The 57,523-nt window shown below is 61.4% G+C and carries 52 protein-coding genes and 2 pseudogenes (1 of these 54 only partly in view); 24 read left to right on the top strand and 30 right to left on the bottom strand.

Going from position 1 to position 57,523, the window contains the following annotated elements; all coding sequences use genetic code 11:
* From M2267_RS13595 to M2267_RS13550, 10 genes are all read right to left on the bottom strand, one after another.
* A protein-coding gene (locus M2267_RS13595; protein WP_429114989.1) for a fumarylacetoacetate hydrolase family protein crosses the window boundary here: on the bottom strand, positions 1-309 show its beginning. 537 nt of this gene lie to the left of the window's left edge; 309 of the gene's 846 nt are visible here — the first part of the coding sequence; it begins with the start codon at positions 307-309; its stop codon lies beyond the left edge, outside the window.
* A 19-nt stretch (positions 310-328) separates the two neighbouring features.
* Positions 329-1,063 (bottom strand): SDR family oxidoreductase, encoded by a 735-nt coding sequence (locus M2267_RS13590; protein ID WP_429114988.1) that lies wholly within the window; start codon positions 1,061-1,063, stop codon positions 329-331.
* Between the two features lie 10 nt (positions 1,064-1,073).
* Entirely contained in the window at positions 1,074-1,520 is a 447-nt protein-coding gene (locus M2267_RS13585; protein WP_429114987.1) for a MaoC/PaaZ C-terminal domain-containing protein, read from the bottom strand.
* Position 1,521: 1 nt separating this feature from the next.
* Positions 1,522-2,601, bottom strand: a complete 1,080-nt coding sequence (locus M2267_RS13580) for a Gfo/Idh/MocA family protein (RefSeq protein ID WP_429114986.1) — start codon at positions 2,599-2,601, stop codon at positions 1,522-1,524.
* On the bottom strand, positions 2,594-2,944 hold the full coding sequence (locus M2267_RS13575; protein WP_429114985.1) for an L-rhamnose mutarotase: 351 nt from the start codon (positions 2,942-2,944) through the stop codon (positions 2,594-2,596). The genes M2267_RS13580 and M2267_RS13575 overlap by 8 nt, the downstream gene beginning before the upstream one ends.
* 12 nt (positions 2,945-2,956) lie before the next feature.
* Positions 2,957-4,069 carry a mandelate racemase/muconate lactonizing enzyme family protein gene (locus M2267_RS13570; RefSeq protein WP_429114984.1) on the bottom strand — a complete coding sequence of 371 codons (1,113 nt, stop codon included), beginning with the start codon at positions 4,067-4,069 and terminating at the stop codon, positions 2,957-2,959.
* A gap of 1 nt (position 4,070) precedes the next feature.
* Complete coding sequence (locus M2267_RS13565) at positions 4,071-5,168, bottom strand: ABC transporter ATP-binding protein (protein ID WP_429114983.1); 1,098 nt, start codon at positions 5,166-5,168, stop codon at positions 4,071-4,073.
* 6 nt (positions 5,169-5,174) lie between these two features.
* Positions 5,175-6,041 (bottom strand): carbohydrate ABC transporter permease, encoded by an 867-nt coding sequence (locus tag M2267_RS13560; protein WP_429114982.1) that lies wholly within the window; start codon positions 6,039-6,041, stop codon positions 5,175-5,177.
* Entirely contained in the window at positions 6,041-6,937 is an 897-nt protein-coding gene (locus M2267_RS13555) for a carbohydrate ABC transporter permease (protein WP_429114981.1), read from the bottom strand. Before M2267_RS13555 ends, M2267_RS13560 begins: the two co-directional genes overlap by 1 nt.
* 81 nt (positions 6,938-7,018) lie before the next feature.
* Positions 7,019-8,338 carry an ABC transporter substrate-binding protein gene (locus M2267_RS13550; RefSeq protein ID WP_429114980.1) on the bottom strand — a complete coding sequence of 440 codons (1,320 nt, stop codon included), beginning with the start codon at positions 8,336-8,338 and terminating at the stop codon, positions 7,019-7,021.
* Positions 8,339-8,502: 164 nt separating this feature from the next.
* On the opposite strand from M2267_RS13550, the gene M2267_RS13545 reads away from it, so the two are divergent.
* Complete coding sequence (locus tag M2267_RS13545; RefSeq protein WP_429114979.1) at positions 8,503-9,291, top strand: IclR family transcriptional regulator; 789 nt, start codon at positions 8,503-8,505, stop codon at positions 9,289-9,291.
* A gap of 76 nt (positions 9,292-9,367) precedes the next feature.
* Positions 9,368-10,204, top strand: coding sequence for an amidohydrolase family protein (locus tag M2267_RS13540; RefSeq protein ID WP_429114978.1), 837 nt, complete (start codon positions 9,368-9,370; stop codon positions 10,202-10,204).
* A 54-nt stretch (positions 10,205-10,258) separates the two neighbouring features.
* On the opposite strand, the gene M2267_RS13535 is transcribed toward M2267_RS13540, so the two are convergent.
* Genes M2267_RS13535 through M2267_RS13525 form a run of 3 tightly spaced genes read right to left on the bottom strand, consistent with a single transcriptional unit; the run spans position 10,259 to position 13,111 of the window.
* Complete coding sequence (locus tag M2267_RS13535; RefSeq protein WP_429114977.1) at positions 10,259-11,395, bottom strand: ABC transporter substrate-binding protein; 1,137 nt, start codon at positions 11,393-11,395, stop codon at positions 10,259-10,261.
* A complete protein-coding gene (locus tag M2267_RS13530) occupies positions 11,392-12,552 on the bottom strand; it encodes a CaiB/BaiF CoA transferase family protein (protein ID WP_429114976.1) in 1,161 nt (386 codons plus the stop codon). The genes M2267_RS13535 and M2267_RS13530 overlap by 4 nt, the downstream gene beginning before the upstream one ends.
* Positions 12,553-12,559: 7 nt before the next feature.
* Positions 12,560-13,111 carry a MaoC family dehydratase gene (locus M2267_RS13525; RefSeq protein ID WP_043619395.1) on the bottom strand — a complete coding sequence of 184 codons (552 nt, stop codon included), beginning with the start codon at positions 13,109-13,111 and terminating at the stop codon, positions 12,560-12,562.
* Between the two features lie 297 nt (positions 13,112-13,408).
* Between M2267_RS13525 and M2267_RS13520 the strand changes: the two genes are divergently transcribed.
* The 3 genes from M2267_RS13520 to M2267_RS13510 all read left to right on the top strand — a co-directional run bounded on the left by M2267_RS13520 (position 13,409) and on the right by M2267_RS13510 (position 16,790).
* Positions 13,409-14,389, top strand: a complete 981-nt coding sequence (locus M2267_RS13520) for a sugar-binding transcriptional regulator (RefSeq protein WP_429114975.1) — start codon at positions 13,409-13,411, stop codon at positions 14,387-14,389.
* A 57-nt stretch (positions 14,390-14,446) separates the two neighbouring features.
* On the top strand, positions 14,447-16,501 hold the full coding sequence (locus M2267_RS13515; protein ID WP_429114974.1) for a bifunctional aldolase/short-chain dehydrogenase: 2,055 nt from the start codon (positions 14,447-14,449) through the stop codon (positions 16,499-16,501).
* 70 nt (positions 16,502-16,571) lie between these two features.
* A complete protein-coding gene (locus M2267_RS13510) occupies positions 16,572-16,790 on the top strand; it encodes a hypothetical protein (protein ID WP_043619404.1) in 219 nt (72 codons plus the stop codon).
* Between the two features lie 68 nt (positions 16,791-16,858).
* Here the strand turns inward: M2267_RS13510 and M2267_RS13505 are convergent, their stop codons facing one another.
* Genes M2267_RS13505 through M2267_RS13495 form a run of 3 tightly spaced genes read right to left on the bottom strand, consistent with a single transcriptional unit; the run spans position 16,859 to position 20,517 of the window.
* The gene (locus tag M2267_RS13505; RefSeq protein ID WP_043619406.1) at positions 16,859-17,902 is read right to left on the bottom strand and encodes a substrate-binding domain-containing protein; all 1,044 of its coding nucleotides are present in this window, start codon (positions 17,900-17,902) and stop codon (positions 16,859-16,861) included.
* Between the two features lie 51 nt (positions 17,903-17,953).
* Positions 17,954-19,003, bottom strand: coding sequence for an ABC transporter permease (locus M2267_RS13500; RefSeq protein WP_429114973.1), 1,050 nt, complete (start codon positions 19,001-19,003; stop codon positions 17,954-17,956).
* Entirely contained in the window at positions 19,000-20,517 is a 1,518-nt protein-coding gene (locus tag M2267_RS13495) for a sugar ABC transporter ATP-binding protein (RefSeq protein WP_429114972.1), read from the bottom strand. The genes M2267_RS13500 and M2267_RS13495 overlap by 4 nt, the downstream gene beginning before the upstream one ends.
* A gap of 147 nt (positions 20,518-20,664) precedes the next feature.
* Between M2267_RS13495 and mtnK the strand changes: the two genes are divergently transcribed.
* The 10 genes from mtnK to M2267_RS13445 all read left to right on the top strand — a co-directional run bounded on the left by mtnK (position 20,665) and on the right by M2267_RS13445 (position 33,372).
* Complete coding sequence (gene mtnK / locus M2267_RS13490) at positions 20,665-21,936, top strand: S-methyl-5-thioribose kinase (protein WP_429114971.1); 1,272 nt, start codon at positions 20,665-20,667, stop codon at positions 21,934-21,936.
* Complete coding sequence (gene mtnA / locus M2267_RS13485) at positions 21,933-23,027, top strand: S-methyl-5-thioribose-1-phosphate isomerase (RefSeq protein WP_429114970.1); 1,095 nt, start codon at positions 21,933-21,935, stop codon at positions 23,025-23,027. Before mtnK ends, mtnA begins: the two co-directional genes overlap by 4 nt.
* Positions 23,028-23,031: 4 nt before the next feature.
* Positions 23,032-23,967, top strand: coding sequence for a transketolase (locus tag M2267_RS13480; protein WP_429114969.1), 936 nt, complete (start codon positions 23,032-23,034; stop codon positions 23,965-23,967).
* A gap of 2 nt (positions 23,968-23,969) precedes the next feature.
* The gene (locus M2267_RS13475) at positions 23,970-24,971 is read left to right on the top strand and encodes a transketolase family protein (protein WP_429114968.1); all 1,002 of its coding nucleotides are present in this window, start codon (positions 23,970-23,972) and stop codon (positions 24,969-24,971) included.
* A complete protein-coding gene (locus tag M2267_RS13470; RefSeq protein ID WP_429114967.1) occupies positions 24,971-26,089 on the top strand; it encodes a RuBisCO large subunit C-terminal-like domain-containing protein in 1,119 nt (372 codons plus the stop codon). The genes M2267_RS13475 and M2267_RS13470 overlap by 1 nt, the downstream gene beginning before the upstream one ends.
* A 700-nt stretch (positions 26,090-26,789) precedes the next feature.
* Positions 26,790-27,590: a COG4705 family protein gene (locus tag M2267_RS13465; RefSeq protein WP_429114966.1), complete on the top strand. Its 801-nt coding sequence runs from the start codon at positions 26,790-26,792 to the stop codon at positions 27,588-27,590.
* A gap of 469 nt (positions 27,591-28,059) precedes the next feature.
* Entirely contained in the window at positions 28,060-29,283 is a 1,224-nt protein-coding gene (gene repA / locus M2267_RS13460; RefSeq protein ID WP_043619426.1) for a plasmid partitioning protein RepA, read from the top strand.
* On the top strand, positions 29,280-30,314 hold the full coding sequence (gene repB, locus M2267_RS13455) for a plasmid partitioning protein RepB (RefSeq protein WP_429114965.1): 1,035 nt from the start codon (positions 29,280-29,282) through the stop codon (positions 30,312-30,314). The genes repA and repB overlap by 4 nt, the downstream gene beginning before the upstream one ends.
* A 198-nt stretch (positions 30,315-30,512) precedes the next feature.
* On the top strand, positions 30,513-31,724 hold the full coding sequence (gene repC, locus M2267_RS13450) for a plasmid replication protein RepC (protein ID WP_429114964.1): 1,212 nt from the start codon (positions 30,513-30,515) through the stop codon (positions 31,722-31,724).
* Positions 31,725-32,610: 886 nt separating this feature from the next.
* On the top strand, positions 32,611-33,372 hold the full coding sequence (locus tag M2267_RS13445; RefSeq protein ID WP_429114963.1) for a hypothetical protein: 762 nt from the start codon (positions 32,611-32,613) through the stop codon (positions 33,370-33,372).
* A 5,439-nt stretch (positions 33,373-38,811) separates the two neighbouring features.
* Here M2267_RS13445 and M2267_RS13440 read toward each other — a convergent pair.
* From M2267_RS13440 to M2267_RS13430, 3 genes are all read right to left on the bottom strand, one after another.
* Positions 38,812-39,114, bottom strand: coding sequence for an alkylphosphonate utilization protein (locus tag M2267_RS13440; protein WP_429115115.1), 303 nt, complete (start codon positions 39,112-39,114; stop codon positions 38,812-38,814).
* A gap of 343 nt (positions 39,115-39,457) precedes the next feature.
* Complete coding sequence (locus M2267_RS13435; protein WP_429114962.1) at positions 39,458-41,155, bottom strand: sensor domain-containing diguanylate cyclase; 1,698 nt, start codon at positions 41,153-41,155, stop codon at positions 39,458-39,460.
* Positions 41,156-41,409: 254 nt separating this feature from the next.
* Positions 41,410-41,586, bottom strand: a complete 177-nt coding sequence (locus M2267_RS13430) for a hypothetical protein (protein WP_197067158.1) — start codon at positions 41,584-41,586, stop codon at positions 41,410-41,412.
* 420 nt (positions 41,587-42,006) lie between these two features.
* On the opposite strand from M2267_RS13430, the pseudogene M2267_RS13425 reads away from it, so the two are divergent.
* The 7 genes and pseudogenes from M2267_RS13425 to M2267_RS13395 all read left to right on the top strand — a co-directional run.
* Positions 42,007-42,132: pseudogene (locus M2267_RS13425) on the top strand (helix-turn-helix domain-containing protein); the annotation flags it as partial.
* Positions 42,133-42,383: 251 nt separating this feature from the next.
* Positions 42,384-43,403: an ABC transporter substrate-binding protein gene (locus M2267_RS13420; RefSeq protein WP_429114961.1), complete on the top strand. Its 1,020-nt coding sequence runs from the start codon at positions 42,384-42,386 to the stop codon at positions 43,401-43,403.
* 20 nt (positions 43,404-43,423) lie between these two features.
* Positions 43,424-45,106: an ABC transporter permease gene (locus M2267_RS13415; RefSeq protein WP_429114960.1), complete on the top strand. Its 1,683-nt coding sequence runs from the start codon at positions 43,424-43,426 to the stop codon at positions 45,104-45,106.
* Positions 45,107-45,110: 4 nt separating this feature from the next.
* Complete coding sequence (locus tag M2267_RS13410; protein ID WP_429114959.1) at positions 45,111-46,208, top strand: ABC transporter ATP-binding protein; 1,098 nt, start codon at positions 45,111-45,113, stop codon at positions 46,206-46,208.
* Positions 46,205-47,062 carry an inositol monophosphatase family protein gene (locus M2267_RS13405; RefSeq protein WP_429114958.1) on the top strand — a complete coding sequence of 286 codons (858 nt, stop codon included), beginning with the start codon at positions 46,205-46,207 and terminating at the stop codon, positions 47,060-47,062. The genes M2267_RS13410 and M2267_RS13405 overlap by 4 nt, the downstream gene beginning before the upstream one ends.
* A gap of 43 nt (positions 47,063-47,105) precedes the next feature.
* The gene (locus M2267_RS13400) at positions 47,106-47,891 is read left to right on the top strand and encodes a MurR/RpiR family transcriptional regulator (protein WP_043619439.1); all 786 of its coding nucleotides are present in this window, start codon (positions 47,106-47,108) and stop codon (positions 47,889-47,891) included.
* A gap of 24 nt (positions 47,892-47,915) precedes the next feature.
* Entirely contained in the window at positions 47,916-48,500 is a 585-nt protein-coding gene (locus M2267_RS13395) for a tyrosine phosphatase family protein (RefSeq protein WP_429114957.1), read from the top strand.
* Between the two features lie 289 nt (positions 48,501-48,789).
* Here M2267_RS13395 and M2267_RS13390 read toward each other — a convergent pair whose 3' ends face one another.
* Entirely contained in the window at positions 48,790-48,957 is a 168-nt protein-coding gene (locus M2267_RS13390; RefSeq protein ID WP_429114956.1) for a hypothetical protein, read from the bottom strand.
* A gap of 542 nt (positions 48,958-49,499) precedes the next feature.
* Here M2267_RS13390 and M2267_RS13385 point away from each other — a divergent pair.
* Complete coding sequence (locus M2267_RS13385) at positions 49,500-50,351, top strand: DUF932 domain-containing protein (protein WP_429114955.1); 852 nt, start codon at positions 49,500-49,502, stop codon at positions 50,349-50,351.
* 219 nt (positions 50,352-50,570) lie between these two features.
* On the opposite strand, the gene M2267_RS13380 is transcribed toward M2267_RS13385, so the two are convergent.
* Positions 50,571-50,774 (bottom strand): hypothetical protein, encoded by a 204-nt coding sequence (locus M2267_RS13380; protein ID WP_429114954.1) that lies wholly within the window; start codon positions 50,772-50,774, stop codon positions 50,571-50,573.
* A gap of 450 nt (positions 50,775-51,224) precedes the next feature.
* Here M2267_RS13380 and M2267_RS13375 point away from each other — a divergent pair, with 450 nt between their 5' ends.
* A complete protein-coding gene (locus tag M2267_RS13375) occupies positions 51,225-51,536 on the top strand; it encodes a DUF736 domain-containing protein (RefSeq protein ID WP_429114953.1) in 312 nt (103 codons plus the stop codon).
* On the opposite strand, the gene M2267_RS13370 is transcribed toward M2267_RS13375, so the two are convergent.
* From M2267_RS13370 to M2267_RS13330, 9 genes and pseudogenes are all read right to left on the bottom strand, one after another.
* Entirely contained in the window at positions 51,533-51,862 is a 330-nt protein-coding gene (locus M2267_RS13370; protein ID WP_429114952.1) for a WGR domain-containing protein, read from the bottom strand. The genes M2267_RS13375 and M2267_RS13370 overlap by 4 nt on opposite strands.
* Positions 51,863-51,925: 63 nt before the next feature.
* Positions 51,926-53,839 (bottom strand): Ti-type conjugative transfer system protein TraG, encoded by a 1,914-nt coding sequence (gene traG / locus M2267_RS13365; RefSeq protein ID WP_429114951.1) that lies wholly within the window; start codon positions 53,837-53,839, stop codon positions 51,926-51,928.
* Complete coding sequence (gene traD / locus M2267_RS13360) at positions 53,826-54,041, bottom strand: type IV conjugative transfer system coupling protein TraD (RefSeq protein ID WP_429114950.1); 216 nt, start codon at positions 54,039-54,041, stop codon at positions 53,826-53,828. The genes traG and traD overlap by 14 nt, the downstream gene beginning before the upstream one ends.
* Positions 54,042-54,045: 4 nt before the next feature.
* Entirely contained in the window at positions 54,046-54,444 is a 399-nt protein-coding gene (gene traC / locus M2267_RS13355; protein WP_429115114.1) for a conjugal transfer protein TraC, read from the bottom strand.
* Positions 54,445-54,453: 9 nt separating this feature from the next.
* A pseudogene (locus M2267_RS13350) lies at positions 54,454-55,119 on the bottom strand (conjugal transfer protein TrbE); the annotation flags it as partial.
* Between the two features lie 10 nt (positions 55,120-55,129).
* Complete coding sequence (locus M2267_RS13345) at positions 55,130-55,429, bottom strand: conjugal transfer protein TrbD (protein ID WP_429114949.1); 300 nt, start codon at positions 55,427-55,429, stop codon at positions 55,130-55,132.
* Entirely contained in the window at positions 55,422-55,799 is a 378-nt protein-coding gene (locus M2267_RS13340; RefSeq protein WP_429114948.1) for a TrbC/VirB2 family protein, read from the bottom strand. Before M2267_RS13340 ends, M2267_RS13345 begins: the two co-directional genes overlap by 8 nt.
* Positions 55,789-56,754 (bottom strand): P-type conjugative transfer ATPase TrbB, encoded by a 966-nt coding sequence (gene trbB, locus M2267_RS13335; protein ID WP_429114947.1) that lies wholly within the window; start codon positions 56,752-56,754, stop codon positions 55,789-55,791. The genes M2267_RS13340 and trbB overlap by 11 nt, the downstream gene beginning before the upstream one ends.
* Positions 56,751-57,386 (bottom strand): acyl-homoserine-lactone synthase, encoded by a 636-nt coding sequence (locus M2267_RS13330; RefSeq protein ID WP_429114946.1) that lies wholly within the window; start codon positions 57,384-57,386, stop codon positions 56,751-56,753. Before M2267_RS13330 ends, trbB begins: the two co-directional genes overlap by 4 nt.
* Positions 57,387-57,523: the final 137 nt, after the last annotated feature.

Raw genomic sequence — 57,523 nt, 5'->3', positions numbered from 1 at the left:
CGAGGTCGCCTTCATGAAGATGATCGGTTCGGAGGGAACCGTGGCGCCCGTCTCGGCGGCATGGTCGGAATAGTTGAGGCCGATGCAGATGAACTTGCCGGTACCGGCAACGCAAGGGCCGAGCCGCTGGTTGCGGTCGACAGCCGGAAGGCCGGCGAGATCGAGCGCGTTGAGTTCGGCGAGTTTGTCCGGGTCGAGTGCCGCACCGGAGAAATCGGCGACGTGGCCGGAGAGGTCGCGCAAGGTGCCGCTCGCATCGAGGATGCCCGGCTTTTCCTGGCCCGGGAGGCCGTAACGAAGAAGTTTCATATCTCTGCTTCCTGTGTTGTCAGATGGTCCAGCCGCCATCGATGGCATAGGCCTGGCCGGTCGTATAGGTGGCGCCCGCGAGATGGACGGCAAGGTCGGCAATCTCTTCCGGCGTACCGAGGCGCCCCATCGGCTGGCGGGCGATAAAGGCGGCGCGCGCCGTTTCATAGTCGCCCTGGGCGCGCATGCGGTCCTGCAGCGACGGGCTTTCGACAGTGCCCGGGCAGATCGCGTTGCAGCGAATACCCTCAGAGACATAGTCGGCGGCAACGGCCTTGGTGAGACCGATGACGGCCGCTTTGGTGACGCCATAGGCAAACCGGTTTGGCACGCCCTTGATGCTGGAAGCGACCGAAGCCATGTTGATGATGGCGCCGTCCTTGCGCTGGAGCATCGCCGGCAATACGGCGCGGATGGTGCGGATCATCGCCTTGACATTGAGGTCGAGGGCGAATTCAAAATCGGAATCCTTCATCTCCAGGATCGAGCCGGCATGCACGAAACCGGCGCAGTTGAAGAGGACATCGACGGCGCCGATCTTGGCGACCAGCGCTTCGACGGCTTGCGTGTCCAGCACGTCCAGCCGGTGCGTCTCGACATCGGCTTCCTTGGCGAGCGCGGCAAGCGCATCCGCATTGATATCCGTCGCATGTACTTTCGCGCCGGCGTTTGCGAAGGCCAAAGCCGAAGCGCGGCCGATGCCTTGGGCAGCAGCCGTAATCAGGACGACCTTGCCTTTAAGATCCGCTGTCATTTTCGATCCCTCATGCTTTGCGTTCGACGACCAGGATATGGTCGGCGGCGAGAACGACCTCGCCACGCTGGTTGATAACTTCACACCGTTCCACGACGCGCCCCGCCTTCGGCCGCTTCGGATCGTCCTCTTTGGCGGAAATCGTGACGCGGGTGCGGATCGTATCGCCGATATGAACCGGACGCACGAAGCGCAGACGATCATAGCCGTAGGAAAAGGCAACCGGATTGATCAGCGATGCGGTGAGGCCGACGCCAATTGAAAAGATCATGGTGCCGTGGGCGATGCGCTGGCCGCCCGGAAGGGTCTTGGCGAACTCCGCGTCCATATGGTGCGGAAAGAAATCACCGGTATGGCCTGCATGGACGACAACGTCGGTCTCGGTGATCGTCCGGCCCGTCGTCAGCCGCTCGTGGCCGAGTTCATAGTCTTCGAAATGGATGATCTGTTCTGACATCTCAGCGTCCCGGAAGCGGCGCGATCGCCGTTGCCGGCGCGGCACTCGATTGATAGGCGGCCTCGACAAGGGCCATCGTCTGCCAGGCGTCCTCCACCGAGCCGATCAGTTCCTGGTCCTCGCCTGTCGCAAAGCGCTGCAAGTTGGCCATCCGGTTGACGAAGGCGTCGGGGAACCAGGCACCTTCGAGCGGCACGGCAACCCACTCGCTGCCATCGGCCGGTCGGATACAAAGCTCGTCCGGCTCGCCCTTGGGATAGTCGAGATTGACGCCGAGCTTCACATAGGCAGCACCCGACGTGCCCGAGATGCGGAACTCGCAGGCCTGGAACTTGCGGCCGAAATCATGGTCGTGATTGACCGAAAGCACGCAGCGTACGCGATCACCATAATCGAGGATCGCAGCCGTCCGCGTCTGCGCGACCTCGTGGTTCGGATGGCCGATCGTCTTGGCATGAACGCCTTGAGGGTTGCCAAGCAGGCCGCGCACGAGATCCAGGTAGTGGATCGAGTGCATGGCGATCTCGATGCGCGGCAGGCCTTTGAGGAAAGGCCACAGGCCCCAGGGCGTGGCCAGAGCCAGCCAGGCGTCGAAGTCGACGACCTCGCCGAGATGCCCTTTGGCAATCGCATCCTTCAGCGCCAGCATCATTGGCGCGAAGCGAAGCTGGAAATTGACGGCCGCCTTGAGTTTTCGCGCGCGGCAGATCTCCAGAATGGCCGTTGCGGCCGCAAGGTCCGAGCCCATCGGCTTCTGGATCAGGGCGGCAGCACCTGTCGGCAATCTGCCAAGGATTGCAGCGTGGGCGGCGGGCGGTATCGCGAGGTCGAAAATCGCGCTATCGACCGCAAGCGCTTCGTCTTCCGTCCGATAGGCGCGAATACCCCAGTTTTCGGCAAGCTGCAGTGCCTTGGCGTGATCCGGATCATAAATCCCGGCAACCGGGAAGCCGCCCTTGCGATAGGCCGGCAGATGCGCGTCGCCGACGATGCTGCCGGCGCCGAAGATCACGATCGGTCGCGGATTGCTCGGCTTCGGCCACCATTGGCTCAGCGCGCCCGGATCAAAGCCCTCAGCCATGTCGAGATGCCTTCCCCCCGTGATGGAACACCTCTTCCATCATCGCCCACCACTCGCCTTCTCTTCGCGTATCAAGCGGCTTCTGGCAGGGCATGCAGACCGACCACCATTCCTGGTTCTTCGGGTGTGCCGCCATCTTCGCCATGTCCGCCTTAAAATCCGAGCCGACATACTCCCAGTATCCGAAGAGCAGGTTTTCCGGCTCCTTGAGGAAGATCGAGTAGTTGGTGACGTTGCACTCGGAAATCAGCGCGAGGATCTCCGGCCAGACGGCGGCGTGCAGGGCCTTGTATTCTGCGATCTTCGAGGCCTCGAGGCCGATCACCATTCCCATCCGTTGCATCTCGAATGCCTCCTAGCCACAAAACTCGCGAGTAAACTCGTCGATCGAGCGGGCGCGCACGGCATCCCAGTCCCAGGAAATCCCGATGCCTGACTCGGACGGCGCTAGCGCGCGGCCGTCGCGGATCTCCATGCCCTTGGTCGTCAGGTCGTCGAGCTGCGGAATGTACTCGACATATTTGCCGTTGGGCACGGCGCAGACGAGGCTGACATGCAACTCCATCAGGAAGTGCGGGCAAACCGGGATGTCGAAGGCCTCGGCCGCGTGCGCCACCTTCAGCCAGGGCGTGATGCCGCCGATGCGGGCAACGTCGACCTGGACGATCGAGCAGGCGCCCTTCTGCATGTATTCGCGGAAGTGGCGGATCGAATACATGGATTCGCCAACCGCAATCGGCGTCGGCGTCGAGCGCGTCAGCCTTATGTGGCCGTCGAGATCGTCGGCCGGCAGCGGCTCCTCGATCCAGGCAAGGTCGAGCTCCTTCAACCGGGACGCGCGGCGGATCGCTTCGTCGACGGTGAAACCCTGATTGCAATCGGTCATGATCTCGAAGCCGTCGCCGAGCGCCTTGCGCATCGCCGACAGACGCTCGTAATCCTCCGAACCGTGCGGCTTGCCGATCTTCACCTTCGAGCCGGAAAAGCCGTTGGCCTTGGCTTGGAGCGCGTCTTCGACCAGCGCTTCCTTTTCGATATGCAGCCAGCCGCCCTCGGTGGTGTAGAGGGGGCAGCTTTCCTTGGCGCCGCCGGCGAGCTTCCAGAGCGGCAGCTTCTGCTTTTTGGCCCGCAGGTCCCAGAGCGCCGTATCGACGGCAGCCAGGGCCAGAGCGGTGATCGCGCCGATCGTCGTTGCGTGCGTGGCAAACTCCATCTTGTGCCAGATCGCCTCGATGCAATCGGCATCCTCGCCGATCAAGATCGGCACGAGGTGATCGGACAATAGCCGCATCACCGACGAGCCGCCGGTGCCGATCGTGTAGCTGTAGCCCGTGCCCGTCGCGCCGTCGCTGTCGGTGATGGTGACGATCGGCGTTTCCTGGCTGACGAAGCTCTGGATCGCGTCGGTCCGCTTCACCTTCGGCGGCAGGTCGACCATGCGCAATTCGATTTTCTCAATTCTTGCCATGTCAGCCTTCCAGAGCCTTGCCGGTATCGATGTCGAAGAGATGGGCGCGGGAGAGATCGAAGCTCATGCGCACCTTTTCACCTGATGTGAGCGGGCGCGGATTGAGCATGCGCGAGACCCAGTCGCGGCCGTTGAACTGGATGAAGACCAGCGTCTCGTTGCCGAGCGGTTCGGTGATCGACACCGGCAACTCGATCTCGTGCACGGCTGACGGATCGCCGGCATGCAGGCCATGGCCGCTCGGATAGATGTCGTCGGGCCTCAGGCCGAACGTCACCTTCTGGCCCGGGCGCAGTGTCTTGGCAAAGCGCGGCGGGATCGGCAGGCGCGCGCCGCTGGCAAAGACCAGCGTACCGTTGTCGACGATCGCCTCGTCCATGTTCATCGGCGGCGAGCCAATGAAGCCGGCGACGAACTTGGTGGCAGGACGCTGGAACACCTCTTCGGGTGTGCCGACCTGTTCGATATAGCCGTCGCGCATGATGACGATGCGGTCCGACAAGGTCATCGCCTCGACCTGGTCGTGGGTGACGTAGATCATCGTTGCCTGCATCCGGGCATGCAGCTTCTTGATCTCGGTGCGGACTTGCGTCCTGAGCTTGGCGTCGAGGTTCGACAGAGGCTCATCGAACAGGAAGACGTCCGGCTGGCGCACGATGGCGCGGCCCATTGCAACACGCTGGCGCTGGCCGCCGGAAAGCTGCGACGGGCGACGTTCGAGCAGATGGCTGAGATCGAGGATGGCTGCCGCTTCGTCGACCCGCGCCTTGATTTCATCGGCCGAGCGCCCGGCGATCTTCAGGGAAAAGCCCATGTTTTCAGCGACCGTCATATGCGGATAGAGCGCATAGGACTGGAAGACCATTGAGATATTGCGCGCCCGCGGCGGCAGGTCGTTGACCTTCTTTCCGCCGATTTCGATCGCGCCGTCGCTGACGTCTTCGAGGCCGGCGATCATGCGCAGCGTCGTCGACTTGCCGCAGCCGGACGGGCCGACGAGCGCGATGAACTCGCGGTCCTTCACTTCGAGGTCGATGCCGTGGACGACCTCGAGCGCGCCGTAGCGCTTGACCAGTTTCCTGAGTGTGACAGGAGCCATGAACGATTATCCTTTCACCGCGCCGAAGGTGAGGCCCGAAACGAGGTGCTTCTGAATGATGAAGGTAAGGGTCAGCGCCGGGATGATCATCACGACGGCGAGCGCACACATGCCGCGCCAGTCGATGGTGAATTCGGCGGTGTAGTCGAGCAGCCCGACCGGGAGGGTCTTGGAATTGACCGAGCGGGTGATCTGCGAGGCAAGCGCATATTCGTTCCAGGACGTCAGGAACGCGAAGATGCCGGCGGATGCGATGCCGGGACCGGCGAGCGGAAACTCCACCTGCCAGAAGGCCTGCCACGGCGTGCAGCCGTCGATCTGGGCAGCCTCGGCCAGATCCTTCGGCACCTGGCGGAAGAAGCCGTCGATCAGCCAGATGGTGAAGGGCACGTTGAGCGCCACATAGGTAAGGATCAGCGAGAAATGCGTGTCGATGATGCCGGTGCGGGCATAGAGCATGAACAGCGGCAGCGAGAGCGCGATGCCCGGCACGGCGCGCGTCAGCATGAAGCCAAGGAAGATCGCCGACTTCGCCTTGAAGCGATAGCGGGCAAAGGCGTAGCCGCCGGCCATGCCGATCGCAAGCGCGATCACCGTCGAAGTGACCGAGACGATCAGCGAATTGCGGAAGTAGTCCCAGACAGGAACGCCGCCCTGCCCTGCGCCTGAAAACATCGCGCGATAGGCATCGAGCGATATGCTCTCCGGAATCCAGACCGGGGGCTTGGCCATGATCTCGACGGTCGGGCGCAGCGACGACAGCACGATCCAGAGGCCCGGCAGGCAGATCACCGCCATGGCGAGAAACAGGCCGATCAAGTGTGCGGCCTTCAAGAGGCGACGGCGCAGGCGGTGCGAAGCGTTGATATCCATTACCACTCGGCTCCGATCTGCTGGCGCGCCGCGGCGAGCTTGCGGAAAAAATAGACGGTGAAGACGATCGAAAGCAGGATCGCGACATAGGCCATGGCGTTGGCGAGCCCCATGCGGGCGTCCGCATAGGCCGTGCGACCGACGAGCGTCCAGAGCAGTTCGGTGCGCTTGGCCGGGCCCCCATCGGTCATGATCTTGACGATGTCATAGGCCCGCGCCACGTCGAGCGAACGGATTGTCATGGCGATGAAGGCAAACGGCATGAGATAGGGCCAGGTGACATAGCGGAAGGTCTGCCACGGCGTGCAGCCGTCGACATGGGCGGCTTCCACCGGGTCCTTCGGCATGGCGAGCAGGCCGGCAAGTATCAGGATCGCAAAGACCGCGGTCGAGGACCAGACTTCGGCGATGATGATCGACAGAAGCGCCAGATTGCCGTCGATCAGCCATGGGATCGCTTGGTTGGTCAGCCCCAGCGACTGCAGCGCATTGTTGACGAAGCCGATATTGTCGTTGAACAGGAACTTGAACTGGAAGCCGACCAGCACCGGCGAAAACATCATCGGAAACATCATCATGGTGCGCAGCAGGCGCTGGCCGTGGGTCGCCTTGTTGACGAGCAGCGCCAGCCCGAGCCCGAGCAGCATTTCGGCATTGAGCGCCACCGTCAGCAACAGCACGGTGCGGCCGAAGGCGATCCAGAACTCGGGATTGCCGAGCACGGTCGCGTAGTTGCGCAAGCCGACAAAGACCCACAACGTCTCAGGCTTCGTCAGGCGAAACGGCGTGAAGCTCGAATAAAACGAGAAGAGCAGCGGCAGCACGATCACCGTCGCAAGCACGACGAAGGCCGGAAGCAGAAGCAGGGTCGGCGCTGACAGTTTCTTGAGCTTCATCGGGCAGTCCTGAGGATCGCATGAAATGGTCGAGGCGGCGCCGGCGCCCTCAAGGCATCGGCGCCGCCTCTTTTGTCACGTTCAGAGTTTGCCCGCGTCTTCGAGAATGCCGGTCGCCTTTTCGGCGGCGGCATCGAGCGCCTGCTTGGACGTCTTGTCGCCGAGGATGGCGGCCTGCAATTCCGGATAGACGGCGTTGGAGATCTCGATCCACTCGGCCGTCTTCGGAACCGGGAAGGCGTGCTTGGCGGCTTCCTGGAAAGCCTGCAGAACTTCCGTCTTGTAGGCATCGCCCTCGGCTTGCTTGATGTTGTATTCCCAGACGGCAGTCCGGGTCGGCAACGGGCCGGCAGCCGATTCCAGCTTCTGGCTGTCCTCGTTGGTCAGCCACCAGACGAGCGAGGCGGCAGCCTCCTTGTTGGCGCAATCCTCGGTGACCGAGAAGCCGTGATGGCCGGACCAGCCGGTGCGCTTGCCGGAGGAACCGGCCGGCTGCACCTTCACGCCGACATTGCCGGCGACCTTGGAAGACTTCGGGTCGTTGAAGAAGCTCGCCCAGCCAGGCCAGTCGAGATTGACGGCGATCGAGCCCGAGGCAAAGCCCTGGCCGAGGTCGTCCCAGAGATAGTTGGTCGTGCCCGGCGGCACCGCCTTGTCCTTGTAGAGCTTGACGAACCAGTCGAGCGCACGCACGCCCGCTTCCGAATTGAAGGCCGGGCGGCCGTCCTTGTCGAGATATTCGCCGCCTTCGGCCACCAGCATCTCATAGAAGCGGCCGTTGATCGCCTCTTCCTTGCCGGCAAACTGCGTGCCGTAGAAATTCGGCGGTGCAGCAAAGAACTCGGCCTGATCGCTCACCTGCGCCCAGGTGTCCGGCGGCGCCAGGTCATAACCGTACTTCGCCTTGAAGGCGGTCTTCTTGGCTTCGTCCTGGTAGAGGCTCTTCTGGTAATAGAGCGCCGACACGTCGAACTGGGCGCGCGGCAGCATCACGAGCTTGCCGTCGAGCGTCGAAGCGTCGATCAGGGCCGGCACGAACTTGGCGATCTCTTCCGGCGGCAAAAGCTGCAGCAGGTCGGTGTAGATGTCGGGGTATTGCGGCGCAAAAGAGGAATGGTTGGAGCCGACGCACCAGCTGACGCCGCCGGTCGCGATGTCAGACTTGATCTCCTTGTCGAGTTCGAAGTGGTTCTTCTTCGACAGGATGTTGACCTTGGCGCCGGTCGCCTTCTCCCATTCGCCGATCCGCTCATAGAGCTTTTCGTACTGCTGACCGCCGATCAGCTTGGCGTCGATCGTGACGCCCTCGAACTTGCCGGGCAGTTCTGCGGCATTAGCCGCTCCTCCTGCACAGGCAAGCATAACGACGCCGGCGGAGACGCCGGCAAGCAGCCTTTTCATGTCCACTCCTCCCGTGTTCACGCCCTCTTCCTGACGTGACGTTCTCATTTGTGAGAAACTAATTCATATACAAACAACATTTTTATGAGGCGTCAAGGGAGAACTTTCCTTTGTGGGCGCCTTCGTCTGCGTATATGGATATGAGTATTCACCAAGGAGGCTTCATGGATACCGAAGAGTCAGACCGCTACCGCGCACCGGCCCTTGATAAGGGGCTCGACATTCTCGAGCTGCTCGCCAGCGTCGACGGCGGACTGACGCAGGCGGAGATTTCCAAGCGCCTGAACCGGAGCCCGAACGAGTTCTACCGCATGCTCGATCGGTTGGTGCGGCGCGGCTATGTCACGCGCATCGACGGAGATCGCTTTTCGCTGACATTGAAGCTGTTCGGGTTGTCGCAGTTGCATGCGCCGGTCCGCAGGCTTGCCTCCTACGCCACGCCGTTGATGCGGGATCTGGCCCAGCGCTCGAAGCAGGCAAACCACCTCGCCGTCTTCGATCGCGGCTCCGCCGTCGTCATCGCCCAGCAGGAAGCGCCTGATTATTGGGGGATTTCGATCCGGGTCGGCTCGCATATCAGCCTCTTCGATACGGGATCCGGCCACATCCTGCTCGCCTTCCGCTCGACTGAGGAGCGCGAGATGATGATCGCGGAACATGGCAGGAGCAAAGACGAGGTCCCGCGCGGGCCGGAGTTCTATGCGCGCCTCGATCAGATCCGCGAGCGCGGCTATGAAATGATGGCAAGCGCGCAGACAGCCGGCGTCTATAACCTCTCGGCGCCGATCCTGGGGCCTGATGGTCGCGGCATCGCGGCGCTGACCGTGCCCTACATCGCGCTCGTCAACGCGCCCTCGGCGCCGGATATCACCGAAAGCATCGCCCTTTTGCTCAAAACCGCCGAGCAGCTGTCGACATTGGCCGGTTCGGACGTGGCCTCGACAACAGATTGACGCCACTTGAGAACGATCGTACTTCTTATCTGAATAGATCATTCTTATGTGAGAAGCCGTTCGGGGGAGGCGCGCCTTGATCATCGACACCCATCTTCACCTCATCGACAGGTCGAGGCTCGCCTATCCCTGGCTCGCCGGCGTGCCTGCCCTCGACCAGGACTTTCTCTACGCCACCTACGAGCGCGAAGCGCGGCGGCTCGGCATTACCGCCAGCCTGCACATGGAGGTCGATGTCGATCCGTCGGAGATGGAGAAGGAGACATCCGAGGTCGCGCGGCTCGCAGGCCAGGCGGATAGTCTGCTGAAGGGCGCGATTGCCGCCTGCCGGCCCGAAGAGGATGGCTTTGCGGCCTATCTGGAACGCCAGGAAGCAAACGGCCTGGTCAAGGGCTTCCGCCGCGTGCTGCATGTGATGCCGGACGATCTCTCCGACGGGGCGACGTTCCGCGACAATATCCGCCGGCTCGGCGGCCGCCGCTTCACCTTCGACCTCTGCGTCCTGCCGCACCAGATCGAAAAGGCGATTGCGCTTGCCGATCTCGCGCCCAACGTCCAGTTCATTCTCGACCATTGCGGCGTGCCTGACATTCGCGCCGGCGCCGAGCACCCCTGGCGCGAGCACATGAGCGAGATTGCCCGCCGGCCAAATGTCACGGCAAAAATCTCCGGCGTCGTCGCCTATGCGGACGAGGCCTGGCAGGTCGAGACGCTGCGCCCCTATGTCGAGCACACGATCGGCGTCTTCGGGTGGGACCGGGTGGTTTGGGGAAGCGACTGGCCGGTCTGCACGCTCGGTGGCAATCTTTCGACCTGGGTCGGCGCCACCCACGCGCTTCTGGAAGGTTGCAGCGCAGAGGAAAAGCGCAAGCTGCTTTCCGACAATGCGCGCCGGATCTGGAATCTCGCCTGACCGGACCTTTCTATAATCTGGTCCGGGACGCCTGGGCGTCCCGGAACTCAGAAGTCAGGCTGCAACAAAACTCGCCGCAAACAGTCGATTGAGGTCGTCGACGACCTTTCGCGCTGGCTCCTTGCGCAGGAGGCCGTCATTGATGCGATCGGACGCCGCCTGCTGGAAGGCCATGTAGCCATCGTGCCTCGGACGAACCCAGGCGTTCTCCAGTGTCTTGCGCGTCGCACGATAGAAGTCCGAGGTCGCCGCATTGACGGCGTCGTCATCCCAGGCGGCCGCATGGCCTGGCTGCCCGCCACCGGCGGCATAAATGCCGCGCTGGACATCGCCGCTCGCAACAAAATAGGCAAAATCGATCGCCGCTTCGCGTGCGTTCGAGAAGGCCGAGACCGCAATGCCGGTCCCGCCGAGCGCCGAGCCGACAGGGCCATTGGTTCCGGCAACCGGAATATCGCCGAACGTCACGAGCGACCGCCGGAAGCCCGCAATCGCGTAGCTGACATAGCCGTAAATCAGTGGCGCACAGACAACTTGCGACGCTGGGTCGCTCATGGCCTCCAGCACGCCGATCGGGTCCATCGAGAAACAGCCGGGATCGATCAGATCCGTGAGCTCGCGCAGGCGCTCGAAGGCATCGAGGCCGGCATCGGATTCGATCAGTGGCCCGGTACCGTCAATTCGGCAGGGAGAGCCGAGGTTGCCGGCAAGCGTGTAGAAGCTCATCAGGGAATGCGGTGGACGCATCGGCAGCGCCACCTTCCCCTGTCGCGCGAGCGCCAGCATGTCGCTCCAGCTTTCCATGCGTTCCGCCAGGTCCGGGCGCCAGGCCTGGACTTGCGTTGCCGCATCGATCGGGAAGGCCCATTGCCGGCCCTGCCAAGTATAGCTCGGATAGGAGCGCCCGACGCTCGCATCCTCAAGCTCCGCCCTCTCCTCTTGATGGCCTTCCACATCAAGCGGCGCCAGGCACTTTTCCTTGGTGATCTGGCCGACATGGGGATGATCGATGACGATCAGGTCATAGGCCCGCGCCAGCTCTTCGACGGGATAGGTCTCGAAATCCTGCAGCGAGCGCTTGTCCCATTCCACCGTTATGCCGGTGCGTTCCTGCCAAAGCCGGGAACAGGCGACCATCGGGTCGTAGCCGCGCGGGTGGCTCCAGGTCATGCCCTTCAATTTGATGCTCACAGGCCGAACTCCTTGCGGATCGAGGTGCTGTGTTCGCCGATGCGTGGTGCTGCGCGGTCCACCTGGGCGCGCTTGCCGTTGACCCTGAGCGGTGACCGTGTCGTCAGGATCGAAACGTCATCCTCGCGCACCACAGTCTGCAACATGTCGAGCACCTGGAAACCTTCGCTTTCGAGCAGTTCGTTCCAGTTGAGGACCCGGGCGCACCAGATGTCAGCGGGCTCAAGGACGCCAAGCCAATGGTCGATGGTATTTTCGGCGATCCGCTTGGCGATCAGCGCCTTGATCTTGTCCCGCTCGGAGAACCAGGTTGCCGGATCGTCGCGATAGGCGTCGAGTTCGGGCATCTGCAGCAGATCGGCAAGCTTCGGGATCGGCGTCATGGCGATCGCGAGATAGCCGTCCTTGGCCGGATAGACCCCGTAAGGTGCCGACAGATAGGCATGGGCACTGCGAAATCCCGATCGGGTCGGCAGCCGCCGGCCGTCATTCAGATGCGTCGTCAGCACTTCGAATTGGAAGTCGACGAGCGCCTCGAGCAGACTGGTTTCGATCAGGCTGCCCTTGCCGGAAATGCCGCGCCGGACGAGCGCTGCGAGAATGCCTTGCGCTGCCGCTGCACCCGCAAGCATGTCGCCGATCGCAAGGCCAAAGGGCACCGGCCCCTGGCCCTCATCACCGTTCAGCCACATGACGCCAGAGCGCGATTGCGCGAGCAGATCCTGTCCCGGCCGTTTCACCCAGGGGCCCTCCTCCCCATAGCCGCTGATCGAGGCATAAACGATCTTCGGATTGATCGCCTTGACCGCTTCGTAGTCGAGGCCGAGGCGCTGGATGACGCCGGGGCGGAAGTTCTGGATCAGCACGTCAGCCTTGGCGAGCAGCGTCTTCAGGGCCGCAAGGTCGTCCGCGTTCTTGAGGTCGATCGCGAGGCTTTCCTTGGCGCGGTTGATCGCATGGAAGATCGTCGAATCGCCTCCGATCTCCGTGTCACTGAGATAAAGCCGGCGCGACAGGTCGCCACCGTCCGGGCGCTCGATCTTGATGACGCGCGCGCCAAGATCCATGAGGCGCAAGGAGCAGTAGGGGCCTGAGAGAAACTGGCTCATGTCGACGACGACAAGGCCAGAGAGCGGCAATTCGTTGGTTTCGGTCATCGGTATCTTACTTCTCGGTCTTGCCGACGAAGTCGGCGGGGTTCTTGTATTTCACGGTCTGCAGGTGCTCGCAGTAGAGCACCAGCTCCCCTTCGCCCTTGAAGACCTGGTAGCTGGCCCGGATAAGCCCGAGCTCCTTGTAGCGGGGCGTTTTGTCCATGTTGGTGCGGATCGTGTAGATCGTGTCGCCGATGAAGACCGGCTTGATGAAGCGCAGCTTGTCGTAGCCGTAGGAAAAGGCGTTGACGCAGTTGGTGGCGACCAGCCCGAGGCCTGCGGAAAAGACGAAAGCGCCGGCAACGAGACGCCTGCCGAAGATGCCCTCGCGCTCTGCAAACATCTGATCCTGCACGTAAGGATGGATGTCGACGACCAGCGTATTGAAGAGGTGGCTGTCACCTTCGGCAATCGTACGCCGCAAGGACCTTATACGCTGGCCGACCGGCCAATCCTCGTAAAACCAGTTTTCCGCGTTCCACACGGGAAGTGCTGCGTGCTCTTGCGGCATGTCCGCGGGATGGGTCGAGGACACCCCGACGGTGGGCATGAAGTCATCCATTGTTCAGTCCCTGATGCAATCGGTCGGCAATAGCGGGCCCGTTGTCTGGCTTGCGAGCGCAAGGTCGCTCGATCTCCATTCGGACCCTTATATGAATAGTATGTTCACATATGGATTCCGTTTGCAACCGGCTGCTGGCGGCAGCCGCGTTCGCGGCTCCGCGTGGCACATTCAGGATCATCATTCAGAAGAGAGATGCAGTCGCTGTCGCGTCAACGGACGCGACAATCGTCAATGACGTTGACTTTTGTCAGTATAGATGAAATATGTCAGATCCATCTTGCGAAGGTTCCGCCAATGCCCATCCGAGCCACAGACCAGATCATTCACAAGGCCGCCTGGCTCTATTATACGCACGGCCTGCGCCAGGACGAAGTGGCGCAGCGGCTGGAGATATCCCGCGCCTCGATCGCCATGTATCTGCGCAAGGCCCGCGAGATGGGCATCGTCACGATCACCACCTCGACAGAGCTGTTTTCGCAGGACGTGCTTGCCCGCGAGCTCGAAGACGCTACCGGGCTGACGACCGCGTGGCTCGTGCCGGAAGACCGGCAGGCCATGGACCCGGCCGCCGAAATGCCCGTCGTCGCGGCGTCCGTCTTTCTCGAACTGATCAACAAGGGAGACCGGATCGGCGTTGCCTGGGGGCGCACCGTCTATCATATCGCCGACGTCATGCCCTTTGCGGACCTGCGCGGCGTTACGGTCGTGCAGCTCTGCGGCAATCTCGGCGCGCCCTATTCCTACCGCCCGGATCAATGCACGACGGAAATCGCCCGCCGTCTGAATGCCGAAGGCATCAATTTCTATGCGCCGCTCGTGCTTTCCTCCGAACGGCTGGCCGAAGAGCTGCGCGGCGAACCCGTCATCAAGGAGCAACTCGCCACCATCTCCGACTGCGGCCTGGCGCTCTATTCGGTCGGCGGCATCGAGGATGACAGCCACCTTGTCAAGTGCGGGGCGCTCTCGGCTGCGGACATGCATGCCATGGGTGAAAAGGGCGCGGCCGGCGTCATTGCCGGACAGCTCATTGACCGCGATGGCCAATGGATGGATTGCGAGCACAATCGCCGCTGCATTTCGGCCGATCTTGGATCCATCCGCACGATCAAGAAGCGCGTGCTGGTCGTCCAGGAGGACAGCAAGTTCGAGCCGCTGATGGCGGCCTTGAAGGGCGGTTTCGCCTCGCATCTCGTCATCACCGAGTCGATGGCACGCAAGGTCCTGGATCGCTGGAACCGCGAAGGGCTTGGCAAGAGCGGCTCAGGCGCCCCCTGAGCCTCGAATTTGGGTCCGCCGATACCGGCCGGGCCGGTTTATCGGGAGGCTGAACTTATGGAAAATCTCTGGCGCGACGACGAGGCGGAGAAGGTCGTTGCGGGCTATCAGGCGGAGGGCATCGGCCGCGATCTGGCGCTGCGGACCTATACGACGCGGCTGCTTGGCGGCGAGCCGCGGCTCGTGCTGCATGGCGGCGGCAATACTTCAGTGAAAACCGAAATCACCGACCTTGTCGGCGACACGCATGCCGTGCTCTGCGTCAAGGGCAGTGGTTGGGACATGGGCACGATCGAGCCCGCCGGCCTGCCAGCCGTCAAAATCGCCCCCTTGCTCAAGAGCCGCAAGCTCGAAAAGCTGTCGGACGAGGACATGGTGACTTTGCTGCGCGCCAACCTCATCGACCCGGCCTCGCCGAACCCGTCGGTGGAGGCGCTGCTTCACGCCTTCCTGCCGCACAAGTTCGTCGACCATACCCATTCGACCGCCATTCTTGCCATCGCCGACCAGGCCAAGAGCCGGGAGATGTGCGCCGAGCTTTTCGGCAGGAAAATGGGTTTCGTGCCCTACATCATGCCGGGCTTCGCGCTGGCGAAGGCTGCGGCGGACGTGTTCGACCAGGATCCGACGGTCGAAGGGCTGATCCTCGACAAGCACGGAATCTTCACCTTCGCCGACACGGCCAAGGAAGCTTATGCGCGGATGATCCACTATGTCACGCTCGCCGAAGAGCATGTGAAGGCCAACGGGCACAATCCATTGACGCCGGCCGCCCTGCCCACTGCGCTTGCAAGCCCAGCCGATATCGCGCCGATGCTGCGCGGTGCCGTTGCCGTCGACAAGGGCGAGGGCCGTTTTGACCGCATGGTCAGCGTGTTCCGCACCTCGCCCGCTATCCTCGACTTCGTCAACGCGCAACAGGTTGAGGAGATGGCCGCCAGGGGCGTTTCGACGCCCGATCTTTCCATCCGCATCAAGACCGGGCCGATGGTGCTTCCGGCGCCGGCTCAAGATGATCTCTCGGGCTACCGGGCCGTGATCGACGCCCGTGTCGCCACCTTTGCTGCAGACTACACCGGGTACTTCCACACCAACGACGCACGCGACGACGTCAAGCGCATCATGCTCGATCCCATGCCGCGCCTGACGCTGGTGCCGGGGCTTGGCATGTTCGGCCACGGCCGCACGTACAAGGACGCGACGATCGCCGTTGATGTCGGCGAGATGTGGATCGAGGCTGCGCGCGACGCCGAATCCGTCGGCCGTTTCGAGCCGGTCAGCCGGCCGGATCTCTTCGACCTCGAATACTGGTCGCTGGAACAGGCGAAGCTCGCCGGCGCCAAGCCGAAGCCGTTTACCGGTCAGGTCGCGCTCGTCACCGGCGGCGCCGGCGCCATCGGTGCGGCGATCGTCAAGGCCTTCGTCGCCGAGGGCGCCCATGCCGTCGTGCTCGATCTCGACGGCGACAAGGCGGCAGCCGTGGCAAAGGCGGCGGGCAACAACGCGATCGGCATCGCCTGCGACATCACCGACCCGGCATCCGTTCGCGCCGCTTTCGACCAGGTGGTCGCGACATTCGGCGGCGTCGATATCGTCGTTTCCAATGCGGGTGCCGCCTGGGAAAGTCCGATTGCGACCATGGACGATGCCCTGCTGCGCCGCAGCTTCGAACTCAACTTCTTCGCCCATCAGACGGTGGCGCAGAATGCCGTGCGCATCATGAAGGAGCAGAAGACTGGCGGCGTGCTGCTGTTCAACGCCTCCAAGCAGGCTGTCAATCCGGGCGCCAAGTTCGGCGCTTACGGATTGCCGAAGGCAGCGACCTTGTTCCTGTCGCGTCAGTATGCGCTCGAACACGGCGCTGATCATATCCGCGTCAATGCCGTCAACGCCGACCGCATCCGCTCGGGCCTGCTCAACGACGAGATGATCGCCAATCGCGCAGCCGCCCGCGGCCTTTCGGTCAAGGACTATATGGGCGGAAACCTGCTCGGTCTCGAAGTGACGGCCGAGGACGTGGCGCGCGCGTTCGTGCACCACGCGCTTGCTGAACGCACAACCGCTGATGTCACGACCGTCGACGGCGGCAATATCGCGGCCGCGATGCGCTGATCCCTTCCACCCAAGGGTGAAAGCGTGCCACCATGTCGTCTCCCGCTAGAGTTGTTCGGATGGAGACGAAATGGTCGATCCCTGGCCTGCAGATGCCGCTTTTCAAATGGGTGATTATGCCGCCAAGAAAGGCCGCGCCTCCTGGCGCGGCACGATCGTCGGCTGGTACCGGACAGACCTGACCAAACTCGGCTATGCGATCGAGAGCTACTTCGAGCCCGGCTCGGTGCAGATCTATCCGGAGACGGCGATCGAGGCGTGGGCGCCGCCGGCGTCAAACGCCGACTGAAGCAAAGCCGGAAACAAAAAGGGGCGGCCCGATGGACCGCCCCTTTTTAGTGTTTATCGATCAAGAGATCAGGGCTTCGGCATCCATGCCGGCATGGCGACATCCGCATGGGCGAACTGCGGCAGCTTCACGCCGAGCTCTTCCATGTTCTTGATGTCCTGGTCGTTCAGGTCCTTCTGGGTGATCAGCGTCGGCGGCACGACGACCTGGCGGCCCGGGTCTTCGCCGGCGAGCAGCATGGCGAGCGAGCGGACCGAGACCTGGCCGACGACGGCCGGGTTGGTGGCGGCCGTTGCCGTCCAGGCCGAGCCCGCTTCACGCATGGCGGCGATGTCGGACGTCGAGATGTCCGCCGAGTAGATCTTGACGCTGGACGACAGGCCCGCTTCGTCTACGGCGATCTTCACACCCTTGGCAAACTCGTCATAGGGCGCGAACATCACGGTAATATCGGGTTTGGCCGAAATCACCGCGCGGGCCTGGTTGGCGACCGAGTTGGCGATCGGATTGTCCATGGTTCCGAACTGGGCGGCTTCCTCGATGCCGGAATACTTCGCCTTGAATTCCTTCCAGGTCTCGTCGCGGCGGTCGAGCGGCGCGATACCGGCGACATAGACGTAGCCAGCCTTGAAGCTCTCGCCATTGTCCTTGACCGCCTGCTCGAGCGCGAGGCGCGCGAGGTCGCGGTCGGACTGCTCGATCTGCGGGATCTTCTCGTTTTCGACGTTGACGTCGAAGGCCACGACCTTGATGCCGGCGTCGACCGCGCGTTGGGCGGCTTCCTTCATCGATTCCGTCAGGCCGTGCTGGATGATGATGCCCTGCACGCCAAGTGCGATCGCCTGGTCGACCATGTCGGCCTGGAGCGCTGCATCCTGGCGGCTGTCGAAGACCTGAAGCTGTACGCCGAGCGCCTTGGACTGCGCCTCGACGCCGGCGAGATAGGACTGGAAGAAGTCGCCGGTCGAAAGGTAGCGCACGAGCGCGATCTTGACGTCGCCGGCCTTGTCGAACGGCTTCGGCATGTCGGCGGCAAAGGACGGCACGCCGAAGGCGGCGGCCCCCATCAACCCGAGCGTCAAGCGGCCCAGGCTTCTGCGAGTCATGTTCATGTCAGTCTCCTCCACTGGTGAACTTTTTGTTTTCCGCTGAAGGGAGCCCCGTCAGCGTTTGCCTCTTTTCGAGAGCGCAAAGGTGAAGATCAGGGCAGCGACGAGCACGGCGCCCTTGATGAAATCCTGGGTGTAATAGGGTGCGTTCATCATCGTCAGGCCCTGGAGCAGGATGCCGACGAAGAGCGCGCCGATCGCCGTGCCGAACGCGTTCGGCTTGGCGGCGCCGAGCACGGCGAAACCGATCAGCGCGGCGGCAACCGCATCGAGCAGTAGGTTGTTGCCCGACGCGATGTCGCCGCGGCCAAGGCGGGCGGCAAGCAGGATGCCGCCGATCGAAGCGAAGACGCCGGAGATGATGTAGGCGGAAATCTTGTAGGCATTGACCGGTGCACCGGCGAGGCCGGCTGCCCGTTCGTTGGAGCCGACGGCATACATCATGCGGCCGAAGCGGGTGTATTCGAGGAAGAACCAGGTCAGGATCGCAAGCACGATCAGCACCACCACCGAAACCGGCACGAGATTGGGCAGGATGAAATCGAAACGATGGCGGCCCAGCGCCAGGAAGGCCGGGCTGAAGGTGCCTTCGGCGACCGAACCGTCGGGAAGCGTCATGCCTGTTGCAATCGACCGGCCCTCAGTCGGGATGCGCTGGAGGCCGAGCAAGAGGAACATCATGCCGAGCGTCGCCAGCAGATCCGGCACGCGCATATAGACGATGATGACGCCGTTGACGAAACCGACCAGCACGCCGATGGCAAGGCATACGAGCGTTGCCGTCAGTGCGTCGCCGCCCATCACCACCATCACATAGGACGAGGCCATCATCGCCGTCGTCGCGACCGAGCCGATCGAAAGATCGAAGCCGCCGACGACCAGCGTGGCCGTCACGCCCAGCGCAAGGATGCCGGTTATCGACACCGATTGCAGGATGAAGACGGCGCTCTGCGGCGAGGCGAAGCCGCCGGTCACGAGCGAGAAATAAAGGACCATCCCGGCGAGAAGCACGAGGAAGCCGTATTTGATCGCCGCCTCGCGAATTCCCGATGCGCTCGAAGGGACCGCGACCGGTGCTGCGGAATTGCTCTGTTCACTGCTCATGACGCATGGACCTGTTGATAGAATTGACCGGCGATTTCCGACAGGAGCCGCTCGACATCGATGTCGGCATTGCGGTGCTCGCCGACGATGGTCTGTTCCGACATCACAAGGATGCGGTCGGCGACTTCGAAGGCTTCGTCGAGTTCGGTCAGGAAGAGGATCGTGGCGCGGCCCGCGGCCGAGGCCCGCAGCTTCTCGCCGATGTCGCGGCGTGCGGCGATGTCGACGCCCTGGAAGGGTTCGTCGAGGATGAGCAGGCGCGACGGCTCGGAAAGCCAGCGCCCGACCATCACCTTTTGCTGGTTCCCGCCCGAAAGCGTCTGCAACTCGTCGCGCTCGCTGCGGCAGACGACGCCAAGCGCCGCGATCTGCTGGCGTGCCTTGGTCTTTTCCGCCCGCCGGCTCGATATGCCGAAGCGCGAGAGCCGGCTAAGGAACGGCAGGCTGATGTTTTCGTAGATGTTGAAGTCGGGAACGATGCCGCTTTCGGCGCGGTCCTTGGCGACAAGAAAGACGCCGCCGGCGATCGCCCGGCCCGTGCTTCCCGGCGCATAGCGCGCGCCGTCGAGCATCATCTCACCGGCGAACGGCGCGCGTGCGCCAAACAGGGTCTCGGCGAGCGCCGTCTTGCCGACGCCCACAAGCCCGGTGACGGCGACGATTTCTCCGTCGCGGAGGGTGAAATCGAAAGGGCGCGCCTGTTCCGATAGCTTCAGGCCGCGGACGGCAAAGACCGGAGCGCCGCCGTCGCGAAGATCGACGGCCCCTGCCGAGACCTTGCGACCGAGCATGGCGTTGACGGCGCCCTCATAGTCCAGTTCCGGCCCTTCGAAGCGGCCACTGATGCGACCATCGCGAAGCGCCACGATGCTGTCGGCCAGCCGCCGGATGTCCGACATGCGGTGGGATATATAGAGAATGGCGACACCGCGCGCCTTCAGCCGGTCGACGAGATCGAAAAGCCGGTCTGCCTCCGCGCTCGACAGCGACGATGTCGGCTCGTCGAGGATCAACACCTTCGGCTCGTGCGCCATGGCACGGGCGATCGCCACCATCTGCCGGTCGGCAAGCGTCAAGTCGTTGATATTGGCGGTAAGATCGATCGCAAGCCCCATGCGCGACGCGACCGCGGCAGCCTCGCGACGCACCCGGCGCGGGTTGAAGAACAGACGCGCACCGCGCCCGTTCAAGCGATCGAGCGTCAGATTGGTGGCGACGTCGAGATCGGCGACCACGCCGTCATTGATGTTCTGATGCACGGTGACGACGCCGGCGCGGATCGCTTCGGCCGGGGTCGTCGGCTCAAAAGCCATTCCGGCGAGCGTGATCGTGCCGGCGTCGCGCGTGTAAACGCCGCTCAGGATCCGCACGAGCGTGGATTTGCCGGCACCGTTGGCGCCCATCAGAACGGTAACCGCCCCAGCCTTGAGATCGAGATCCACCCCTCGAAGAACCGGTACCGGCCCAAAGGATTTGCGCACGCCCTCAATGCGAAACACTGCCTGTTCGCTCATTCTCTCCTCCCGATGAAGGCAGGTTAGGATAGCCATCCGTCAAATGTCAAGGCCATTGACATTTGCTAGAATGCCGCCTTAGTTGTGACCACACACGGCATGGCTGCGAGCGGTGGAGGCCCGCGCCATGCGTTGGAGGAGAACGATATGGACAAGCAGGTCTTCGAGGCGCTGAGCGCTGCGACGTTGCCGGAAAAACTCGGTGGCAACGCCGTCCTGAGAGAAAAGATCGGGCCGGACTTTTCGCGCTGGAGCGTCAAGGAAGTCGGCGATGGCAACCTGAACCTGGTCTTCATCGTCACCGGAGACAAGGGTGCTGCCATCGTCAAGCAGGCGCTGCCCTATGTGCGCCTTGTCGGCGAAAGCTGGCCGCTGCCGCTGAAGCGCTCCTATTTCGAATATCATGCCCTCAAGCGCCAGGCCGCGCGCGATCCCGGGCTCGTGCCCGAAATCTATTTCTTCGACGAATCCCAGGCGCTCATCGTCATGGAATTCCTGACGCCGCACGTGATTTTGAGGCGTGCGCTGATCGACGGGCGGCAGCTCCCGAAGATCGGGCGTGACCTTGGCCTCTTCGTCGCCCGTACGCTCTTTCGCGGCTCCGACCTCTCCATGGCCACGCGCGAGAAGAAGGCGGACCTTGCGCTTTTCGCCGACAATATCGAGCTTTGCGACATCACCGAAAACCTGGTGTTCTCCGATCCCTATTTCGAGGCAGAGCTCAACCGCCACACCACGCCGCAGCTCGATCCTATTGTGGCCGAGCTTCGCGCCGACCGCGACCTCAAGGTCGAAGCGCAACGGCTGAAGCATCTTTTCTCCGCCAAGGCGGAGACGCTGTGCCATGGTGACCTCCATACCGGGTCCGTGATGGTGACGGACGACGAGACCCGTGTCATCGACCCGGAGTTCGCGTTCTACGGACCGATCAGCTTCGACGTCGGCATGCTGCTTGCCAATTTCTGGATGAGCTATTTTTCGCAGAGCGGCCACGAAAACGCGCCCGGCGCCCGCGACGGCATGCGTAGCTATCTGCTCGATACGGTCGAAGTCATCTGGGAAACCTTCCGTACCGAATTCGCCCATCTCTGGCGCACCGAGCGTAACGGTATTCTCTATCAGGCAAGCCTCTTTGAGGCGCGCAACGACCCGTTCGGCGCCGAACAGGCGCTCGACATCGTCATCGACGAGATCTGGCGCGAGATGCTGGGCTTTGCCGGCGTCGAGATGCACCGCCGTATCCTGGGGCTCGCCCACAACGCCGACTTCGAAACCATCGTCGACCCCGATCGCCGCGCTGCCTGCGAAACCAGGGCGCTGAAGCTCGGGCGTCACCTTGCCGTCAACCGGCACCATATCCACAGCCTCAAGGACATCCGCGCACTCGCGGAGCGCCTTCAGAAGGAGACATCAGCGTGAAAGTCGGAGAACGCCACTACCATACGATCTGGCTCAACGAGGACGGCCGTTCCGTCGACATCATCGACCAGCGCTGGCTGCCGCATGAGTTCCGTGTCGTGACACTGAAGACGGTCGCCGATGTGGCCGTCGCCATCCGCGACATGTGGGTGCGCGGCGCACCGCTGATCGGCGTCACCGCCGCCTACGGTATCGCCATTGCGATGGCCAAGGATCCGTCGAACGCCCATCTCGACGCAGTCTGGGAGGAGCTCAACGAAACACGCCCGACCGCGATCAACCTGCGCTGGGCGCTGAACGCCATGCGCGACCATCTGCGCCCCTTGCCGGAAGGCGAGCGTGCCAAGGCGGCCTATGATCGCGCCACCGAGATCGCGGCCGAAGATGTTGACCTCAATCGCGCCATCGGTGCGAACGGCCTGAAGGTTATCCGCGAGATTGCTGCGAAGAAGGCGCCGGGTGAACCCGTGCGCATCCTCACCCATTGCAATGCCGGCTGGCTTGCGACCGTCGACTATGGCACGGCGACTGCACCCATCTACATGGCTGTCGAGGAAGGCATTCCGGTGCATGTCTATGTCGACGAAACGCGCCCGCGCAATCAGGGCGCCTATCTCACCGCCTGGGAAATGAACGGCCACGGCGTGCCGCACACGCTGATCGTCGACAATGCCGGCGGGCACCTGATGCAGCACGGCGATGTCGATATGGTCATTGTCGGCACGGACCGGACGACGGCCAATGGCGATGTCTGCAACAAGATCGGCACCTATCTGAAGGCGCTAGCTGCGCGCGACAATGGCGTCCCCTTCTATGTCGCCCTCCCCTCGCCGACGATCGACTGGACGGTCCGCGACGGGATCAAGGAAATCCCGATCGAGGAGCGAACCGCCGACGAGGTGAGTTTCGTCCAGGGGCGCGCCAGCGACGGCTCGATTGCCAGCGTGCGCATCTCGCCGGAGGGCAGCCCCGCAGCCAATCCGGCCTTCGACGTCACGCCCGCCCGCCTCATCACCGGCCTGATCACCGAGCGCGGCATCGCAACGCCGTCGCCCGAGGGCCTCAAGGCGCTTTTCCCAGAACGGAGCTGAGACGATGACACTCACGAACCGGGTTTCAACGGAAGAGATCGCGCTCGGCATCCGCCGGCGCGTGTTCTTCCACACGATGAAGAACAATGGCGGTTATCTCAGCCAAGCCTGCTCGGCGGCCGAGAGCCTAGCGCTGCTCTATAACGAGCTGCTGACGCTCGGCGAACCCACCTTGCCGAAGGTGCCGCTGCCGTTTCGCGGCGTTCCTTCGGCGCACAATCCGGACGCCTTTACCGGTGCCGGCTATCACGGACCGGTCGGGCCGGCGTTCGACCGCTTCTTCATCTCGCCCGCCCACTATGCGCTCGTCATCTATTCGGCGCTGATCGAGATGGGGCGGATGGACGAGCACGCGCTCGACCATTTCAACAAGGATGGCGGTTCGGTCGAGATGATCGGCGCCGAGCACAGCCCCGGCATGGAAGTGACCACGGGCTCGCTGGCGCAGGGGCTCTCCATGGCCTCCGGCGTCGCCTGGGCGCGGTTGCAGAAGAAGGAGCCGGGCAAGGTCTGGGTCTACATGTCGGACGGCGAGTTCCAGGAAGGCCAGACCTGGGAATGCCTTGGGGCGATGAGCCACCACGGCATCGACAACATCCGCGTCGTCGTCGACGTGAACCGCCAGCAATGCGACGGCGCAATGTCGTCGGTGCTCGACCTTGGCGATCTTGCAGCCCGCGTCAGCGCCTTCGGCGTCACCTGCCGGTCGGTGGACGGTCATGATCTCGACGCGCTCAGGGCTGCGGCCGGAAGCGCGGAACCCGGCAAGCCGCTGGTGATCCTCGCCAACACCTCGCCCTACCAGGGCATGGAGTTCCTCAAAAAGCGTTTCCCGCGACTTCATTACGTTCGCTTCAAGAGCGCGGAAGAACGGCTTGAAATGCAGGCCGCACTTGCGGCCGAACTCGGCGTCGACGTCGAAGCTATGAAAGGGGCCTGAACATGGTCGAGATCGTCAATCGTCCCTACGCCAAGGCATTCGAGACCTTCGCCACGGCGCGACCCGAAGTCCTCTGCCTTTCCGCCGACCTGACCTCGTCCTGTGAGGTCGACGGCTTCCGCGACCGTCATCCGCAGCAGTTCCTCTCGCTCGGAATGGCCGAGCAGAATATGTTGTCCTTTGCCGGCGGGCTGGCGATGGAAGGTTACCGGCCGTTCATTCACACCTTCTCAGTCTTCCTCTATCGCCGCCCCTACGACCAGCTGATCAACTCGATCGCCTATTCCAATCGCAAGGTGCGACTGATGGGCTTCCTGCCCGGTATCACCACGCCCGGCGGCATCACCCACCAGGCGATCGAGGACGTTGCCGTACTGCGCGCTGTACCGAACATGACGATCCTCGAGACCGGTGATGCGACCGAGGTGGAGACCGTGCTCGAAGTGGCCGACAGCATCGATGGCCCCGTCTATGTGCGCGTGCTTCGCGGCGAGGTCCCGCGTCTCTTCTCCACGCCTTTCGCGTTCAACAAGCTGCGGGTTCTGTCCGAGGGCGACGACATTCTCGTCGTTTCCTCAGGCGTCTGCACCGAGGAAGCACTGCGCGCCACCCAACCGCTTCAGGCACGCGGCATCGGCATCACCCATCTGCACGCCTCGACCCTGAAACCCTTCGATCGCGAAGGCCTTTTGAAGGCCGCGCGTGGCAAGAAGGGCGTCGTCACGCTGGAAAACCACACCATCGTCGGTGGCCTCGGCTCGCTCGTTGCGGAAATTCTGGCCGAAGAAGGCCTCGGCGTCCGCCTGAAGCGGCTCGGCCTCAACGACACCTTCGCCCATGGTGCGTCCAAGCCCTACCTCATGAAAAAGTATGGCCTGGACGCCGGCGCGCTCGTTGGCGCCATCAGCGAGTTGGTCGGCAAGCCGCTGGAGATCGGCGAGGACGAATTGACGGAGGTCCGCATCGACCACGTTCATTCGGCCCAGAAGGCGGAGGCGCTCTAGTGGCTCCGCGTTTCACGGTCACCTACTACGTGCGCGCCGCTGACGCCGAGGAGGCTAAGGCGCGGGCGCTCGACATCGCGCTGGAGCAGACCGTCGAAATTCCGCGTAGCGCTGTTCCCAAAGGCTATGTCGAGGATGAGATCCTCGGCAAGCTGGAGGACCTGAAGCCGGATCCGGCCGACCGGCCGGGCTTTGTCGCCACGATCTCCTATTCCGACGACGATGTCGGCGGCGACTTTCTGCAGCTCTTGAACGTCATCTTCGGCAACAGCTCCATCAAGCCCGGCCTGAAGGTCGAGGATATCGGTCTTTCGCCGGGTATCCTTGCGCTTTGCGCAGGACCGAAGCACGGTATTGCCGGGCTTCGTGCCCGCGCAGGCGTGGGCGAAAGCCCTCTCTTGATGTCGGCGATCAAGCCCGTCGGGCTTTCGACATCCGAACTTGCGCGCCGTGCCCATGATTTCGCGCTTGGCGGCATGCACTTCGTCAAGGACGACCACGGTCTCGTCGATCAGGTGACGTCGCCTTTTGCCGAACGCCTGAAGGCGTGCATCGCGGCCGTCGGCGAGGCCAATGCCAAAACCGGTGGCAACACGAGCTTCGTGCCGAATGTGACCGGGCCGGCTTCAGCCGTGCTTGACCGGGCGAAGGAAGCGCAGGCAGCCGGTGCCGGTGCGGTGATGCTGGCCCCGGCTTTGACCGGTTATGATGTCGTCCGCACGCTTGCAACCGACCCGGATTTCACCTTGCCGATCGTTTCGCACCCGGCCTTCTCGGGCGCAAATGTGGTCTCTTCCGATTGCGGCTTCTCGCACCGGTCCTTCTTCGGCACGCTGCATCGGCTGATGGGGGCAGACGCGGTGATCTATCCGAACTTCGGAGGCCGCTTCGGTTTCACGCGAGAGGAATGCCTGTCGATCGCTCGGGCCTGCGCGGCCGACATGGGCGGGCCGAGGGCTATCGTTGCCGCGCCCGGTGGCGGCATGACCTTCGAGCGGGTTCCCGAGATGCGCGAAGCCTACGGCAACGACGTCATGTACCTGATCGGCGGCGCCCTGCTTCAAGAGCCGAACCTCGTGGACGCTTGCCGCCGCCTGGTCGCCGCGGTCCATAGCTAGGCGAACGCGGCATAGATCGAGCCCGAGAGGTCGCGCGGGGACGGCGCGGCCCAAGATCGCTCACAGCCGAAAGGACCGCCCTCTCTGTTGGGCCACAAGTGGTTAGCGCATGGCCGTGGCCAGGAGCCAGACATCCAGCCAGCCTGCATCCGGTGTCTCATAGCTATCGGTATGCGCTTGGTCGCCGAGTGCTGGCGTTTCACGGCCGTATCTCGGTCGAAGTAAGGGATCGCGTGATCTCCTTTGTGATGGATGCGGCGCGGGTGCCACAGGTGGGCGCTGCCGAGCCGCAATTTACCTCGTTGCGCCCGAGTGGCTTTCTTGATCTGGCCAGCCGTCGCTGCTGCGGTACGCCCTTCCCTCTCAATACATGCGCTGCCACCCCAAGACGTGTTCGCACATTCGCCATGGCGCAGACCATCAGGGCGTTGCGACGTGCCGGTCGGACGGCTGAATGTGATCGGGCATCTCAGGCGTCGTTCCATTACGAATCCGTAAGTTCTGCGTAAAGCCACCGTGAGAATCGGTGCTCAGTATCCGGCGCGGCAGGCCATCCGCCCGCTTCGGCCCGAGAACCGCGGGGCCTGAGGGTTCAGTCGCATCCAACCCGGATGCGAAGACCTCGGCGTCCCGGAGATCACCTCTCTCGCCGATCACCCCACTTCGAGACGGTCAACCATTTTTCCCGATAGGAAGCATCATGGTTTCAAAATCCGCATCTGAGCTTTCCGGCAAAACGCCCACGGCCGCGCCACTTACCAAGGTCGCCGCAGTGACGCTGGCCTTTTGGATCATGAAGATCCTCGCCACCACCCTTGGAGAGACCGCAGGCGACTTCATCTCCATGACACTCAATCTCGGCTATTATGTCGGGTTCGGCATCACATTTGCAGCGTTGCTGGTCATCCTCGTCGCGCAGATCTCCGCGCGGAAATTCTATTCGCCGCTGTTCTGGCTGGCGATCGTCGCGACCACCACGGCCGGCACGGAAATATCCGATATGATGGATCGGTCCTTCGGCCTCGGCTACCTCTCGGGGTCGATCATCCTGACGCTCGGGCTCGCAATATCGCTCGGTGTTTGGTATTTGCGGGACGCCAAGCTTGGTGTCGTGCACGTCAACCGCCGGGATACCGAGACCCTCTTCTGGATTGCGGTCGTCTTCTCAAACAGCCTTGGGACGGCCTTCGGTGATTTTCTCACCGACAACATGGACCTAAGCTATGTTCAAGGTGCGATCGTTACGGCCGGGATCATCGGTCTCGTTGTCGCGCTCCACTACATGACCAAGATCAGCGATGTCTTGCTGTTCTGGATCGCCTTCGTCTTCACGCGGCCCTTCGGAGCGACATTCGGCGATTTTCTGACCAAGCCCATCGAAAAGGGCGGATTGAACCTGCCGCGGGACAACGCTTCGCTGGTCACGCTTGGCCTCCTGGTCATTGTCCTGATGCTGTCCATGTGGAAGCAGCGATCAAAGATGGTCGCCCAGCCGGCGTAGTGCCTCGACAATCCAACGGATGTCTGCTGCGCAGGCGCATTTCGCCTGCGCAGTTTCGTCTTGGCTGAAGGCGACCGTTCACGCAGCAGGGGGAAATGCCGGGCCAACCAAGGATGATGAGACACTGACTGGGCGGACTGTCGGCATCTGCGCGTAAACCGTACGTCTGCAGATGATTCGCGGCGGGCGGGTCGGTGCCGGTTCATGAGTCTAGGCCCAATGCTCGCGCAATCGCCTTTCGGTTGTGGGTCTGCGCGAACAAAGGTGTGCGCAAACTCATCGCCTGGCAGCCCATTTCGTCCAGGAAAGCCCAACGATTCCAATTGGGTGACGGGATTCCGGCGGGCAAGCTTCACAATCAGCCTTGAGGCTTTGTTAACCCTATTGTTCTGGACGGTCCGGGAGAATCGTGTTTTATCTTTGGCGGGCAATGGCCGGTAAACCGACTTTCGGCCGCCAAGAGGGAAAAATGGCGATAGCTAGACCTGCAGAAACTGACGTTCAACTCAAGGAAGACGCTGCCGCCAAGATATTGCGGCACGCCGGTCTTTTGTCGAGCCAGTTGCAGCAACTGCGAACGCGCATGTATCCGCCGAAGTCCGAGAAGACCTTGAGGTCGTTTCTGACGAACGAAGTTTCGAAGCTGACATCCATACCAGATTCGACGCTGAAGCTGATGTCGTCCGAAGGGCGCGGGCCCAAGCCGAGCCGCCTAGAGAACAATCACCGGGTCTACACGCTCGCGCAGATCAACGAGCTTCGGGAGCTGTTTGCAAAGCAGAAGCCTTCCGAGGCGCTCCGCTTCCTGCCTCGCCGCCGCCCGGGCGAACATCTTCAGGTCCTTGCGATCGCCAACTTCAAGGGCGGTAGTGCCAAGACGACCACATGTGTCCATCTTGCGCATTATCTGGCGCTGAATGGTTATCGCGTACTCGCGCTCGATCTCGATCCGCAGGCATCGCTCTCGGCACTGTTTGGCGCGCAGCCGGAACTCGATGTCGGCGCCAACGAAACGATTTACGCGGCGCTTCGCTACGACGATGCCGAGCGCCGGCCGATCCGCGACATCATCCGCAAGACCTACTTCGAAGGCGTCGATCTCGTACCGGGCAACCTCGAAGTCATGGAATACGAGCACGAGACGCCGCGTGTGCTCGCAAGCAAATCAAGCTCCGGCGCCATCTTCTTCGAGCGCTTGAAACTCGCACTTTCCGAGGTGGAAGACGACTACGACGTCGTCCTTCTGGATACGCCTCCTTCCCTCGGCTTCCTGACGCTGAGCGCGATCTACGCCGCCACGAGCATGATCATCACCGTTCACCCGGCGATGCTCGACGTTGCATCGATGAGCCAGTTCCTCTTGATGATGGGCGACCTGATCGGCGTGTTGAACGACAACGGCGCTCAGCTCGACCAGGATTTCATTCGTTACCTCGTGACGCGGCACGATCCGAACGACGCACCTCAGTCGCAGGTCGTGGCAATGTTGCGCCATCTCTTCGGTTCGGACGTGCTCCTGCCGACCGCGATCGAAAGCACGGCAGTCGAGGCGGCGGGCCTGGCGAAACGGTCGATCTATGAGCTCGAAATGGGCCAGATCGGCCGCGACACGCACAAGCGGGCCCGTGAGGCTGTCGATGGCGTGAACGAGGCCATCATTCGTTTGATCAACTCGAGCTGGGGACGTGAATGAGCAAGAACGCCCGCAAATCGATCGTCGCCAGCTTCGGCCTGCTTTCGGCCGAACTTGAAAGCAACCTTGCTGCGAAAGAGCAATCGACGACGCCCACTCCTCCTGCCGCTCCCAATCGGGTCGGCGCCGGTGTGGTCGGTGCCGCGCATCGAGCGATCGACGACATACGGGCCGAGCGCGATCGGCTGAAGGCACTGGTCGAGTCGGGTGGCGGCGCGATCCGAGAGCTTGATCCTTCACTGGTCGACCCCTCTCCCTATCCGGACAGGCTGCCGGACGATGACGGGGCGGACTTCGAAGCCTTCAAGCGCTCGATCGATGCAGAAGGACAGAAGGTTCCGGTCCAGGTTCGCAAACACCCCTCGTCGGCGGGACGCTACCAGATCATTTACGGCCACCGGCGGTGGCTTGCCGCAAAACAACTTGGCAAGCCCGTTCGCGCGATCGAAGTCGAAATATCGGATCTGGACCTGGTCGTTGCTCAGGGCGTTGAGAATGCAAGCCGGCAAGATCTCACCTGGATCGAACGCGCCTTGTTCGCATCGCGCATGGACGACGCCGGTATCAAGCCGCGCGACATAAAGGCGGCACTGTCGATCGACGACCCGGAGCTCGCCAAGATGCGCAGCGTTTACCGCGTGGTCCCGACCGACGTGATCGAGGCCATTGGTCGCTCGCCAAAGATTGGCCGGCCGCGCTGGCTCGAATTCGCCAAGACGATCGCTGACCATCCGGAATCCGTTGCGGCCGCTCGACAGATCTTGTCTGAGGCGCGCGACGCTTCGCCGTTGTCCGATCAACGCTTCCAGCGTGCGTTCGAAACCATAAAACCCGCGAACGCGGTACGCCAGGACGGCACGGACTTGTCCGATGCGTCCGGCAACAAGCTGGGTTCCTGGAAGCTTTCGGCCAAGGAGGTGCGGATATCAGCCGACGGGCCTCTCGGCGTGGAATTCGTCAAATTCGTCGGGGAGGAACTGCCAGCGCTCGTTGCGCGGTTCTCTCGCGACCGCAAGGATCAAGGCCTCTGACAACGGTCGGAGATGCAATCGGATACGTGAACACGAAAGGACTGCTGCAAAAGAAAAAGGCCCCCAAACGTTGCCGTCGTGGAAGCCTCTCTCATATCTGGACAATCTGAGAATCGCATTTCCACGAATCCCCGTCAAGAGACTTTGGCACCTAATTTGGTGAGCGGATTTCTTTTGCCTTCTGAAGGGTGAGGGAAAATGCAGAGTGGAAATGTGACGACGCCCTTTGGGCGGCGGCCGATGACGCTTGCGCTGGTGAGGCGACAAGTAGCATCCGTCGAGATCACGCCGAACAAGTCGGCGGATAAGTGGAAGGTCTTTCGCGACGCCTGTGAGGCGCGGCCGCTTCTCGGCCTGCAGGACAGAGCACTGGCCGTCCTTGATGCGCTGTTGAGCTTCTATCCCGAGACCGACCTTCGCCAGGGTAAATCCCTGATCGTCTTTCCGTCGAATACTCAGCTTTCGATTCGGGCGCATGGCATCGCCGGCGCAACTTTGCGTCGCCACCTGGCAGCACTCGTCGATGCCGGGCTTATCGTTCGCAAGGATAGCGCGAATGGCAAGCGTTACGTTCGCAAGGACAGGTCCGGGGAAGTCGAAGACGCGTTCGGTTTTGATCTCGCGCCTCTGCTCGCGCGCTCGGAGGAACTTGCTCAAATGGCCCAACAGGTCGCAGCGGAACGGACGCTCTTTCGCCGCACCAAGGAGGCCCTCACGATCAGGCGCCGAGACGCACGTAAGCTCATTTCTGCCGCTATAGAGGAGGGGGCGAGCGGCGATTGGGGGAAGATCGAGGCCGTTTACCTGGCCCTCGTAGCGCGTATGCCGCGCTCTCCATCCATCCATGACCTCAAGGCGCTGCTCGAAGAAATGGAACTGCTGTGCGCCGAGATCGTCAATCAATTGGAAGATCAGCAAAATTCTCAAAATATGAGCAGCAATGATGCTCGTTTTGAGCGTCATATACAGAATTCAAATCCCGAATCCCCCAATGAATTTGAACCAAGCTCTCGAAAGGAGCTGGGGGCGAAGCCTGAGCCAGAAAAGCGGCCGACAGCAGAGCCGCTTAAGGCGTTCCCATTGGCGATGGTTTTGCGGGCCTGCCCTGAGATCGGGCTTTACGGGCAGAGCGGCGAGATATCGAACTGGCGCGACTTCATGGCGGCCGCCGTGGTCGTTCGCTCGATGCTGGGCATCAGCCCGAGTGCCTATCAGGATGCCTGTGATGTGATGGGGCCCGAAAATGCAGCTGTGGCGCTCGCCTGCATGCTGGAAAGAGCTGGGCACATCAATTCTGCGGGCGGTTATCTCCGCGATCTGACCTCGAAGGCGCGGCGCGGTGAGTTCTCGCTCGGTCCGATGTTGATGGCGCTCTTGCGCGGGGCCGGCGGGATGCGGAATGCAGGGTAGAGTTCCAACGCGTGGTCGCCGCCTTGCGACGAAAGCGATTTTGCAAGCATCGGGCGGGTGACATCAATGGGCGACCAGGCGGGAAAGCTGTCAAAGCGGTAACGCATCTGAAGCGGCGATGATCCGCTGCCGTGTAACTGTTTCGCGACCGGTGCTGGGAGGAGCATCGCCAAACCCGCGGGATGATGCCGGCTCTACTTGAGCAGGAAGCCGGCGGTCGCCGAAATTACCCAGGGGCCCTGTCGTTCACATACAGGTTTCATTTTCGGATGGTGTCTTGCTGGCGAGTTGCCGACGGATCCAAGTCCCCTCCCCTCTTGTCGAGGCGGCACTGAACTACATTCCAACTTAAGCCAGCACCGCAGCCAGCCTTGGTCATGCCGGCGTCCGGTCTACAGTTCTCCAGCCGTACGGAATTTTCCGTCATCTGCGTTTCGTGGCAGATTGAGCAAGATCACTTGGGGATGCAGTTAAGCTTCCATCCGACTTTCGGTAGAATGCCGCAAACCTGACGCCAGAACCTGGCGTCGTCGAACCTAGGTGGCGCGATCACATCTGTAGCCGCCGTAGCGATCAGGCCACATTCGGCCCCGAGAGAATGTGGCCGTCTAACTTAGAGGTCGGGCAAAGATGGTTGGCACAGTGGGTTGATCCTCGAACGCGCAACTCCGGAGATGTCGTTTTGACAGGGAGGTAATTGTCGTCATGTCGCGCGAATGCGGGGAAGCCTTCGCTGATGGGAGTTTTCAAGGGCCGCCGGAACGCGGCTTGTCTGTTCTCGGATTTTGATCGACAGAAACTGCGGTGTATCGTCTGTCGTGTCTACTCGACAGACGAGCGCAAAACGGACAGGTCGGGCGTTCACCATTCAGTTCAACAGGTACCCATGACAGAGAGCCTTTCACAATCCGAAATCCCGATACATTCGGATGAAGAAAAGGCCTGGCTTTGCGCGGCCAACAATGCCGATCTCTATCAGGCGGTGTTTCGAGCACATGGACGGCTTGATCTCCGAACCGGAACGTTTTGGTCCAGCGATGCGATCGCCCCTCCATACTATTCGAACATGACGACGCTCGACCCGAACGGTGTTGCGGACCAGTTCGTCGAGATCGACCGGCTGACGGATAGGTTGGGACGGCGGCCCAGTCTTAAAGACGGATTTTCGACGCTGGATCTGACCGGCAAGGGATTCCGGCTGTTGTTTACGGCGTCATGGGTTTGGGCCGAACCTTGCGGAACGCCCGCTTGCTCGACCCACGGCTGGGAACGCGTGCGTGACGCGACGGCATTGAACTGCTGGGAACGCGCCTGGAAAGAGGCCGGCAGCCCCTCCGATGCCAAGGTCTTTCCACCCTCTCTGCTCTCCGAGCCCGACCTGCATATCTATGGCCGATCGACGGGGCATGGCTTCGATGCCGGCTGCATCGTAAACCGGTCCGCTCAAACGGTAGGGGTCTCGAACATCTTTAGTCTGTTTGATACCCCGCCCGCGTTTCGGGATGCTGTTTTGCTCGCCGGTAACGCCTTTTCCACGGATCTGCCACTTGTTGGATACGATCACGGCATTGCATTGGATGAGCTGTTAAAGCTTGGTTTCAAACCGGTCGGTCAGTTGCGAGTCTGGCTGCCTGAAGCGGATACCTAGGAGCTATCCCAGATCGTTCTCAGACAGCGCTGGCAAACTGCGGGCCCAACGCAACGCTTTTCAAGATGGTTGAGCTCGGGAAGTCCGACCACGTCCTAGCTCGCGGCATCGGTTTTGGATGATTGGCATCGGCGACCGCGATCGGCGCCGATCGCGGGTATCGTTCTCGTCGTGCCTTCCCCCTGGCGGAAAGTGTGATTGGCTTACCGCCTTCGCCTATCCGACAGAGGACCGCGGAAACGTGACACTGTCCGGTCGCTGCAACATGGGCGACCGCTCCTGCCGCGAACTTGTCTTGGAAATTCAACAAGCGAAGTTGGAAACGGATGACGAGCGGACTTCGGTGAAGCCTGCAATTGCACGGGCTGACGAGATATCAAGTGCTCGGTCGCTTGCCGGCTGGCGGAAACCCCACTTGTAACGAAGCCACCATTCAGACATCACCCGGTGCCTTGCACCCAATGCTCAATCGCTCGAACCGGAGCACTGTCCCGTACTCTGCAACCTGGTGACAATTGACGTCAGTGGGGCGCCATATCGAAGCGTATTGGACCTAACAGCGCTCGCCAATTGGGCTGAAATTTGCATGGTCGGAAATCCAGCATTCTCGCTCTTCGAGCGCCGCGAGTGAATTCTCCCGCACGCCTGAGATCGTTACACGAAAGAGACGGTGGCAAGCGATGCAGTTTAGACGTGCGGCGTGGTCGACGGAAACGCCGCTCTCCTGGTTCGGATTGAACGCTCAGAATCTCGGTAAGTGCTCGTCGGCGCAAAAGGGGGGGCGACGCGCCGCGCGTTTGGCGCGTTTCAAGCGATAGTTCCGGGCATTTGCGGCTTTTGTGATGCCGACGGATGAGCGGGGAAACGGCCCGCGCGGCCACCAGAACAGCAACCGGTTTGAAGCGAGCGGAATCAGGAGCGCAATTACCACTCAGGTTCGGATGTCGATGCGCTCGAAAGTTATGCACTTATTAACTATATGATATAATGGCAATTATTACAGAAGCGGAAGCTAACTGCCGGAAGACTTCTGCCATCGAACCCTGCATTCTGTAGCACCATTGACGATCTCTATCGGCTGAGCAATGCGATTTGATCGCCAAAGAGCCGGTCGAACCCGAGCTGGGCGTCTCACGTCTTGTGGTTCTGGAAACTGAAGGCTGGAGAACTGAGAGATCCGACCTCTTTGACGTCGGACAGTTAGCATCTGCTACATTCCTGCGTATATCGCGCGAGCGCCCTCCCCTTCTCCGACCGTCATCTCTTCCGGCGATGACCTGGCTAATCATGAGGCTGGACTGGCTGCGTTCAATAGCAAAGTGGGTCGCCTTCGGCAGAAGCTTCGTGAACTCCGCTTCTCCCTTAGCGTTTCGCAAGCGGTCAACCAGGCGCAGAGAACTACCCCCTGCCCTTTTGTCTGCACCACTGTTCGACAAGTCGGACTGGAGGATCCAATTACTCGGCTCAGGGCTCCGCATCCCTCGCTCGGACGTTGGCGACGACAACGACTTGTCGCCAGCGCGATCAGAAGTCGAACTTCACGAACTAGCCGCACTGATCTTTCAGCGCTGGTATTCGGCAACGTAACCATTGGGTTGGGCGGCGTTGGCGCGGGCTCGATCGTGTCTGCTTGCATCTCGACGTTCCTGCGCAAGAGGTCGCGACGGCGTACAAGTTGATCTGATTGATCTGTTGTTTATCTCGCGCAGGCCAACACCGGGCTTCGCGCCGAAGATCTCGAACGAAACTGCTTACGGACTCCACGCCGCAATGCCTGTCGCTGAATGGTGTCAAAGATCGCGCAACGAAAGCGACGGCCAGCAAGCCAAGCGATCGTTGGCACCCACAAGATTGGTTGAGGTCATCGAAAGAGGTTGAATGCGGTGCGCAAGGTTTGGGTTTCGCGTCGAGGGCATTTTCCAAACAAGGCGCTGGATAGACGAGGGAGTGGGCCTTGCGTGCGTTGGATGCAGCGAAGGGATAGCAGCGGCGGGACTTGAGGATCGTAGCACTCGAAGACCATCCACCCGTAGGTGTCGGGTCACGAGGGCTGGCCGCAAGAACAGACGTCAGGATTGAACCGGGTGACGCGGCAGTGCACGACGGCCTTGGCAACTTAGGTACCGAAAGTCGTAAGTGGCAGCTGCGGGATTGAACCTGGCAATTACCAAGGCGCGCCGATTGCCGGACCAATTTCTTGGGAGTCTCTGACGGGACTTTGGTTTTGCCGGTGCTGTCGGGATCTTGCAAGCGTTAGGCGGCTCCCCGCCCCTGCATCCCGATGGATGCTGTCGCGATCTGTGCGCATGAGCAGCGACGGGGCGGGCTTTTGCCGTGATGTCGGGATTGCGGGGGCTTTGAGATCAAGACGTCTCTTCGGACCTTTCGCGCGCTGGTTCCGGTGCTGCCAACCTCGGAGATGCGGTAAGCAACCAAAGGTAGCATCTATGAGTGCACTACCGTCAAGCAACTGCACTCGTAGACGAGGTGCGTATGTGGCTTCGGTGGCCTTAGTGCGGCGTACGAAGACCTTGTCAGCTGACAAGGCTTCTATGTTGCTTTTGTCGAACCGTGGTTGAGGGTATCCGGCGCAGTCGCGACAGATGATCCAATGCGAACAGACCTTGTCAGCTGACAAGGTCCGAACCCGTGCCGCTAAACATGAGCTTGCAAGCCAATCTCTAGCCACGCAAGCCGCGCCTTCCGATATCAGGGCTTTCAATCGGAAGCTCGAAACCTAACTTGCGGCTTCGGGATATTTCAGAGACGGCTGGCGATGAGCGCGGGCGCGGACCACTTTCCGAGGCTATCGGGTAAGGATAGCAAAGGGCGAAAGCCAGGTCTGAAATTGAAGCAATGGATATCGGCCGGTGGCGACCTCTAACGCTGAGGCCTGTCAGGAAAGGCTGCCCCCGGGGGCCATCATTCCCAAATGAGACGTCTGCTTGGGCTAGACGAAGCAACGGCGGCCGCTAACGCCGTGCTCTTCGCGGGTGTTTGAAGTTTGTCTGAAGGTGCTTGGGCACCGGCGCTCGTCTCAATTTGATTTCGCGTCGGTCGCGGCTCAACCCTGGCTCCGACTATCTCTTGCTGGATTACGGATGACATCACTGTCGAAAGTCGCTTCAGGAAGCAAAGGAGATGTTGGTTGTTTGGCGCGACTGCCTTCAAAGTTCCGAACAAAATTGCCGCAGCGAGGGTTGCTTCTCTAGCGATCCTCGCGGGTCTCTGGCGCGGGTAATACAGGTCTGTGACGAGTCCGGCGTAGCGACCGTGCAGTCGGGACGCAATCCTTGTTGGGGACTTCTTCGGTAATTAGCCAGCTTTGTAAGCGCTCGGAGGCTCGGTGTGTGATGAAAACGGCGTTTGCTGCGCTTCGATATGTGACCCTAAATTGATCTGCCCAAGCGAACGAAATTGCGCGCGCGAGAGTGGTGCGCTCGGCCGGATTGCGGCGTCCCGGTCGAGAGGTAGCGGGGCCCTTCCGTCTTCGCTGGTGCCGCTTCGAACCCCACCCCTGTGGCATTCGATAGGTCCTGGTCAAACGTTCGGCGGGGATTGGAAGTGCGCTTGCAAGCAAACTCGCGGATCCGTGGTAGCGTACGGGAATACCTTTATCGAGGCATCAGCGTCTGTACGCGCCATAGAGGGGCAGGCGCAAAGGTTCAATGATGATAGTAGGGTTCTGAGATTGGCGGCGCTTTGATTAGATTCGGGCCTTCCGAGGTTCGTGTTAAATCACTTTGTTTCGCGGGGCGCGCCGTCAGGCGCATCGTGTTTCGGGATCTCAGGGTGCCGGTTGATGTTCGACTGTCCGGCGTCAGGACCGCGTGCCAGCTGTCTTTTGAGCTGTTCGTCCGCAAGTGCGTCCTCCACCCCGTCGTTCCAGGTAACGATTCCATGGTTGGTTCGACGCCGTGAATGGTGGTGCCGCCTTGGGAAAGATCCGACCAGCCGGCATCGAATCCCTGTAAGCGTCGACGCTCGGTCATTTGACAAACAAGAGCCAAGGGCTCGCTGGACGCGGGCCTTTCAGAGGCGCGAGTATTGAGGTGATATCGCCTCTCCATGTGAAAACCCGGGGCGATGCGGCCATCGCATGGACACGGGATAGATTTCGGCAATATAGGGGTGGTGCCCGGCTGGTTTGCGGCGGCTCATTGCGGTCACGTAGAGCGACTGCGGCGCGGGCGCGCCTATCGCCATCACTCATGGATTGACACGATGGAGCAAGGGCACTTCCTTGATCTGAACTTCATCGGGCCGGCCGTTCTGCGCCGAAATCGGTCGGCGGATCGGGATGACGGGTTCGTCGTGGTCGCTTCTCTTGGTCGGGGCAAATCGAAAGACTGGGAAGAGGGGGCCTGTCGCTCGGCCTGGCGTGAACCGGTTCTCCTCAATTCCCGATCCGCAATGCTGCCACGTCCGATTACCGGGGTCGCTGACAACTCGCCGTTTGGCGGTCGTGCCCCTGCTGCCGACCGTTCTCATGTACGGTGGCCGGCGGCTTGCCAGTTTTGCCGAAACTTGAGCCATGGCGGCCATCTTGCGTTTCGGGATGTCTCGGTCGCGTTCCGGCACGCAGCGCCGGTGGCGATGAGGATCTAAACTGCCTGCCGCCGAAAGTATCTGTTGGCTGGCTGAGCGCGTGAAGGTCGCCTACCCGCGAGAAATAGTGGACGGCGATCTCGAGAAGCAGACCTTCTAACTCGGGATAGGGGAGGAGACCGCGGGGCCGCGGGCTCGCGCCATAATGGGACGTGGTGATAGTAGGCCATTTGCGTCGCGTCTTGGTCGTCCGCCAATGGCAGTTCGAGCCCAGCGGCGACGACGCCACTGTCGAGATGTGATCGACTTCAGTCCAGATGGCGGAAGTAGATGGCGTAATAGCTTCTGGTAAGAGGTTTAGTATAGCGAAATTAGATAGTTAGATCCCGGCGAATTTGGCCGGCATCGCGGGGATTCGGGGTGGATCGAATGTTCGCCTCCGCGGAGGGCGTATGAAGCTGGGCAAAAAGGCGTCGGCGTGGCCGGACAATTGTCTCCGACGTGGCTCTTCTCCAGATCAGCGCTGGATAGCAAATCTCTTTTGGTGAGCAGACAGAGGATCGTTGGCTCTGCCTGACCTTCATGGGGTTCGATCTGATCATTGGGCGGCGCTCTTCTTGCCAGATGCGAAGGAGGTTGCCGATCTGAGATGAGTTGTCTCTTCCGTCGAGCGTGGAAGCGGTGAAATTCCCTCGGCCCTTGAGGCGGAGTCTTCGAAGACGTCGGCGCTGAGCTGCCGCGTGATTATGCCGCCCTTGGCACTGAGCCGAATGGTAGCCCGGCTCTCCTTTGGTCTTCGACTTGAACCGTCGGCGGCGCCCGACGACAGTTCATTATCGCGCGGTTGGATGGAAGCAGGGCTGCCTGCTTCACAGGCGACCCTCCGATCGCCTAGCGCTTGCGAACAAACTCGGTGCGCAGAACGAGACCTTTGATTGTCTCATGGCGGCAATCGATTTCTTCGGGGTTATCAGTCAGCCGGATCGACTTGATCACCGTTCCCTGCTTCAGCGTTTGCCCGGCACCCTTGACCTTGAGATCCTTGATCAGAACGACCGAGTCACCATCTCCGAGGACGGTACCTGACGCATCGCGTACCTCGGCGGCTCTTGCTTTTTCGGCAGCAAGTTCGGAGGCTGGCCGCCACTCACCCGTTACATCGTCGTACACGTAGTCGTCGTTCTGGTCGCTCATGGTCTGCCTTGCATGTTTTTTCGGATTTGCGGCGGTCGCGTTGGCGGCCGCTGCCATTGGGGTGCACCCCTACCTTTTCTGCGGTTCTGACGCAAATGTAACGGCTCCCCCATCGGGGCTGGACGGAGGCGGCTCGGTTGCCGCATCCCTTTAGGGGGCATCAGGTAAGGTCCCGTCTCGGCTCGTCGCTCGGTTTTGCTGCGGCTTCGACCAGCAGTCGTCCGCTCCACGGCCAGTGGATTGGCAAAATACTGTCGTTTCAGTGCCCCGTTCGCGCCAAAAGCAAGTTCACGCTTCAGATCCTGGAAAACTCCGCCCGAGTTCGTGCAGCACAGTGAGTGCTCTAGTCGGCGAAGGCCTGTTCTCTCGCAAAGATTTCCTGATCCGTCGCTGCCTTGAGGGCACTCCGCGTTCGATTTCGGCCCGCACTCTTTGCTTCGTAGAGCAGTTTGTCGGCCCGTTCATAGAGTTTCTCGAAATCTTCATCGCCGAGGGCATCCGCCACTCCCATGCTGGCGGTTACGGGCCGCTTGAGACCGGGAACGACATTGGCGACAATTGCCGGAATCGCCTGCCGCCGGCGTTCGGCCAAGGTGGCGGAGCCATTGCCGCGCGTGAGCAGCACAAACTCTTCACCACCAAGACGGTATGCCCTCACGTCCGGCCCAGGCTGGAAGGCACTGGCGACAGCCTTGAGTACGGCATCACCAACGACATGTCCGCTTACGTCATTGATTGACTTGAAATGATCAAGGTCAATGACCGCCAATGTTGCAAAGCCTTCAGCTCGAAGCTGCCCAAATTGTCCCTCGATAGCCCGCCGATTGAGCAAGCCCGTCAACGGGTCTGTTTCGGAAAGCCGCTCAAGCAGATCAGCTTCGATGCGTGCGCGATCTCGCTCTCGCTTCATGGTCACGAAGCGATCAGCTACGCCGAGAGTGGTGAAGAGGGCTTCGAATAGACAGCCAGTATAAAATGCGAGCGTGGCGTCGATGCTCTCGAACCAGGGGACGACGCCCGTCACAAGACGGATCAAACCGACCGCGACCATTGGCGTGTATCCGACTGCCTGAAATTTTGCCGCGCGGCTCCCGCGGCGCAATGCGTCGATCATCGACAGTATGAAAATGATGAGGATCGGTGCAAACGAAGCCGTGTACGCCGTCGATTGTATTGGCCGCGCAACGAACGGGAATGCCGCGTGAAACGCACTCAGGAACAATGCCGATGCCGCGCAATAGGGTAGCAGACGCCGTAGTGCAGGATGCATCAGTCCAGGTTCGATGAAGCTGTACGTGAACATCGCTCCTGATGCGACGGTCATCCCGAAGAGCAAGGTGGTCATCCAGCTCAACGTCATGGCGGGAGGGTCGAAGAAGACGACTGACAAGCTTGATGAGGTCACAATGGTCATCAGCAACGAGAGCGTCAGAGCCGAGTGCCAGAGAATAAAAGGTTCGCGCAGGATCCGATAGAACGCCCCATTGAAGATCAGAAGCATGGCGAGCATGCCCGCAAGGCCTGCAACGATCATGAGGGGTTGCATATCCTCGATGCTGTTGCCTGCGACATCCTCTGGTGCCAGGTATGCTCGCTCCAGTGTCATCCGGTGGCTAGGCAAGTCGATGGCGACGACGATTTGCCGCGTCGCATCGGTCACGCCAGGCAGGGGAGCCTTGAAATACCCACCGGCGGCCATTGAGCTGGGCAACGCTGCTGCGGAAACGGAGGCTTGCCGCACCGCCCCGTCCTGGTCGATTGCAAGCAGATGCACCGCCTTAAGTGCGCTCCGCCTTGAGAGAAAATATCGAGGCAGGTCATCGCCCGGCCTGAGATCGAAGCGAAGCAGCACTCGCTCGGAATCAATCGAGAATTTCCGGTCATCGCAGAACCACCGCTCCGCGGCCGAAGCTATGGTGATGACGTTCTCCGAGATGCGGCCGGATGCCCAGCAGGAATTGCGAATGTTGCTGGAATCAGCAGCGTGGGTCGATCCAACGCCCAGGTGCGTCAGCATCAACAGAAGCAGAAATACTTCCAATACAAGACTTCGAAACCCACCCCCAAGCATGAGGCTTTGGTATAATCAGACGCTTTCGATACCATTAAGCTTCGCAAAAAAAAGCGCCTGTTATCGGCTCGGCGAGGCTCGTTGAAATGCCCCGATCCAGCAATAGTGCCTGAACGCGAACAGCGACCCTTCCATTCTGGCGCGCGGCCGCGCTTCGTTATGGGCTGCAGCCGGACACGACAGATGTTTGAGATGGCCCTTGAGGTTTTGCGCCGATCGCGGCGCTAAGGTCGGTCGCCGCTTTCGATGGCGGCCGGTGCCTCTACCGGGTTCTCGGATGCGACGTGCTCCTCGGCAACGCTCAAATCCAGTTTCCCCCAGATCGATAGTTTTTCGCCGTTGGGTTTCAGCTTTCGGGAATGCTTGATCTCAACGATAAACGGTTTTGTCTGCTGACGCATTTTTCCTCCAGGCGACGAATCGCAATGCAACTCTTTCGCAACGCATTGGTCTCGCTAGCGAACCTTGCCCGAAGGTCGTGCGAGAAACGTGCGAGTATTCGTTGTGGCTGTGGCAGTGTGCTGCAGCGCGCTGCTTCTATTCGAGTAGGGGCGTGATTGCGCGCGTCGCCACTGTCAGATCCCTTTCCCCTCCGCCGCGGCTCCATGGGCGGGCTCGTGAGGCAGGTCTGATGGTAGAACGGCTGCGCCTCGCTCTTGTTCCCGCAACGGACTTTAGAAACTTTCATCAGCCTGGCTGAGACCCCGCTTTGACACATCAGAGTGGGGATCCCTGATCCACGCCGATGGGAACGCTTCGAAACAACTGGCGACGGAACGATTGTGCTGTGAGCGAGAGACCCATCGTCCGGCGTCGGCCCTACCCGTTGCCAGGTAGCAGAAATCGAAGCTGGTGACGCGAACGCGACGTTGGAGACACTCGAAAAAGTGGGCCGGCTCTTCGGCTTCGCAATGGGCTTCGTTCCGAAGTTAGCGCCGGAGCCTTGATCTGCTGTTTTCAGAATACACCGTTTGCGTCTTCCCTCCGCTTCCCAACTTTCATTGGCCACACCCTCGGGCAATGCCACTTCACCACGCGTATCATCCCCTCAATACCCAAGAATGTAGCTTTCTTACATTTTCTTTGACAGATGTAGATTTCCTCGCTATATCAACACTCATGCACGGCGAGTGAGACCTGAGAGCCCGGGAAGGCTTTCACAAAAGGGGGCCGTCGCTTTCATTTGGAGGAAATCAACATGTCACGCCGTTTCGCGCTGGCTTCAGCGCTCGCAGTCCTGTGCTCACACGTCTTTTCCGCCGGCAGCGCGAGTGCTGCGGCCATGACCGTCTATTGCCCGATGTCGGAAGACGACTGCGGTGCTGTGCTGAAAGCCTTCAAGGACGACACCGGGATCGAAGCGCAGTTCGTGCGCATCGGCGCCGGCGAGATCCTCGCGCGTATCCGGGCGGAGAAGAACAATCCGCAGGCGGGCCTTTGGCTTGCAGGAGCGGCCGACAACTTCATCCAGGCAGCCAGCGAGGGATTGCTCGCCGCCCACAAGGCGACCGGTATCGAGAAAGTCGACCAACGCTACACCGACAAGGAAGGTCGCTGGACACCGATCTCGCTGTCGCCGATCGTCTTTGCCTACAGCCAACAGGTTCTCGACGAGACCGGCGCCAAGCCGCCGACAAGCTGGAAATCGTTTGCAGACGCAACCTTCCAGCAGAGTGTGGCGCTTGCTCACCCGGCATCGTCAGGTACTGCCTATGTCGCTCTTGCTTCGATGGTACAGCTGTTCGGCGAGGAGGAGGCATTCTCGTTGATGAAGGACATCGACAAGAACGTGGTGCAATACACCCGTTCGGGTGTGGCGCCATCGCGCATGGTCGCCAATAACGAGATTGCGCTTGCCATGGCCTACACCCAGGACATCGAGGCGGCGATCGCTCAAGGGTATCCGGTTGGCTATTCTTTCCCCGAAGAGGGGACGGGCTTCGAGGTGAATGCTGCGGCCGCGATCGCCAACGCGTCGGACGAGCAGGCAAAGAGCGCCGCGGCGTTTCTGGACTGGGTTCTGACGGACAAGGGTCAGGCGGCTATCGGTGCAACGTTCCGTGGCCCGATCGTGCCCGGCTACAAGAACCCGGAGGCGAAGATCGATCTCTCCAACGTGAAGATGATCGACTACGACTTTACCTGGGCCGGTGAGAACCGCGCGCGGCTCCTGCAGCGCTACGAAAGCGACGTGCGCCACAAGGCCGACGCCAAGTAAGGCCGGCAAGGAGCCCCGACATGACCCTCGTCTCGCAAGCGACCCCGTCCGGCCGGACGGGGGCATCGCCGGCCTTCCTGCGAAAGATCACCATCGACCCATGGCTGTTCGGCCTCTTCGCCCTCGTCACGCTTTCGGTGCTGGTCTTCGCCGTCCTGCCCATCTTTACCGTCATGAAGCAGGCGGTCGTCACCGACCATGGCTTCGATTTCGCTGCGCTCGCCGATACGCTTTCCCAATCCTTCGTCTGGGAATCGCTGGTCAACACGCTGCTGCTCGGCGCCACCTCGGCGGTCATCGCCACCGCTGCCGGTTTCCTTCTCGCCTTTTCGGCGACGCGAACGACCATGCCCGGCAAGACCTTCATTCATGGCGTGGCGCTGCTTCCGATTATCTCGCCGCCGTTCGTGATGGCGTTGGCGGTCGTCATTCTTTTCGGCCGCTCCGGCCTCATCACCCGCGAGCTGCTCGGGATCCGCAATGCCAACGTCTATGGCTTCCATAGCCTGGTGTTGATCCAGTCGCTTGCCTTCACGCCGATCGCCTACCTCAACATTCGCGGCATGCTGCAGTCGATCGACAGCGCATTGGAGGACGCCTCCGCTTCCCTGGGCGCCTCACGCTGGACGACCTTTTCGCGGGTGACGCTTCCGCTCGTCACGCCGGCGATCCTCAGTTCAACCCTGCTCGTCTTCGTCAAGTCGGTTGAAGACTTCGGCAATCCGATGCTGATCGGCGGCAACTTCAACACGCTTGCCGTCGAGGCCTATTCGCAAATGGTGGGCTACTTCAATCTGCAGGCGGGCGCGCTGCTTGCGAGCCTCATGCTGGTCCCGTCCATGACGGCCTTCCTCATCCATCGCTACTGGGTGAGCAAGCGCAGCTATGTGACTGTCACCGGCAAGCCGACGGCCCAAACGATCCGGATCTCCGGCGCCGTCGTGATCCCGTTGACGATCCTGTGCTACGTGGTCGCCTTCACAATTCTCGCCTTCTATGTGACGGTGATCTACGTCTCGTTCACGAAACTGCCCGGCGTCGACAATACGCTGACGCTCGCCCACTACAAGACCGTCTTCACGGCGGGCTTCGAGACGCTCAGCAACTCGCTGCTGCTTGCGGGTGTTGCGACGCCGGTGACCGCGATTGCCGGCATGCTGATCGCCTATCTGCTCGTCCGCAAGGCTTTCCCGTGCAGCTTCCTGCTGCGTTGGGGGACGCTGTTGTCGTTCGCAGCACCGGGTACCATTCTCGGCATCGGCTATGTCAGCACCTTCAACGCGCCGCCTCTGCTCTTGACCGGAACCGCCTTCATCGTCGTTGCGGCGATGGTGGTGAAGAACCTGCAGGTCGGGATCGAGGCCGGCTCCAACCAGCTCCGCCAGATCGACAAGTCGATCGAGGAGGCGTCCACCGTCCTCGGTGCGTCCAACACACGGACCTTCTTCGAGATCACGCTACCGCTCCTGAAACCGGCGCTGTTCACGTCTCTCTCGTACGCCTTCACCCGCTCGCTGACGACGCTGTCCGCAGTGATCTTCCTCGTCTCCGCCAACTGGACGCTGATCACGGTCACCATTCTGTCGCAGGTTGAGACGCTGAAGCTCGGTGTCGCCGCCGCCTATTGCAGCATCCTTGTCTTCGTCGTGCTCGCCATTCTTGCGGTCATGCAGTTCCTCCTCACGTCGACCTCGAAGAGGTAAGCCCATGTCGAAAGTCATCTTCTCCAACATCAGCAAGCGCTTCCCGGGTGTCACCGGAGCGACCGCCGTCGACCGGCTGAACCTCACGATCGAGGAAGGCACGCTCGTCACGCTGCTCGGCCCGTCCGGCTGCGGCAAGACGACGACGCTCAGAATGCTTGCCGGCTTCGAGACTCCCAGCGACGGCACGATCACCATCGGCGGACGTGACGTCACCAACGTTCCCGTCAATGCGCGTAATGTCGGCATGGTGTTCCAGAGCTACGCGCTCTTCCCGCACATGAGCGTGCGCGAAAACGTTGAATACGGCGTGCGTCTGCTCAATCTGCCGCGCGCGGAGATGAAGGACCGCGTCGATTCCATGCTCGATACCATGGCGCTTGCCCAATACGCCGATCGCTCGCCCTCGCGGCTTTCCGGCGGCCAGCAGCAGCGTGTGGCGCTTGCCCGCGCCGTCGTCACGCAGCCGAAGGTGTTGCTGTTCGACGAACCGCTCTCCAACCTCGATGCACAGTTGCGCGAGCGCATGCGCGATGAACTGCGCGCTATTCAGTTGCGCCTCGGCATTACGAGCCTTTATGTCACCCATGATCAGAGCGAGGCGATGGCCATCTCCGACCGCGTGGTGGTGATGCGCAACGGCGTCATCGAGCAGGGCGACACGCCGCTCAACGTCTACTCCCGCCCCGGAACCGGCTTTGTCGCCGAGTTCATGGGCAAGGCAAATCTTCTGCGCGGCAAGGTCGAGACTGCAGACGCTGCGGTCGTTCGCGTGCGGATCACATCCACCATGGCCTTTGATCTTTCGAACGAAGGTCGCGTCTTCAGACCGGGCCAGGAGGTGCGCTGCGTGGTGCGGCCGGAGCACATCCGGGTCGAACCCGAGGGCACGATGGAGGCAAAGGTGCGCCGCGTCGTCTTCCAGGGCGCCTATGTCGAATATCTGACCGACCTCGAAGGCCAGGAATGCATCTTCCTCGATACCGAATACTATCGGACGGGCGTTGCCGAAGTCGGCCAGACGCTGCGCCTTTCCGTCGATAGCAGGCCTGTCTGGATCCTGCCGGAAAATGAAGCCGACGCCATGGGAAAAGCCGCATGACCCTTAACCAAGCCATCCGCCATGATCTGCACCGGGTAATCGTGGACGTCGCTCACGAAGCCGCGCTTGCTGCCGGCGCCGTTGCCCGCAAGGGCTTCCTCGAGGCTAGTCCGGAGACGCTGCAAACCCAGCAGAAGGCCGGGTTCTTTGACATCGTTACCGCCTCAGACAAGGCGGCGGAAGCTGCGGCCTGCGAGATCATCCGGACGCGGTTACCGGCATCACGGATCCTCGGCGAAGAAGGTGGCCTGCAAGGCGAAGGCGATACGACCTGGATCATCGATCCGATCGACGGCACCAGCAATTTCGCCTCCGGCCTGCCCTTCTTCTGCGTCTCGATCGCGGCGTACCATGTCGGCGAACCGATCTGCGGCATCGTCTATGATCCGATCCGCGAGGAGCTCTTCCTGGCGACCGGCGGGCAGCTGTCATTGAACGGGAGTGAGGTGAAGCCTTTCCTGCGTGGGCGCATCGACCGCGAAGTCGAACTTTTGAGCAATGCTCCCTATGAGGGAGAGCGCCCGTCGCGCGCGGCACAGGAGGCACATGCCGATCTTGTCAATTCCTTCCGTGCCGTGCGCCGTCTCGGCTCGTGCGCGCTGCATCTCGCCTATGTCGCTTGCGGCCGCGCGGCGGTCGCCTACGAATCGAAATTCAGCGCCTGGGATATCGCGGCCGGCATCCAGCTCGTCGAGGCGGCCGGAGGTCTCGTCGTGGTCCAAGATGGTGGGGGTCGGTCGCTTCACCCGCGCGACGAGACACTCGGATCGGTGAAGAGGCTCGTTGTGGCGCAGGCCGGTTTTGACTATCAATCGTCCTGCCTGTCGAAGCTCATGGCTGATGGGACATTGTGATCCTCATGTTCAACAATCCCTCTATGCCGGAACGAAGGGTTCCATGCTCGATCTGATCAGGCAGTCTCTCTCGCAGTTCACCCCCGCCGAGCGCAGGATCGCCGAGGCGATCCTCGACACTCCGAGCACGGCGATCACCTGGTCGATCACCGACGCGGCGCGCATCGCCAATGTCAGCGAGCCCTCCATCATCCGGTTCTGCCGGCGACTCGATTGCGATGGCTTTCCGGATTTCCGCCTGAAGCTCGCCCAACAGCTCGCCGTGCGCCAGGCGCCGCCAAGCCCGGTGGAGGGCGGCGGCGACCCGTTTACGAGCCTCGTCGATGACGTTTTCAACCGCGCCGCAGAATCCTTGCGCGAGGCCCGTCATGATCTCGACCTGGAGACACTTCGTCGTGCCGTCGAACTGCTCGCCAGGGCCCGCCGCATCGACGTCTACGGTTATGGCGGCTCCGGCTTCCTCGCTGGCGAAACGCAACACCGCCTTGCCTCGCTGGGTGTCGCAAGCGTTGCCTATTCCGATCCGACCTTGCAGATGGTTTCGGCACCCCGCTTGACGGGAGAAGATGTGCTCTTCGTCCTCTCCTTCTCCGGCCGCACGAGCTACCTTATTTCGAACATGGAGATTGCGAAGAAGGCTGGCGCACGTATAGTCTCCATCTCTCCCGGCGGCTCCGTCGTCGCCTCCCTTGCCGATGAAAACATCAATCTCAACGCCTACCGCGCCTCAACCCATCCCCTCATCGTGCCGACCGGCCGCGCTCCGATGTATGTGATGCTGGACGTGCTCTTTGCCCTGCTTGCGCGTAGATGCGAGGAAGGCGCTTGATAAACCGGACCGAGGAAAATTGACATGGAAGCGACTTTTTCTCCAGTGCTGACCGTTTGTGGGATCGACGAATTGCCGGGCCAAAGCAGTCGGAACGTGACCCACGTCCTGTCGATTGTCGATCCTGAACTCCCGGAACTGGAGGCCTTCGGCGCTTATGGCGAGCATCATCGCACGACCTTGCGCTTCCACGACATCATTGCTGCAGCACCGGACCGGGTGATGCCTCACCCGGACCATGTCGAGGCGATCCTGCGCTTTGGTGCCGACTTCCTGGCACGCGAGAACAAGCAGGCGTCGAGCCATGTTCTGGTGCATTGCCATATGGGCGTGTCGCGCTCGACCGCCGCGATGCTGACTTTGATGGCGCAGGCAAACCCGGATGCATCAGGCGAGAGCCTCTTTGCCCGTCTTGCGGCCATCCGTCCGCAGGCCTGGCCGAACTCTCAGATGATCGGCTTTGCCGATGAACAACTCGGCCGCGGAAGCGAACTCACCACCGCGCTTCGCCGCCACTACGGTCGCCAGATCAAGAGCCGTCCGGAGTTTGCCGAATGGATGACTTCGCTCGGCCGCGAGGCGGAGTTGAAGATGGCCATGCTTGGCTGACGTCGACGGCGAGCTAGTCGGCCTTTCGCAGGATCTTGCGCGCCCGTTCGGTGATCGGAGTATCGACCATGCGTTCGTCATATTTGAAGGCGAGCCGCGGACCTCCGCGGCCTCAGATGCACCGAGGGGTCCAGGGTCTAGGCGATCTCTTTCTCCGAGGGAGAGAATGCGGCATTCATGATCGGCACGCCGGAAGGGTGAAAGCAGGTTGATTCATGGAAGCCGTGGCGGCTTGCTTCCTGTGACGCCAGTTTGAGGGCTTTGCGATCCTGATACTCGGCAATGGTCGTCAGGGTGGCGCTTCGGCCGCCAGATGGACCAACACGTCTGGAAAAGGATCAGCGCCCATGCGGGTGGTGAGGTCTCTTCCTCCCGTCAAAAGGCCGAGCACGCGTTCGTGACGCGCAATCGCGCGCGCCTCAAGCACCGCGCCCACATCCTCGATCATCGCTGGCATGTGAAGTCGTTCATGCTGAAGTTTGCGCTCCTCCCTCCGAGCCACGCAGCAAGTTCTGAATGATTCGTGTGTACCCGCATTTGGAACAAAGATGCCGAAAGCGCCGGCAGGGCACGCCGCGACAGCGTCGTCCTTGCGCAGTTCCGGCCCGGCGTTGATGCGTCGACCAAATGTGGAACGCAACGGACGGGGGCAGTCGATCCCGCTTCTCCTTCGGACCACTATGTTGAAGCTCCTGCGGCGGCCCTTTTCCCGCCCTTTGCGCGACGCGAATTCCCGCTTTCCCGCTGACGCGGCGCTGTGCTGAAAGCTCCGATACGCTTCGTTGTTGGTCGACCGATCGACCCCGATCGGTCGAGGGGGCCGAGGGTCTTTGCCCCTTCTCTCCCCCAAACAGTCTTTCGCCCACCTTCCTTCGCTTGCGCTTTCGTGCAGGCGGTTCCCCGCAAAGACTGTTTTCCCCCTCCGTCCCCACCGCTCGCGCGGCCCCGGGAAGCAGGACGCGGCCTGCTTCGCGGTCCGACGGAAAAGGAGAAATGACAATGAGCATCTACGCCAAAACTGCCCGCTTCGACACAGGTCGTGCCCTCACCGTTGACGAGATGCGTGCCATCGCACCCTCGATATTTGCAACCTCGGCGCATGAAAGCCGCTCCGAGCGCTTCAAGCCGATCCCAACAATTGAGATCCTGCGCGCTCTCATAAAGGAGGGCTTCATGCCGGTCGGAGCGCGCCAGTCTGTTAGCCGGACGGAAGGAAAGGCGAACTTTACAAAGCACCTCATCCGGCTTCGCCGTCTCGATAATGGCAACGTCTATCACGTCGGAGTTACCGTTTGCGAAATCCTCTTGAAGAACGCCAATGACGGAACAAGTGCATACGAGTTGCTCGCAGGCCTTTTCCGCGTGTGCTGCCTCAACTCGCTAGTTGCGCAAACGGGAACAATCGACGCGATCAAGGTCCGACATTCCGGTGATGTCCAAGGCAAGGTGATCGAGGGCACCTATCGCGTACTGGGGGAGGCGGAACGCACTCTCGCGGCGCCGCAGGACTGGTCAGGCTTGAAAATGGGGCGTGAGGAGAGGGAGATCTTGGCCGAAGCTGCACATCTCGTCCGATTTGGCGATGCCGCAGGCGTTGCGGCGAACCCGATCAAATCGGAGCAATTGCTGGTGCCTCGCCGTATCGAGGACCAGGCCGAAGATCTGTGGACCGTGTGGAATGTCGTGCAGGAGAACAGCATCAAAGGCGGTTTGCGCGGTGTAAGGCGTGACGAATTCGGCAGAGCGCGCCGATCGACATCGCGCCCGATCAACGGCATCGATCAGGACATCAAACTCAACAAGGCTCTTTGGCTCATTGGGGAGAGGATGGCCGCGTTGTTGCACCGCTGACCTTCTATCCGCTGACAATCCTCGCGTTCGGTAACCCAACTGGACGCGAGGCCATCCCGTGTCTTGAGGGGCGCCCCAAAGCCCCGCCCCTCAAACTCCCCTGCCCACCCGGAAACCTATCAGCAGTGAGGCCGCCCGTATTGACCTGGAGAGTTTTGACTGGTCTGTCGAACGCGGTCGGCACAGGAGCTTCGGATTGGTGCCGCGCTTTGGCATCCGTCAGGCAACTGAAGGGCGCTTGCTGTGGAGTTGATCGCCGGCATCGAGGGGCTCCGATGGACCCTGTTCTGCCGAGATGACTGCAGGCGGCTCGTCGGATAGGCGCAGGTCCAGTTTTCCCCAGATCGATGCCTTCTGCGTCTTGTCCCGCGGTTTTCTGGACTGCTTGATTTCGACGATGAACGGTCTTGTCTGCTGACGCATATCTCCTCCGGGCCACGAATCGCTATCGAACGATTTCGTGTAAAGGCATTCGCAGCTCTGCCTTGATCGAGGATGGAGATAGCAATGGCGAACGTCGGTTCCGACGGCATTGCTGGAACTGGAGAGCCGCTGAACGTTCTGGACCACTGTTGGACCTACTTCGTCACTATTGCCGCGTTTCCTTCCCGTTACGGTCCTCCCTCCGCGGCCTCGATGAGGCGTGTCTGACCGGAAAACGGCTGGCGCCTCGATCGTTCTTCCGCAACGGCAAGCGCACTTTTCTTGCCCCTGGCGGCTCGGGCCGCCATTCCGTGCCAGCCAACAAAAGTGCGCCTTGCCGTCCTCCATTTCATTGCGGCCCAATGGGTGCGGTCCGATCGTCCCCGGTCCTTTCGACAGCCATCGAGGCCGCGAAGGGCGCGGCCCGAAACAACAGAAAGGAACTTCGACATGGCAACCATCGGCACTTTCACCTCGACCGAAAATGGCTTCAACGGCTCGATCCGCACCCTGGCCCTCAACGTCAAGGCCCGCATCGCCCGGATCGAATCTCCCTCCGACAAGGGCCCACACTTCCGCATCTACGCCGGTAACGTCGAGTTCGGAGCGGCCTGGCAGAGGAGCTCCGAGCAGACCGGTCGCGACTACCTCTCGGTCAAGCTCGATGATCCAAGCTTTCCCGCTCCGATCTACGCGACGCTTGCGGAAGTCGAAGGTGAGGATGGCTACCAGCTGATTTGGTCGCGGCCCAACAGGGATTAAGCCGAACGGGCCCCGCCTTCGGGCGGGGCCTCATTCCGTGCAGCAATTACGGGATTGATGTTCCGTAGCTGAGTGGCGGGCTGCTGGTCGACACCCACGTGCTTCACCGCGTCGCTCTCGTCGGGGAAGCGATGGGTCATGCGCTGCCCCGCCGAGCCGATACGACCCCACCACCCCGTGAGACATGCTTGACCGAACAGGTTCAACGAAATGTCAATGGCGTAATATCTGGCCATGTTCTTCGCCGGATCCTTGCGTTCGGCATATAGGTGGTAGGGCTGAATGAGCATGGCATGAGAATCGCCGATGCTCAGAATCTCGTCCAACGAGAGTTTTGAATCGATCCCGGCTGATTGATTCATATTCGTGATGGGACGAGCCTGGAAAGTTCAGGTAGGCTCCGACGGCGCATGAAGCCTCTTCTGTGCGACGCAGGCTCGCATGTCCTTGCGCCTGAACCATATGGCGCGACCGCATCGAAGCGGCGCATTTCCCGCGGCAAAGACGATCTGCTCGTCAGCGCGCATGCGCAGCACTTCGTCCGGTTGGATGAGCGGCCGGGCAGCAAGTTGCTTTGAGCGGGTGCGTGACGATCCACGTGCTTGAAAGCTGCGGCTGACATGATCGACTTCGACGGTCGTCGTGCCGCAGCGCCTTGATACATATTCGGCCGTCTCGGGATCGTTGATCGCAGCGAAGGAGACCCAGCTCGCACTCTCGAACCATTTGCTGGTTGCGTCGCGGCCGCCGAAGGTCTCGCGCATCTGGCCGATCGACTGAAAGATCAGCGTGAGCGAGATCCCGTACTTGCGGCCGGTGTCGCGTGCCGTTTCAAGAATGCGCAGGTAACCGAGGCGGGCAACCTCGTCGAGAAGAAACAGAGCCAGGTCGCCGTCAGAGCGATTGCGATTGTAGATCGCGTTCACGAACGAGCCGATAATGACGCGAGCAAGGCCGGAATGTGTTTCCAGCGTCTTCAGATCGATGTTGATGAAGACATCAAGCGATCCGGCCAGAAGCTGCTCGGTCGAGAAACTCCTGGATGACACCAGACCTGCGTAGTTCTCGTAGGAGAGCCAATGGGTTTCCTTGACTGCGTTCGCGTAGACGCCCGAAAAGGTCTCCGGCGTCATGTTGACGAATGCGGCGACATTTTCCCTCACGAAGTCCGAACTCGAGTTCGCGTGGATGGTCTGGAGCCGCTCGCGCAGCTTCGGCTCAGGTTCTGCGAGATTCCTGCGAACTTGCCTCAGCGTCTGGTCTTCCTTGCGGGTGTGGCCGGAGAGGCAGACATCGGCGATGAGCGCGGTCAGCAGCTGCAGTCCGGACGCCCTGAAGAAGTCGTCACGCACCCCGATTGAGCGGCCGCTGTCGCTCATGATCCAGGAGGCAACCGCGGCGATATCCTCCTCCTTGCTTCGGCCGTAGCGGCCGATCCAGTCCAGGGCATTGAAGCCCGCGTCGGGCTTTTTGGGATCGAGGATCCGAACGTCTCGGCCAGCGGCTTTTCGATGGTCGACGACCATGGGGGCCACTTCATTGGAGGGATCGAGAACGACGAGCGTACTCCCCCATTTGAGCGCCGTCGGTACCGTTACCGAAGTGGTCTTGAACCCGCCTGACCCCGCAAAGACGATCCCGTGCGACGAGCCGAAAGAGCCGTCGAAGCATAGCAGCGGAGACCAGCCGGCAGCGCCCCAGGTCTCGCGCTTGTCTGCGCGAAACGGAATGGCTGCGACGCCATCTTCATCGACCCGGTAGCCTTCTCCTATCACGATGCCCGCCACCTCTGGAAAGAGCTTCTTCGCATACGAAAGCTTCATCCATTCGGCTTCTCCGTAGATGGCGCGCTTCCCGTAGACGCGCTTCGGCGCAGATTTGGGGAAGGCGGCATTTCCGATTATCGCGACCCGCAATGCGAAGGTCGATGATAGAAGCGCCGCCACGGCTCCGACGAGCGCTGCCGGTTCAAAGTTCAGCGTGTGGAATTGCCAGGACTGAGCGTGGCTTGTGTCTGTAAAGCCGACGACGAGGACGACAGCGGCAGCGGTCAGCCCTCCCCCGAATACGGCCCATCCTGCAAGGCGGATGTTGGCGGATCCGGCCGCCGCGAACAGGAAAATGGCACCGACGACCGCGGCGGAAACAGAGGGGATGGCGATGCCCGCTCGGATCAATGCCAAACGTTCGGGCTCTCGTCCCGCGAAAGACGACAGCCAGTCGCCGGCGCCTTGTGTTGCGACAAGAGCAAGGGCCATCAAGGCAAATGGCGAGGCTGCAAGTGCGATCCTACTCACGACCATTTCGAAAGGCCTCCGCACCGATTTGCGTTAGCCGACTGCGCTCGCCATCGTCGACCTTCAGGCGCTGACCAAGATCGATCAAGGCGCCGAGGAGAAGCGCGCGCGTCTCGTAGCGCAACCCCGCTTTGATAAAGAGACCGCCGAGTTCGATCTTCTCCCGCGTGTCCTTCCTCCGGGCGTCGCGTGTGCTTGCGCGTGCCATTCGCTCAAGCCTTTTCATTGCGGCCCTCAGGCGCACCAGGCGTGAGCGACGAGGACTTGCTCCCTTGGACTGCCGTTCTCCCGCCTTCGCGAAACCGTGCCGCGAGTTTTTCGAAGGCGGATTGCAGTTCGAGTTCATCGACCTCGATCTCTCCGAGGCCGGCCTTCAGTGCGATGCGGCCGATCCGTTCGGCTTCGCGGGTTTCGGCCTGCCTCAACTGTTCCTGGAGCTTGGCGATCTCTTCGCGGATCCTCGAAGCAGGCTTTTTCATTCCGATCGTCCTTTCGTGCGTTGGAGCGGCACGAAATTCGGTTAGACGGGCCCGTTCATCCAGGGACAAAAGTGTCCGTTGGCTTGGCCAATGCCTTTGAGGATCATCCCGGCCGTTCCGAAGGAGCGGCATCCAAGCGCGCATTGCGATGTCGGGCAGTCTGACCGGATGGTTTTCCCCGGTGATGCAAAAGCGAATGAACTGGAAGAGCTCATCGTAGCGGTGCCGTCGCGCCCCCACGCCTTGATCGAGCTCTCGCGTCTGCATGCGGCGAAGCGAGATCCAGTTTGCCAGATACTGCTCGACCTCACGGGTGCGGGTCCGAAAGAGATCAAGCGCCGTGTCGGCGTGGCCCTTCTTGCGACTTTCCGGGTCGGCGTAGACATACCTCCCGAGTCCGCGTCGAGATGCTTCCAGGGGACGTTGGGTGAGGATGAGGGCATGGCGGCTCTCGAAATGTGCCCCTTCCCTTTCGAAATGTGCCCGGCGCTCGGCATCGATCGCACGTGCTATCGGATCTGGAAAATGCGATCGGTCGGCATCCGGATAGGTGGCGGCGACCAGGCGGACAGCTTCTACCTGGATCATCCAGCCAGATCCCAAGCGAGCGAGAACCGTGTTGATCTGCCGGGATATATCGTTGCGCTCGATGTCCGTAGCGCTCTCGCTGTCGGGGCCTGCGAAGTACCATCCGGCCATTAGCGAGCCGTCTTTCAAGAGAATGATCCCGTTGTCGACGAGAGCTGCATAAGGCACGAGGTCGGCAAACGAAGGATCGGGTGAACGGAAGCGCGCCAAGTTGACCATCGCGACACCTTCAGCCCTTTCGCCACGGGGTCGACGTCGGACGGTAGGTCCGCCGATAGCGCACGTGACGCATGTAGATCTTGCGCATGAGGGGATCAGCCTTTGCCATGCGCCTGAGGGCGCCGATTGTGAGGACCCAGAGGGCGAGGCCGAACAGCGCCGAATAGACGGTCAGAACGACGAAGATCAGGATGACCGTTGCAAGCCCCGTGGCGAGGACGAGCTCGCGATCGGCACCCAGCACCAGGTTTGGGCGCGAGAGGGCACGATGGATGCGGTTTCGCTCAAGGTGTGAGAACGCCTCAGGCATCGCTCGCGCCTCCCAGCTTGTCGAGGCCGAAGGGGGCGACCAAGGCATGGTCGCCAATCGACGCACCGGTCGCACCGAACAGCTGGACGATTTGCGTCGCGCCGAGCAGCAGGCCGGCGACGAGCACGATGTAGAACAGGCGCCTGGCAAAATCGTTGAGTTCGCCGCCGAAGATCAGCATACCGCCGGCGACGGCGACCGCAGCAAGAGCGATGAAACCGGCGACGGGGCCCGTGATCGATTGCTGGATTTGCTCAAGCGGACCTTCCCAAGGAAGTCCACCGCCCGACCCGGCGAGCGCCGGTTCCCCGCTCGAGAAAATCAGGAGGCTCGCGAGAGCCACCCTGGTGAAACGTCTATCATGCCACATGTCGTTCCCCTTCCTGATAAGGCTCCAGCCGATAGGCCGCCCCGTCGTATCCAACGACGCGCATTGGATCTCCCAATCGACGGCCGGTAGCCGTGCGTTCAATCGAAACGACGAGATCGACTGCTTCGGCAATGACGTCGTGCATCGGCTGCCGGCTTGTCTCCGCCGTGAGCTGCTCGAGCCTACGAAGGGCCGAACGCGCGGAATTGGCGTGCACCGTCGCAATGCCTCCTGGGTGTCCGGTGTTCCATGCCTTGAGGAGCGACAGGGCTGCCGCGTCGCGAACTTCGCCGACGATGATGCGATCGGGGCGCAGCCTGAGTGTGCTTTTGAGCAGGCGCGACATGTCGATGTCGTCACTGGTCCGCAGCGGAAGGACGTTGTGCGAGCCGCATCGGATCTCGACCGTGTCTTCAAGGATGATAAGGCGGTCATCGGGCGCGGCGGTCGCGATCTCCAGGATGAGCGCATTTGCCAATGTCGTCTTGCCAGAGCCGGTCCCACCTGAGACGAGAATGTTGAGGCGTTCGGCAACAGCTCTCGTCAGAAGCCGAGCGTGTTTCGAAGTCATGAAACCGTCGACCACATATTGCTCGAGGGGAATAAGGCGCGAAGCGCGTTTGCGTATGGAGAAGGAGGGTGCGGCGACGATAGGCGGCAGCAAACCCTCGAAGCGGTGGCCACTGTTAGGCAACTCGGCCGATACGATTGGCCTGCGTTCGTCGACCGCTGTGCCGGTCGCGTGCGCAATGCTGCCAATCGCGACCTCGGCAGCGGCAGCAGCCACTTGGCCAAGATGCGTGATCGATTGGCCGAGGCGCTCCACATAGAGGTTGCCGTCCGAGTTAAGCATGATCTCGATGACGTTTGGGTCATCAAGCGCTGCCCGAATGTTAGGACCAAGGGCATCCTCGAGCTTGCGCACGAGCCGGGGCAGGGAACGGCTATACGTCACGACGACACCGTTGGCTCGGATTTCAAGAAACGGTTGAGATCCGACAAATATCCGGGTGGTTTGATCCGCCCGAAGATTTCCCGGTTCACGGCGAGAATGCCGGCGAGTGCCTTGCCTTTTCCTATTGTCTGCGGTGACCCCAGCCGGCGAAGCGACCATCCCGCGCGCCCAAGGATGCGCTCGATGGCTAGGTCGGTCACTGTGACGACCTCGGTGTGCTCGCGCGAAAGGCACCATTCGAGGATGCCGGCGAACATCAATCGGGTAACGTGATGAAGTCCGATTCGGCCCTTTCGTTCGATCGTGGTGTCGACACAAAAGCGTGAGCTCTCGACCATTCGAGCGTGCGGGGAAAACGTCTGGTCCTCGACGAGTTGCGGGAACACCGACGAAAGCATTGTCTTTCCCGTCGCCGGGAGGAGGCGCACAGAGCCGACGACGTCATTCCTTGCAGTTATCGCCAGGATGTAGATTGGGTCGAGTTCGTCAAAAGGGTCACGTTCATGACCGTCGCGGGTAAGGACCTTCCAGCCCAGACGCCCGTCGAAGACGTTTGCGCGGAGCGCGAACATCCGATCGAGGAGGGGCCTGATGTCGCTCGAACTGCCATTCTTTATGGCAATGATCTTCATTGGTCGTTCTCCTCCGTTACTTGCAGGAGAAGTGCTACGACTGAGGGCAACGCCGCGAGGGGCAAAAATGTCTCCGAGATTTCGCCTCATGAATTGCAGTGGATTCGAGTACGGTTAGTCAGGATCATCGGTGGCGA

Origin of the sequence: Ensifer sp. KUDG1 (assembly GCF_050434285.1) — a bacterium.
In the GTDB taxonomy this organism is placed as follows: Bacteria; Pseudomonadota; Alphaproteobacteria; order Rhizobiales; family Rhizobiaceae; genus Ensifer.
Note: the sequence above shows the minus strand (reverse complement) of the source record. Positions and strands in the feature narration are given on the sequence as shown.

Bases quoted from the DNA above. Each gene is read 5' to 3' on its own strand.
- M2267_RS13590 (WP_429114988.1), bottom strand. From the start codon at position 1,063: ATGACAGCGGATCTTAAAGGCAAGGTCGTCCTGATTACGGCTGCTGCC.
- M2267_RS13585 (WP_429114987.1), bottom strand. From the start codon at position 1,520: ATGTCAGAACAGATCATCCATTTCGAAGACTATGAACTCGGCCACGAG.
- M2267_RS13580 (WP_429114986.1), bottom strand. From the start codon at position 2,601: ATGGCTGAGGGCTTTGATCCGGGCGCGCTGAGCCAATGGTGGCCGAAG.
- M2267_RS13575 (WP_429114985.1), bottom strand. From the start codon at position 2,944: ATGCAACGGATGGGAATGGTGATCGGCCTCGAGGCCTCGAAGATCGCA.
- M2267_RS13570 (WP_429114984.1), bottom strand. From the start codon at position 4,069: ATGGCAAGAATTGAGAAAATCGAATTGCGCATGGTCGACCTGCCGCCG.
- M2267_RS13565 (WP_429114983.1), bottom strand. From the start codon at position 5,168: ATGGCTCCTGTCACACTCAGGAAACTGGTCAAGCGCTACGGCGCGCTC.
- M2267_RS13560 (WP_429114982.1), bottom strand. From the start codon at position 6,041: ATGGATATCAACGCTTCGCACCGCCTGCGCCGTCGCCTCTTGAAGGCC.
- M2267_RS13555 (WP_429114981.1), bottom strand. From the start codon at position 6,937: ATGAAGCTCAAGAAACTGTCAGCGCCGACCCTGCTTCTGCTTCCGGCC.
- M2267_RS13550 (WP_429114980.1), bottom strand. From the start codon at position 8,338: ATGAAAAGGCTGCTTGCCGGCGTCTCCGCCGGCGTCGTTATGCTTGCC.
- M2267_RS13545 (WP_429114979.1), top strand. From the start codon at position 8,503: ATGGATACCGAAGAGTCAGACCGCTACCGCGCACCGGCCCTTGATAAG.
- M2267_RS13530 (WP_429114976.1), bottom strand. From the start codon at position 12,552: ATGACCGAAACCAACGAATTGCCGCTCTCTGGCCTTGTCGTCGTCGAC.
- M2267_RS13525 (WP_043619395.1), bottom strand. From the start codon at position 13,111: ATGGATGACTTCATGCCCACCGTCGGGGTGTCCTCGACCCATCCCGCG.
- M2267_RS13520 (WP_429114975.1), top strand. From the start codon at position 13,409: ATGCCCATCCGAGCCACAGACCAGATCATTCACAAGGCCGCCTGGCTC.
- M2267_RS13515 (WP_429114974.1), top strand. From the start codon at position 14,447: ATGGAAAATCTCTGGCGCGACGACGAGGCGGAGAAGGTCGTTGCGGGC.
- M2267_RS13510 (WP_043619404.1), top strand. From the start codon at position 16,572: ATGGTCGATCCCTGGCCTGCAGATGCCGCTTTTCAAATGGGTGATTAT.
- M2267_RS13505 (WP_043619406.1), bottom strand. From the start codon at position 17,902: ATGAACATGACTCGCAGAAGCCTGGGCCGCTTGACGCTCGGGTTGATG.
- M2267_RS13500 (WP_429114973.1), bottom strand. From the start codon at position 19,003: ATGAGCAGTGAACAGAGCAATTCCGCAGCACCGGTCGCGGTCCCTTCG.
- M2267_RS13495 (WP_429114972.1), bottom strand. From the start codon at position 20,517: ATGAGCGAACAGGCAGTGTTTCGCATTGAGGGCGTGCGCAAATCCTTT.
- mtnK (WP_429114971.1), top strand. From the start codon at position 20,665: ATGGACAAGCAGGTCTTCGAGGCGCTGAGCGCTGCGACGTTGCCGGAA.
- M2267_RS13480 (WP_429114969.1), top strand. From the start codon at position 23,032: ATGACACTCACGAACCGGGTTTCAACGGAAGAGATCGCGCTCGGCATC.
- M2267_RS13475 (WP_429114968.1), top strand. From the start codon at position 23,970: ATGGTCGAGATCGTCAATCGTCCCTACGCCAAGGCATTCGAGACCTTC.
- M2267_RS13465 (WP_429114966.1), top strand. From the start codon at position 26,790: ATGGTTTCAAAATCCGCATCTGAGCTTTCCGGCAAAACGCCCACGGCC.
- repA (WP_043619426.1), top strand. From the start codon at position 28,060: ATGGCGATAGCTAGACCTGCAGAAACTGACGTTCAACTCAAGGAAGAC.
- repB (WP_429114965.1), top strand. From the start codon at position 29,280: ATGAGCAAGAACGCCCGCAAATCGATCGTCGCCAGCTTCGGCCTGCTT.
- repC (WP_429114964.1), top strand. From the start codon at position 30,513: ATGCAGAGTGGAAATGTGACGACGCCCTTTGGGCGGCGGCCGATGACG.
- M2267_RS13445 (WP_429114963.1), top strand. From the start codon at position 32,611: ATGACAGAGAGCCTTTCACAATCCGAAATCCCGATACATTCGGATGAA.
- M2267_RS13440 (WP_429115115.1), bottom strand. From the start codon at position 39,114: ATGAGCGACCAGAACGACGACTACGTGTACGACGATGTAACGGGTGAG.
- M2267_RS13430 (WP_197067158.1), bottom strand. From the start codon at position 41,586: ATGCGTCAGCAGACAAAACCGTTTATCGTTGAGATCAAGCATTCCCGA.
- M2267_RS13420 (WP_429114961.1), top strand. From the start codon at position 42,384: ATGTCACGCCGTTTCGCGCTGGCTTCAGCGCTCGCAGTCCTGTGCTCA.
- M2267_RS13415 (WP_429114960.1), top strand. From the start codon at position 43,424: ATGACCCTCGTCTCGCAAGCGACCCCGTCCGGCCGGACGGGGGCATCG.
- M2267_RS13410 (WP_429114959.1), top strand. From the start codon at position 45,111: ATGTCGAAAGTCATCTTCTCCAACATCAGCAAGCGCTTCCCGGGTGTC.
- M2267_RS13405 (WP_429114958.1), top strand. From the start codon at position 46,205: ATGACCCTTAACCAAGCCATCCGCCATGATCTGCACCGGGTAATCGTG.
- M2267_RS13400 (WP_043619439.1), top strand. From the start codon at position 47,106: ATGCTCGATCTGATCAGGCAGTCTCTCTCGCAGTTCACCCCCGCCGAG.
- M2267_RS13395 (WP_429114957.1), top strand. From the start codon at position 47,916: ATGGAAGCGACTTTTTCTCCAGTGCTGACCGTTTGTGGGATCGACGAA.
- M2267_RS13390 (WP_429114956.1), bottom strand. From the start codon at position 48,957: ATGCCAGCGATGATCGAGGATGTGGGCGCGGTGCTTGAGGCGCGCGCG.
- M2267_RS13385 (WP_429114955.1), top strand. From the start codon at position 49,500: ATGAGCATCTACGCCAAAACTGCCCGCTTCGACACAGGTCGTGCCCTC.
- M2267_RS13380 (WP_429114954.1), bottom strand. From the start codon at position 50,774: ATGCGTCAGCAGACAAGACCGTTCATCGTCGAAATCAAGCAGTCCAGA.
- M2267_RS13375 (WP_429114953.1), top strand. From the start codon at position 51,225: ATGGCAACCATCGGCACTTTCACCTCGACCGAAAATGGCTTCAACGGC.
- traG (WP_429114951.1), bottom strand. From the start codon at position 53,839: ATGGTCGTGAGTAGGATCGCACTTGCAGCCTCGCCATTTGCCTTGATG.
- traD (WP_429114950.1), bottom strand. From the start codon at position 54,041: ATGGCACGCGCAAGCACACGCGACGCCCGGAGGAAGGACACGCGGGAG.
- traC (WP_429115114.1), bottom strand. From the start codon at position 54,444: ATGCCGCTCCTTCGGAACGGCCGGGATGATCCTCAAAGGCATTGGCCA.
- M2267_RS13345 (WP_429114949.1), bottom strand. From the start codon at position 55,429: ATGCCTGAGGCGTTCTCACACCTTGAGCGAAACCGCATCCATCGTGCC.
- M2267_RS13340 (WP_429114948.1), bottom strand. From the start codon at position 55,799: ATGTGGCATGATAGACGTTTCACCAGGGTGGCTCTCGCGAGCCTCCTG.
- M2267_RS13330 (WP_429114946.1), bottom strand. From the start codon at position 57,386: ATGAAGATCATTGCCATAAAGAATGGCAGTTCGAGCGACATCAGGCCC.